The sequence below is a fragment of the Streptomyces sp. NPDC005494 genome, assembly GCF_042872025.1.
Lineage (GTDB): Bacteria > Actinomycetota > Actinomycetes > Streptomycetales > Streptomycetaceae > Streptomyces.
The window spans coordinates 150,529-207,940 of sequence record NZ_JBIAJR010000008.1 but is presented as its reverse complement, the minus strand read 5'-3'; the positions used below and the strand labels follow the sequence as shown (position 1 = coordinate 207,940).

Below are 57,412 nucleotides of genomic sequence, written 5' to 3'. Positions count from 1 at the left end.
ATGCGCCTGCCGTCCCGGCCGCCCGGCACGGCGAACCGCCGGACGAACGGGACGCGGCTCGACGTGGATTCCATCAGCCCCCCTTGACATCATCTTTGTATCGGTACAAACTTTGCTCTGTGGCAGAACAATATGGCATCGCCGGTGGTACGGCCAGGGAGATCTCGGCGTCCGTGGAGAGCCGCGTGGCCGACGGCACGCTCGGCCCGGGCGCCGTGCTGCCCCCGGTGCGCAGGCTCGCCGAGGACCTCGGCGTCAGCGCCGGCACGGTCGCGTCGGCGTACAAGGAGCTGCGCGGGCGCGGAGTCGTGGTGACCCTGGGGCGCGGCGGCACGGTGGTGGCGTCGGTCCCCGCGGTCACCTCGCGGCGCCCTCCCCGAGTGCCCGAGGGGCTGCGGGACCTGGCGGGAGGCCACCCCGACCCCGCCTGCCTGCCGGTGCTGCGGCCGCCCGGCAGTGTCGCCCCCGTGCCTGGATCGCATCGTGCGTCCCCGAGGCTCGCGGCACTGGAGGACGCCACCCGCGACTGGTTCGCCCGGGACGGGGTGCCGACCGGTTCGGTGACCTTCGCGCACGGGGCGCTGGACTGCATCGGCAGGCTGCTGTCGACCGAGCTCAGGCCCGGCGACTCCGTGGCCGTGGAGGACCCCGGGTTCCATCACCTGCTCGACCTCGTGCCCGCCCTCGGTCTGCGGATGCTGCCCGTGACGGTCGACGACGAGGGCATCCGGCCGGAGGCGCTCCGCACCGCGCTGCGGGCCGGGGCCAAGGCGCTGGTGTGCAGCCCGCGTGGCCAGAGCCCGGCCGGCGGACGCTTCACCCCGGCCCGTCGCGACGAACTCCTGTCCGTGCTCGGTGACTTCCCCGACGTCCTCGTCGTGGAGGACGACCACAACGCGGAGATCGCCGGCGTGGACGCGGTGACCCTCGTGTCCGGAGGGCTGCCCCGCTGGGCCCAGGTGCGTACGGTGTCCAAGCACCTCGGCATCGACCTGCGATGGGCCGCCCTCGCCTGCGACCCGGCCACTCTCGCGCGGCACGACGGACGTCTGCTGCTGACCTCCGGATGGGTGAGCCACATCCTCCAGGCCACCGTGGCCGACCTGTTGACCGATCGGTCGGTCACCCGGCTGGTCGCCGACGCGGCCCGCACCTACACCACCCGCCGCGAGGCCCTGTGTTCGGCGCTGGCCGAGCACGGCATCGAGGCCCGCGGGGTGAGCGGTCTCAACGTATGGGTACCTGTCCGCGACGAGTCCGCCGTCGTCAACGGGCTGCGCACCCGGGGCTGGTGGACGGCGGCGGGGACCCGCTTCCGCATCGCGACCCCACCCGGGGTGCGCGTCACCACCGCCACCCTCACCCCGGCCGAAGCGACGGTGCTCGCCCGCGACTTCGCGCAGACACTCGCCGAGTCACAGGCGGTGTACGGAGGTTAGACGCGTGCCGGGGCGGACGGCTCGGGCCGGCGGCGTGCGCGGAGCCGGCCCCGGGCGGTGGCCGTCAGGTGGCGGTGGGGGTGCGGATGGCGGCGATGTCGAACTGCAGCCGGAGCCGCTCGCTCACCATGGCGCCGCCCTCGGCCAGCCGGGCGTTGTAGGTCAGCCCCCAGTCGGAACGGTTGATGGTGGTGGTCCCGTCGAAACCCACACGCTCGTAGCCGAACGGGTCGGTCACGTAGCCGATGTAGGTGAGGTCCAGGGTCACGGGACGGGTGATGCCCCTGATCGTGAGGTCGCCGTTCATGCGGTAGACGTCCTTGCCGACGAGCTGCACCTCGGTGCTCACGAAACCGATCCGCGGGTGGCTCCTGGCATCCAGGAAGTCGCGGCCGACCACATGGGCGTCACGTTGTTCCACGCCCGTGTCGACACTGGCCGTGACCAGCGAGATCTCGGCCCGGGACCGCTCCGGTCGACGCCCGTCGAAGTAGAGACGGCTCTCGTACTCCAGGAACGCGCCGCGAACCGTCGTCACCATCGCGTGCCGCACCGAGAAGCCGATCCTGCTGTGCGCGGGGTCGATCATCCACTCCCCGGTGAGCGCCGCCAGTCGCGGATCCGGCGAAACGGCGGCACCGGCGGCCACCGGGGCGACGGTCGGCTCCTCGGTGCGGGGCTCCGGGCGTCGGAGCAAGGAGCTGCGGCTGAAGAGGTTCATGACAGTTAGTTACGCTGGGGTAAGTGAGGCCCGCAAGAGATGATCAAGGAACCCGAACATTCGTGGTCAGACCTTCACAAGGTGACGTCCCGGCAAAGGCCCGGCGGTAGCCGAGCGTACCGGTGGGCGCCGCGCGGCGTGGAGCTGAAGCGCATCGTGAAGTGATGCCAGGTAATGCGGGGTTGTGTGGTGCCTGCGGGGCGGACCGGGAGCGGTGGCTGCGCGCTGGTCATGCCTCAACGGTGATGTGACGTGGCTGAGCGTGACCAGCAGTGACGCGCTGTCGCCAGGCAGCTGTACGTGGCGCGTGCCGGCCTGTACGCAGGAGGGGGAGGGCGCGGCGACCGTCGGGGGCGGACGCGGCCGGAGCCGGTGGCGAACCGCCACCGCCGTCCGAGCACCCCCGCCTTCGGTTCTCAGCCCTTCGGCTGGGTGAAGCGGAGGTGGTTACCGAAGGGGTCGCGCAGACCGCAGTCGATTCCGTACGGCCTCTCCGTCGGCTCGTCGGTGAACTCCACGCCCCGGGCCAGCAGCGTCTCGTACGTCTTGCGGCAGTCGTCCGTGGTGAGGATGAGCGCGCTGCCCAATGCCCCCTTGGTCAGCAGTTCGCGTACCTGATCCGCCGTCTCCTCGGACATCGCCGGAGGGCCGGGCTTCTCCAGCAGGACCTGGCGGTCCGGATGCCCGGGGACGCTGACGGTGAGCCAGCGCATGAAGCCCATGTCGACATCGGCGTTGACCTCCAGGCCGAGCTTGCCGACGTAGAAGTCGAGGGCCTGGTCCTGGTCGAGGACGTAGATCTGTGAGTGCGTGATCGCGTTGAACATGTGGACCACGCTAGTCGGCGGGACCGGCGAAAACTTATCCGAAACTGCTCGGGTTGGCGGTCGGCAGCCGACGGTCGGCGGCCGGTGCCGGCAGGCGGCTCAGACGCTCGGCCGCGTCCACGCCTTCGTGAAGCACGTGGGGACGTCCACGGCCGCCGACTCCTTGCGGTACGTCCTCGGCGACCGGCCGACGATGTCGCGGAACGTGCGGCTGAACGTGCCCGTGCTGCCGAAGCCGACCTCGTAACAGATGTCCGTGACGCTTCGGTCGCTCTCCCGCAGCAGGAACATCGCCCGCTCGACGCGGCGGCGCTGGAGATAGCGGTGGGGTGTCTCGCCGAAGGTGGCGCGGAAGGTGCGGGCGAAGTGTGCCGGGGAGACGTGGGCGATCCGGGCGAGGGCAGGCACGTCCAGCGGCTGCGCGTACGCGCGGTCCATCGCGTCCCGCGCGCGGAGCATACGGCGGTTGGTCTCTTCGGCGGTACGGCTCACAACACCATCCCACCACAGGACGGCCCGGAGCCGGCGGCACTGTCGTACCCCCTCAGTAGGCTCGGACCATGAGCGTCTCCCTCTATTACTCCGCGAGCCGGGCCACGCCGCTGACGGATGCCGAGACGGCCGCCGTCGAGCGGATCGTCGCCGCCCACAGGGCGTCCTTCCCGTACGAGGACCAGGAAAGCCTGTACCTCTACGACAGCGATGACAGCCGCCCGGACGAGGTCGTTGCCGGTTCCACCAAGATGCCGTTCGACCCCGGCAAGGTGCTGCCGGTGCTCGACCATGTGCTGAGCTCCGTCTCCGAGCTGCGCCGCGCTCTGCCGGGAACGGAGTGGAGCGTGCACATGGATGACCTCGACGTCCCGTGGGACGACACCGAGGGCTACGCCTTCCCCGGCATGCGCGATCCGGACCTGGCAACCGAGCTGGGCGGCCTCTGAGGTCCCCGCTCACCGTCGGCGAACGGTGCAGTGGTCAGGGCAGTCGTGTCAGCTCGCGGAGCTGCCTGACCAGCGCGTGGACATCGCGTTCGGCCGGCGGACCTGCGGGCGCAGCTGGAGCGGTGTCCGATGCGGCGGTGCGACAGCCCCGGCACAGGCCGTCGGGCAGTGCTTCGGGCGCGCCGGGACGGCCGCACTCGGTGCACTCCGCCAGCAGACGACGCCCCCTGGTGACGGCGGCCGTCGCGGGGGCGGTGCTGCTGGTCAGCTGCGGTGGCAGCTTGTCGGTGAGGCGGCGGCGTACGAGGCCGACGGGGGAGCCCACCTGTGCGGGAAGGCCCGCAGTGAGGGCATGGGTGAGGTAGTCGGGATCCACACCGCGTGTGAACCAGGTGGCGGCCAAGGGCTCAAGGGCGCGGCAGTCGGCTGCGGAGAGGGCCAGGCGCGAGTCCGTACGGCCGAGTTGGGCGAGCGCGAGGTACGCGGGAGAGGGCGCGGCCTGCGCCGCCCCGGGCGCGCGCTGCTCGGGAACGGCAGAGGGCGCGGGGTGCGTCACGCTTGCGGCGGCGGCCTCGGAGGCGACCGCGGTCTGTTGCGGGGCGGGCTCGGGCGGTGCGGCAGGTGACGCGGCAGCGTTCTGGGGTGACGCAGCGACTGGGGCCTGCGGATCCGCGTCGGTCGACGGGGGAGCGGGTGTCGCCTCGGACGGGGGGACGCTGCCCTCGGTGGTCAGGAACGCGTCCCACCACTCGTTGTCACGGGCGGTCCGGGACCAGTAGGTGCGGGACACCCAGCGGACCTGCTCCTGCGCACCGGCCAGGCAGCGCACGCGTCGCAGATGCCCCGCTACTCCAAGGGCCTTCAGGGCGCTGGAGACAGCCATCTGGCCGTACAGGGGCAGGTGTTTGGCCAGCGACTTGATGTCCATCGCCGCGCCTTCGGGGAGCCGGTCGACGTATCCGGCGATGTACCGCTCGCGCTCCGGCATCAGAGCGAAGTCATCGGCCCGGGGTGCGCGTTGCCCTGACGCATTTCGTTTGCCGTAACCGGGGCGGGCCTTCGCGTACGGGCGCGAGGGTGCGGGTGCGGGGAGGGCAGGACTAGGGTGCTGGGTAGCCACGAGATCGTCCGTTCGATCTTGGGGTGAGACCCCGGCCCGGTGTTAGCGCACCGCGTCGGGGTCGATTCGTTGGGGGCACCGTAAGCAGTCGTGACGATGTGCCGCAAGCTGATCACATTTAGTCATATCAGCTGGCCGTGACGGGGTGGGGAGGGTGGGGAGGTATCCCCAAAACCCTTCTCTCACCTACCGGGTGGACAACATCGCTCGAATCCCGGAGCCCGCGTCCCGGCTCTCGATTCCCGAAGCTCAAGCGTCGGGTCCGGCCTCTGAGGGCGTCCCCCCAACGAGTGAACGCCCCGACCCCGGCGCTCGAAGCTCGCCGCCCGAGTCCCGAGTCCCGGGGCTCTTGCCCACGCACTGCTCGCCACCGGTCACCCTGATGGCTGGTTCTCTCACACGCTGTTGAGATCGACCCGGTGCAGCCCTGAAGATGGCGGGGGCAACAAGGAACGGGGGCACGCTGTGCTGCGGAGCGAAGACGGCCTGACCGTCGGTGCGCCATGAGGCAGCGGATGCAGCTCGCCCTTCAGGTGATGCTGGTACTGGTCGCGAGCCTGCTCGGCATCGTCACCAACTACGCCACCGGAGCCGACGAAGCCCCCTGGTTGTTACAGGTCATCCAAAAGGCATCCGTCCCCGCGATCGGTGTGCTGGTCGTCGCGATGGTGGTGGGCCAGGTCGTGGTGTACCGGTTGGAGAATCCGGCGCCACCGCAGGTCGACTGGCCACGTGACCGGGTGCCCTACCCCGGACTGGACGCCTTCGCGGAGGACGAAGCGGCTGTGTACTTCGGCCGGGAGGCCTTGGCCGCCGAGTTGACCCGCAGGCTGCACACATCCCCGGACAGGCCGACCGACCGCTTCCTCGTCCTCGTCGGCGCATCAGGGAGCGGGAAATCCTCCCTGGTCAGAGCTGGTGTCATGCCTCGCCTGCGAGAACGCCGTTGGACACTGGTCCCCGCCTTCACTCCGGGGACGAACCCACTGGGCGCGATGGCCGCGGCCATCGCGGCCGCAGGTGGAGGACAGGAATCCGCGGGTGCGGTCCTGCGGCGTCTGCGGCAGGGCCCCACTGCCCTGAGGGCCGAACTGACCCGTCTGCGGGGCGGCCGGTTCCGGCGCGTGCTGCTGGTGGTGGACCAGTTCGAAGAGGTCGTCACTCTCGCAGGTGACCGGGAACGCGCCCAGTTCCTCGACGCGCTCCGCCTGTGCGTGGAGCAGGACCCGAGTGTCCGTGTACTCGCTACCCTGCGAGTGGACTTCCTTGCCCGGCTCCTGATCACAGGCCACGCCGAGATCTGCCAACACCCCGTCACCGTCGGGGCGCTCGGCAGGAGCCAGTTCGCGCAAGTCGTGGAGAGCCCGGCCGCCTTGGTGGACCTCTCCTTCGCGCCGGGCGTGGTCGACGCCATCGTCGACGACGCCGGCACGGACGATGCCCTGCCGCTGCTGGCCTACCTCCTCCAGGAGCTCTACTTCGCCTCCGGCCCGGGCGGGACCGTCACCGAGGAGCTGTACCGCGAATTGGGCGGCGTGGCGGGCGCCCTCGCACGGCAGGCGGACCACACGGTGTCCGAGCTCGATCACGCCGACGGGATCGCGTTCGTCCTGCGCGTTCTCCTCCGGTTCGTGACGGTCCAAGGTCAGGAGGTGGCGCGAAAGCGCGTCCCGCTGTCCGAGCTCACCGACCGGGAACGGCGCGTCGTGGACGCCTTCATCGACGCACGCCTGTTGATGTCCGACGCGGCCGGCGACGGCACCCCCGGCCAGGAGGAGCCCTACGCACAGGTGACGCACGAGGCACTGTTCCGCCAGTGGGCCCCCCTCCGCCAAGAGGTCGAGTCACGCGTGGACCAACTGCGCGAGCGCGCCGAGCTGGAGCGGTGGGCCGAGGACTGGGAACGCTCCGGCCGCAGTGACGACTACCTCCTCACCGGCGAGCGGCTCTCCCTGGCCCAGCGCAGGCTCACCGCGCTGGAGGAGTCAGGCATCGCGTCCGAGCCGGTTCGTGTGCTGGTGCATTCGTCACAGCGGCGCGATCTGGCCTTCCTGCAGCGCGTGTCGGACAGCATCGGCCAGTACGCGCTCGGAAGCGCGGAGACGCACCCGGAGCGGGCAGTACTCCTCTCCCTGGCAGCGCTCGGCGAATGCACGCCGACGCCCTCGGCCCGCCGCGGTCTCATGGCGGCTCTGGCAGCGAGCCACCTCCGCACGCGCGTGGATGCGCACACGGACACCGTCAGGCACATCGCCTGGTCACCGGACGGCCGACGGCTGGCCACCGCATCGCGTGACGGCAGCGCCCGCGTCCTGGATGCCCGGTCAGGGCAGTCGCTGCACGTCCTGCCGTCCGACGGGGCGATGGTCGAGTCAGTCGCATGGTCTCCGGACTCCGCGTACGTCGCGACGGCGGGGCGAGAACGTGTCGTGCGTATCTGGGACGCCGCCTCGGGCGAGTCCGTCCGGCTGCTGACCGGAGCCACGGACATCGTGAGGCAGGTGGCCTGGTCACCTGACGGACAGTACGTCGCCGCCAGTTCGAAGGACTGTGTCGTACGTGTGTGGGAGGCCGGGACGGGGGGCCTGGTGCAGGCTTTCGAGGGGCACCGGAACGACGTGTGGGGCGTCACATGGGCGCCGGACAGCACACGCCTCGCCTCTGCATCGCACGACCAGACGGCCCGCGTGTGGGACCTTGCCACCGGTACCACCGACGTCGTACTGGAAGGCCATACGGACTTCGTCGAAGGCATCGCCTGGTCGCCGGACGGTCTCTCCATCGCCACGGGCAGCGGTGACCACACCGCCCGCATCTGGGATGCCCGGACCGGTGCCCTGCGGCTGCTGCTGCGCGGCCACACCGACTACGTGTGGAATCTGGCCTGGTCCCCGGACAGCCGGGCCCTCGCCTCCGCGTCCTCCGACCACACCGTGCGTCTCGTCAGCGCTCAGGACGCGAAGGTGCTGGCCGTGCTGCGGGGCCACAGCGACACTGTCTGGGGCGTGACATGGTCGCCCTCGGGTACCCAGCTCGCGACGAGTTCGACCGACGGTTCGGCGATCGTGTGGGACCTGCGGCCACGAGGAGCGGAGGTCGTGGCGGCCGACGGCCATCGCGGCCCGGTGAACCAGGCATCCTGGTCCGCTGACGAACGGTGGATCGCCACCGCCTGCGACGACGCGACCGTATGCCGCTGGTCCGCGAGCGACGGAAGCCCTGTGGGAGAGCCGCTGAGGCTCGACGACCGGGTCTGGAGCGTGGCGTGGTCCCCGCTGCCCCAGGACGGCAGGCTCGCGCTCAGCACGAACGACGGTCTCTTCCGCATCCTGGACGACACTGGTGCCGTGCTGGTCGAGCAACGGGGGGAAGTCGTCGAGTCGTGCACCTGGGCACCCGACGGCCGCCGCATCGCCACCGGCGGACACGACGGCATTGTGCGCGTACGGGACGCGGACACCGGCACGGAACTCACCGCTCTTGCCGGCCACCAGGACTGGGTCGGCCGCATAGCCTGGTCACCCGGCGGGCGACTCCTCGCCAGCGCATCGGACGACCGCACCTGCCGTCTTTGGGACGTCGCGGAGAGCCGCCAGCTCACCGTCCTGCGAGGCCACGACAACTACGTCGACGACGTCGCATGGTCACCGGACGAACAACGGATCGCCACGGCCTCCGGCGACTGGACGGTGGCGGTGTGGGAGGTCACCACGGGCCGCCGCATGGAGGTGCTCAAGGGCCACGAGGGGCGCGTCCGCTGCGTGGCCTGGTCACCCGACGGCCGCTTCATCGCCAGCGGCTCGGACGACCGGACGGTACGTGTCTGGAGCGCCGACACCTTCGACGAGGTCGCCGTCGTAGGCGTCCACCAGGACAAGGTCTCGTCGGTCGCATGGTCCCGGGACAGCACCCGGCTGCTCACCGCCTCCTTCGACGGAACCGCCCGTATCTGGTCCGCGGACCCTGACTACGCCCGGCTCGAAGCCCATGCCCGGGGTCGTGTCTTCCGGACCCTCGACGAGGACGAACGGCGACGGCACCTGTTGCCCCTGGCGGGGGCGTAGACGGCGCGCGTCGGCTCAGTACCACTCCTCCACCGTCCGCTCCTCGGTGCTGACGAGGTAGTCGTCCGGATCGAGGTCCATCGACTTGCGGGCCGGCGAGTCCCAGTACATCGCGTTGCGCTCGGCGAACGTCTCCGGGCCCTCGTAGGAGATCAGCCAGACGAACTGGTTGTGCTCCCGGTCGACCCAGGCGCCGCCGATCGCGAACCCCAACTCAAGACGCAGCGGCAGGATCTCGGCCTTCCACCGCTGCGCCCACTCGTCCAGCAGGCCGCCGCGGACGGTGTAGGTGCGGAGCTGGGTGGTCTTTGCCATGAGGGTGTCCTCTCGCAGGTCGACTCGGTGCGCCACCGCAGAGGCTATGTGATCCACGGGTGGCGGGGATGGATGAGCGTCGGCTCGCTTGTACCCACTCTTTGGAGGGACCTGCCTGCGAACGCTGTGCAGGCGTGCGAGCGGGTGATTACGGTGCCCGAGCGGGACGAGACAAGGCGGGCGCGGTGGTTCGGGGGCCGCAGACGTGGGTGATGACGTCCTGTCGGTTGAGCTGTGAAGTGCTGGCTGTTGTGTGACGGTTGGGCGCGACGGACGTGGTGCGTGTGCGTACGGGGACAGGCGGTGGCGGATGACGCAGGACGAGATGGATGCGGGCGTGGGCATGGAGGAGGGCGCGGAGCGCTCCTCGGGCGCCTCCGCCCAGTCGGAGGGCAAGGCGGAGAACGGCGTAGCGGTCGCGTTCGGGCGGCAGTTGAAGCTACTGCGGGTGCGGGCGGGGCTGGACCGGGTGGAGTTCGGCAAGCAGGTGGGGTACGCGGCGCAGTCGGTGGCCTCGTTCGAGCAGGGGCGGCGGATTCCGCAGCCGGAGTTCGTCGACAAGGCGGACCGGGTGCTGGACGCCGGGGGACTGCTGGTGGCGTTGAAGAAGGAGCTGGCTCGGTCGCAGTATCCGGCGTTCTTCCGGGATATGGCGCGCTTGGAGGCTGAGGCGGTCGCCCTTCATGTGTACGCAACCATGGCAGTGCCGGGACTGTTGCAAACCGAGGATTACGCACGCGCGGTGTTTGTCATGAGGCGGCCACTTCTCGATGAGGAGATGATCGAGCAGCGTGTATCGGCACGCCTGGCGCGGCAGGTCATCTTCTCTCGGAAACCCATGCCGACCCTGAGCTTCGTGATCGAGGAGTCTGTGTTGCGGCGCCCTGTCGGTGGACTGCCGGTGCTGCGCGGCCAACTGGAACAGATCATCCTTCATGGGCAGCGGCGGAACGTGGAAGTCCAGGTCATGCCGACCGCTCGGCCTGAACACTGTGGGCTGGCTGGCCCGTTCACCTTGATCGAAAGACGAGACGGGCGGAGGATGGCTTACGTTGAGGTTCAGCGAGACAGCCGACTGCACACCGATCGAGCGGACGTGCGTGATGTCGAGGAGCAGTACGGGATCATCCGAGCCCAGGCATTGACACCGCGTGAATCGCTGGACGTCGTCAAGGGAATTCTGGGAGAGGGATGATGGACCGGACGGAGATGCCGAGCGTGCCAGAGACGGCTTGGCTCAAAAGCAGCTACAGCAGTGGCGAGGGTGGCGAGTGCGTGGAGTTCGCCGCAGGCGCCGCCCACGTGCACGTCCGGGACTCCAAGCATGCCAGCGGCCCCGTGCTGACCGTAGGGCCAGAGGCCTGGGCTGGGTTCGTCGGGCTCGTTACTGGCTGATCAACGGCGTACAGGGCCCGCCGCGACGCCGAGCCAGCGCGACGGGCCCGTCCTTCACGGCAGCAAGGGACGGCCCTCACGCGCGGCTGTGAAGTGCTCCGGTCTGAGTGCTTGTTCGCCGTACTTCGCGGTGAAGGCCCGCACGCGGCCCAGCGCGGAGTCCGGGTCGGGCGGGTCCTCGCTCACGGTGAAGCCGTAGACGGCTTCGGCGAAGGCGATACCTACCTGTTGCGGGTCGTTCATGTCCATGGGCGAACTGTAGGGCGAAGGTCTGACACACCGGCTCCTCGATATCGTTCCTGACAGCGACAGCGGGTTTCGATCGCGGGGGAGGGCGTCGATGAGCGTGGTACGGAGGCAGAGAGGCGTGGGGGCGGTGGTGCTCCTCGTCGCGACGGCGGTCGGCTGCACGGCGAGTGGGCGGCTGGGGGAGCCGATGAAATCGGCTGGTGCGCCCGAGGTGCGCACCGACGCCTCCCGGCTGGCCACGTGCGTGGAGTTGCCGGGGAAGCCGGAAAGGGTCCGCTGGCGCGTCCGGACGCTGGGGACCGTGGACGGCAGAGCGCCCGGCCCCACCGACCACCAACTGGAGGGTGTCGTCTGGCTCGTCGACGGGGAAGCGGCGCGGTTGAGCGTCGAGGGGCTCTGGGAGCCCGAGCCCGCCGGGGCGTCCGTGCCGGAGGAGCTGTCCCCGACACTCGGCAAGGCGCACGGCTGGACTCGGAACACCGGTCAGGAGGACGAGGCGGCCGAGGGAGCGCCGCACATCCTCCTCAACCAGGGAGCGAACGCCCTCTACGTCTGGGCGCTCAACCCGCAGTGCCAGTCCTGAGCGACGCCTGGGCCGCGGATGAGGCCCGACGCCGAGGGGGACGTACCTCGTCAGTTCGCGGCAGCCATCCACAGCTCCGTGTCGGTGACGATCAGCCGGCCCGGCCGCTGGTCGGCGGTGTCGGGGACCACCGCCCGCACCACGGGCTGGTCGCCCTTCTCCGTGGTCACCTTCGCCCCGTCGAACTTCGGGGACTCGTCGCTGATCACCTTCCGCAGATCGGCCTCCAGCTTCTTGGCCGCCGCGTCGTCCTCGACCACGAAGCACAGCACCTCGGTGTTCTTGGTCGCGGACTCGGCCTGCTGGCCCAGGGCGGCCAGGCGCACCGGGTTGGGGGAGCTGAGGGGATTGAAGTCCGCGCGGTAGACGTCACCCAGACACTCGGCGGCGCGCCGGAACTCCTTGTCGTCGGCCAGCGAAGCACCCTCCTCCGGGTCGACGGCCGCCATGGGGTCGGAGTCCCGGGCCGAGTAGGAGATCTCGTCCTCCGAGACCTGGATCGAGGCCCCGCTCCCCTCGGGATGCGACCAGACCTCCTCGCCGTCCCGCTCGCTCCGCTCGTAACCGCCCGACTTCAGCGCCTTGGTCATCGCCGGCACGTCGAACGAACCCTCCCAGTGCCCCGCCTCGTCGGTGTCGACCGCGGTGTCGATCTGGGAGACCTTGAACTTCGTGCCCAGCAGGCCGGGCTGGTAGGGGTTCAGCAGGGGGCTGCTCGGCTGTGAGACGGAGGCGAACCGCTTCGGGTCGTCCTTGCTCAGCTTGCGTACTTCGTCGGCGTCGAGGAACGACACCTGCTTCTCGCGGGTGTCCTCGGCAAGGGCTCCGAGCCCTGTGAGCAGCTTGGACCCGCTGTCACCCTCATCGGAGGCGGACGAGCAGCCGGTGGCCGAGAGCAGGAGGGCAGTGGCGAGAACGGTGGCGCCGACGGCCGGCTTGCGTGCTGATATGCGCATGATCAAGCAGCGTATACCGATGGCCGACGGAGGACATGGCCGCGCCGATCACGGAGGCCTTCCGTCTGGCGTCACGGCTTCGCGCCCCTGCTCGCTCACATCTCGATCACGACCTTGCCGGCCTTCGCGCGGCCCTTCTCGACGTACTCCAGGGCTTCCAGAGTCCGGTCGAACGGGAAGACACGGTCGACGACGGGACGGATCCTCCCGGCGTCGACGAGCCGGGTGACTTCGCGCAGTTGATCGCCGTCGGCCCGCATGAACAGGAAGGAGTACGACACGTCGTGGCGCCGGGCGCGACGCCGGATCCTGTGGCTCAGGGCGCTCATCGCCAACCGGAGGAACACGCTCGCGCCCACCTCGCGGGCGAAGGCCCCGTCGGGAGGTCCCGCGATGCTGATCACCTGTCCGCCGGGCTTGAGTACCCGCAGTGACTTCTGCAAGGTCTCGCCACCGAGCGTGTCCAGGACGACGTCGTACCCGTCCAGGACCGTCTCGAAGTCCTGCTCGCGGTAGTCGACGACGATGTCGGCGCCCAGTTCCCTCACCAGATCGATCTTCGTCGTGCTCGCGGTGGCGGCCACCTCGGCGCCCAGTTCCTTGGCCAGCTGTACGGCGATCGTGCCGACACCACCGGAGCCCGCGTGGATCAGGACCTTCTGGCCCGGCCGCACCCGGGCGCGCTCGACCAGCGCCTGCCACGCCGTCAGGGCCACCAGCGGCAGTGACGCGGCCTCTACCATGGTGAGCGTGGTGGGTGCGGCCGCGATGTCGTCCTGGTGGAGGGCGATGAGTTCGGCGAACGTGCCGATGCGGTCCTTGCGGGGCCGTGCGTAGATCTCGTCGCCCACCGTGAACCGTGTGACGGCCGACCCCACCTGGACCACCACCCCGGCCAGGTCGTTGCCCAGGACGAGGGGAAGGCGGTACGGCAGGATCGCCTTGAACGCCCCGTCCCGGAGTCTGAGGTCGAGCGGGTTGACGCTCGCGGCGTGGATCCGCACCAGGACGTCGTCCGCGCCGACCCGGGGGACGGGGATCTCACCGGAGTGCACTCCGTCCTGGTCGCCGTACCGCTCGACCATGAAGGCTTTCATCGTCGTCTCCTGACTCGTGGTGCGGTGGGGGTCGTGGTGCGCCGGCCGCGTCTCACGCGGCGTTCGGCGAGGTCGCCAGGCTCTGCTTGACGTACCGGGTGGTCGCGTCGGCGAGGATCTCGGGCAGGCCCGCTTCCACGCCGTGCAGGGCCTGGGCAGCGACCTCGGCGGGATCGGCCTTCTGGTCGGCGGGGATGCCCGCTGCCATGTCGGTGGCCATGTACGCGACGTGCAGCGCCGAGACGGTGATGCCGCGCGGCGCCAGTTCCTCCCGGGACGCGTCGGACATGGCCCAGGCGGCGGCCTTGGCCGCGGCATAGGATCCGAGGCCGGCCGGGTGCAGCCAGGACAGCACTGACAGGACGTTGAGCACGGCGCCGCCGCCGTTCCCCTCCAGGACGGGGGCGAAAGCCCGCGTCACGGCGAGCGGACCGAAGAAGTTGGTCTCCATCTCCAGGCGCACCGCATCCAGGCCGCCTGCTATCAGCGGCGTGGAGGTGGAGATGCCCGCGTTGTTCACCAGCAGAGTCGCATCGGAGGCGACGCGCGCGGCTGCCCGGACCGACTCCTCGTCCGTCACGTCCAGACGCAGCGGGATGGCGCCCGGCAGGTCCACCGTCTCCGGGCGGCGCGCCGCGGCGTACACCGTCGCTCCGCGCTCCAGGAGCTGCGAGGAGATGTGGCGCCCCAGCCCTCGGTTGGCGCCTGTGACCACGGCGACGGCGTTCTTCAGGTCCATGGGTGCTCCCAGATGTGGTGGGCCGGAGTGGCCGTGCTCATTAGATTACATTCATAATCTAAACATGGACGTACGATAGATGCCAGTCGACATCCAAATGGAGGTGGCAGATGGGACGCGTATCGCAGGCTCAGGCCGAGGAGAACCGCAGGCGGGTCGTGGAAACCGCCTCGAAGCTGTTCCGGGAGCAGGGGACGCAGGTCAGCGTCGCCGACCTCATGAAGGCGGCCGGTATGACACACGGCGGCTTCTACAAGCAGTTCGCCTCCAAGGAGGCCCTCATCGGTGAGGCCACCGCCCACGCGTTCGGGGAACTCGGCCGACTCCACGGTGCCGGCTTCGCACAGCACGGCGGGACGCGCGAGACGGCCCAGCAGGCGCTGATCGACGGCTACCTCTCCCCGGAGCACCGTGACAACGTGGCCGAGGGCTGCCCCACCGCCGCGCTGGCCGTCGACATGGCGCGCGGGCTGGGCGACGAGGACGCCCACCGCGTCTACACCGAGGGCGTGAGTGACTTCGCCGGACGGCTCGCCACCGAGGACCAGGACGGCATCGCCCGGCTGTGCACCATGGTCGGTGCGCTCGTCCTGGCCCGGGCCACCAAGGGCTCCCCGCTCTCCGAGGACATTCTCGCCGCGGCCCACGCCGCGGTGACGGGAGCCGGCTGATCGGGGAAGCCCGGCCGATCGGGGGAGCCCGGCCGATCGGCGGAGCCGGCGGAGGCAGCGTGCACCCGGCGCCCCATGGCGCAGTGTTGTGTGAGCGTCCCTCCGCGTCCGATGGCGCAGTGTCGTGTCCGCGTCCTCGGCGTCCGACGGGGCAGTGTCGTCCGCGTCAACGGCGTCCGAGGGTGCAGCCTCGGACGCCAGGTGAGCCCCGGCCGGGAGCCTGCGCGTCGCCGTGAACCGTGGCGGCCCTCATGCCCGGCGGAACGGGCTCCGGTGCCGGGCCCGGCCGTACGGCGGACCTCAGTTGAGCCAGGCCGGCCGTACGGCGGATCTCAGACGAGCCGGGTGAGTTTCTTCGCCGTGCTGCAGTGCTCGGTCCGTCCGTGGCGCCACAACTGCACGGCGGTCAGGGTGAGGAGCGCGGCGAACACGGCGAGGAAGGCGCCTGCGATCGCCGCCTGCCGGCCGCCTGCCGCCGAATCGTCGAGGGAGAGCAGGCCTAGGGCCGAGAGCAGCATCCCCGCCACGTACACCGAGCGGACGCGCCGTAGCTGCCGCACCGCACGAGGAGCAAGAGCAACACGCTTCACGAGAGCCATGCTCCCTCCGTACCCCCTGTGGGAGCGATGAGACACCGATGCGCCGTTGTTTTCCGGGCACCCGAGGGGTTGACCGTCGACCGTCCGGTGTGAGGAGCCGACCGTGACCCTGGTGCAGCTCGACCTTCCCGACCCGATGGCCATGCGAGGGCGCTGGGCGGCACTCGCCGCCGTGCGGGCCGCCGCAGGGCGCGGTGAGCAGTGCCGGGCGCTCGGGGCGCTCTGGCACTACGACGACGGGCACGGCAGCTGGGCGGAGCTGCACCATCTCGGCGAGGGGCGCGCCGTGCTCCTCGGGCAGGACCGGAACGAATCGCAGACGTTCTACGCCGAGGCGTCCGACTTCTTCGAGGAGCCGGAGACGGACCTGCTGGCCGGTGCGCCCGGCTGGTGGGAGCCGCCCGTGCGCCGGGCGCGAGAGGAGCAGCTCTTCCTCGGCTTCGTGTACGGCTACGACGGCAGCGTCTGGAAGCGTGCGGTCTACGAGAGCGAGGACGGGTTCAAGGCCTTCCGGCTGCCGGCGCTCAGCAGCGAGTGGACCCGTGAAGCCGTCGTGGCCACCGCCCGGCACTCCCGCATGCCGGAACCGTCACAGGAGTCCGTCGACGCGCTGATCGCCGCGGACGCCGCGCTCGACACTGCCGCGGTGTCCGCCGTCGTTCCGGGCGGCTGGGACGCGGAGGCCGGGGCGGTGGCGGGCCGCCTGTTCCTGGCGGGTTGACCCCGTCGTTCGGCGGGGTTCCTCTCTTCGGCAGGGGCAGGCGACCCTGCCGTTCGGCACGCGCGAACCTCCAAGTATCTTGATTATTGAAATATATTGGATGGTGCGAGGGAGTCCTGAGTGATCTCGTCGGTGTTCGCCGTGCTTGCTATCGCGCAGTTGTGCCTGGCGGTGTCCGCCGCGCGCTACTGGCGTACGGCGCCGGGCCTGACGGCCGTCGTGCCGGCGGCGGTGTGTGCCGCGCTCGTCTGGGACAACGGAGTCATCGCCCTGGGGGAGTTGGTGGGAGCGGGGCCTCTGCTGGAGGCCCTGAGCGTTCCCCGCTTCGTCGCCCACGCGCTCCTGACGCCCCTCCTCGTCCTCTGGTCGTTGTCGGCGGTCGCCCACGCCGGGCTGCCGTGGACGCGGCGCAAGGGAGCGCGGGGCGCCGCCGTCGGCCTCACGGTCCTCCTTGTGGCGGCAGGGGTGCTCCACGACATCATCGGCCTGACGCTGCGCACGGAGCGCTGGGCGGACACCCTGCGCTACACGAACGACGCGGCATCTCCGGTGGGCCCGCTGCCGGCCATCGTCACGGGACTGGTGGTCCTCTTCGCGGGGATCGTGCTGTGGCGGTCCACCGGGTTCGTCTGGCTGGCGGTCACCGCCGCCGTGATGGTGGTGGTCTCCGGGGCGGCCGCGCAGATACCCGTGCTGGGCAACGCCGCGGAAGTCGTCCTGAACGTCGGGCTGTTGCTGACCGTCCGCGCTCTGCTGCCCCAGGAGCGGGAATCCTCGGCCTTGTCTATGCGCAGCGGTTCTCGTTCACGGTGACGGAGACGGCCACCTCGACGCTCGACATGGTGAACTCGGGCTCCTGCGGGGACACGCTCAGGCAGTAGACGGTGTCGACGTCCTCGGTGGAGACCTCAAAACGGTCCACCGACGCGCCCGCGTCCCGGTCGTACGTGTCGTCCACCTCCGAGACATGCACCGTGCTGCCGGTCGAGGGGCCCTCGCCACTGTCCTCGATCGCGTCCCGGATCATGCTCCTGTAATCGCCCGCCCAGGAGCCGACCACCTGATCCTCGGCCTCCAGGGTCCTGGCTGCGGAGTGCACGGCGTCGTGCAGTTCGCCCTCGCTCCAGGACGAACTCGCCTGGAGGTAGTAGAGGGAGCCCACGGCGAACAGCAGGGAGCCGATGATGAGGCCGCGCCCGACCGGATTGCGCGCGTTGTAGACGTATCGGGTGGTGCCCCACTGCGAGCGTCTGAAGACAGGCTCGTCACCGTGATCTCTGTGCACGGGACAAGCCTAAGGGCAGGGCCGCAAAGGGCCGCAAAGGGCCGGTGGGACGAGGGACACCTGAAGGCGTCCGTGCGGCTTGGGGGATGGCGTGCAGAGGTTCATGCTTGAGGACAACGGCCTTGGGGGGACACGTGGGACGCAGCAGGTTGCCTGTGGAGAATGTGGCGACAGCGACCTCTGGCTCTTCGTCGAGCCGTACGGTGAGGACTATTGGCTGAAGCCCGGGGAGGTCTTCACGGTCGCTCCGGAGGCTGAGGGGATCGATGTCTGCTTCTCGACCGCTGTCTGCCGGGAGGGCGTCACGGTGTGGCTCCACGAGGACGGTGACCCGGCCAAGGTCGTCCTGGAGTTCACAGTGACCGACGCTGTCGGCGAACGCTTGGAGTGCGGGCATCAGAGGCCCTCCGGGCCGGCGGGCTCCTGCGCGACCGAGTCGGCCTGAGCCCTCCGGGGCGGGGGGATCCTGCGCGACCGAGTCGGCCTGAGCCCTCCGGGGCGGGGGGATCCGGCGCGACCGAGTCGGCCTGAGCCCTTCGCGCCTGTGCGCCTGACTGTACGAGCCGGTCTTGCGTCACGGCTCGGCCGCACTCGCGGGGCAGCCTTCAGCGAGCGTCGGAGACATCGCCGCGGAAGGAGCGGCGGGCGTCAGACTTCGCCCGGCTCCCTCCGATACCAGCAGATCAGATGCCCGCTCGGCGGCCGTGGGGGCACCGCACATCGAGACCGGGCCACGTCTCGGACGTGAAGCGACCGCCGCTCCATTTCTGCGCGGCTTTGGCGTTCTTCATCCAGGTGGCGCTGCATATGAGCTTGCCCTCGGGGCCGGAGTCATCGGAAATGAGGATGGTGACCCACTCCGATCCCTCGATAGTGCCGGCGTAGTCGCGGATCGCTGCTTCCGCTTCCTCGGCCGTGGCACCAGGCAGGTCCAAGTAGGCCATGGCCGAACCATCCTTGTTGCGGTCCGAGCGGACTGTGTAGGACGGGCCGCCGCTACCGCACGCGGTGAGAAAGGCGAGCAAGCTTGCTGCGGTGAACGCTCTGATGATGCTGGTACGCATGGGTCCTCGGGGTGTGGCGTCGTGGAGGGATCATCATGACGTCGGTGTGGGCGAAGTGATGACACCGGGACTGCTGCGTGATGAGGCGTGTGACCTCGAGCGCTTCGCGGCTCCGGGCAGAGCAACATCGCCCCGGTAGCCGAGCTCGAGTCCCGGATCCGGCGGCCGAGACATCGCGCAGCGTGCGCACGGCGCGCTCGTAGTGACGTCGGCCTCTCGGGAACCGCAACGACCGCAATGCCGGGGAAACCGGCGTCAAGCCGCCGCCGGCAGGACCATGACGATCGCCGACGGCGGCTTTCCCGGCACCGGGCTCGTCATGCCACTCCGCCGACGCAAGGACGAAGACCTGTCCGACCGGAAGCAGGAACACAACAAGTCTCCCGAACAGGTCCGGGCCGGTGAGTGCTGCGGGCCGTCGTCCGGCCGCCCGTGTCGCGATCGCCCCCAAAGCTTCACCCAACCTCCCTATAGTGGGGCCGCGTTGATCGTATGGCCGCAACGCGCGAAGCCGTCTCCCAGGAGTCCGTACGATGACGACCCCCTTCTTATCCGCCGCGTCCGCGTCCGGCGGCAGCTGCCCCGCGCACACAGCCACCGCCCCGGTGCCGCTCAGCGGGCCCGCCTTCCACACCGAACCGCAGTCCCTGTACCGGGACATGCGGCACTCGTACGGACCCGTGGTGCCGGTCGAGCTCCCCGGAGGCTTTCCCGCCTGGCTCGTCATCGGCTACCGCGAGCTGCACCAGGTCACCAGCGACGGTGAGCTCTTCCCCCGGGACGTCGGGCTGTGGAACCAGTGGGAGCACATCCCCGAGGACTGGCCGCTGCTCCCCATGGTCGGGCGGCCCATGCCGTCCATCTACTTCACCGCGGGCGCCGAGCACCGGCGGCACTCCGCGCTCGTGGTCCCCGCGCTCGAGGCAGCGGACATGAACGAGATCCGGAGCCACTGCGAGGAACTGGCCGACCGGCTCGTCGACGGTGTCTGTGCCCGGGGCACGGCGGACCTCGTCGCGGACTTCGCCGAGCCGCTGCCCGTGCTCGTCCTCGCCCGGCTCGTCGGCTTCCCCGACGAGGAGGGCAGGGACATCGCCCGCGTCCTGAAGGACCTGGCCGACGGCGGCCCCGGGGCGCAGGAGGCGTACGGACGCTTCGGTGAGCACATGCGGCACCTGGTCGCGGCGAAGCGGGCCGCGCCCGGAGACGACGTCACCTCCCGGATGCTCGCCGACCCGGAGCCCTTCACCGACGAGGAGTACGCCCTCGACCTGATGGCGATCACTGCCGCCGGGCACCTCACCACCGCCGACTGGATCAGCAACTCGCTGCGGCTGATGCTGACGGAGGACGAGTTCGCCGAGTCCCTCGTCGGCGGGCGGCGCAGCGTCGGGGAAGCGATGAACGAGGTGCTCTGGGAGGAGAGCCCGACCCAGATCCTCGCCGGCCGCTGGGCGGCCCGCGACACCCGGCTCGGCGGGCGGGACATCCGCGCCGGTGACATGCTCCTGCTGGGGCTCGGCGCCGCCAACACGGACCCGCTCGTACGCCAGGAGATGGGCGTCGGCCGAGCCGGACGCCACCCGGGCAACGGGGCGCATCTGGCGTTCAGCCACGGCGAGTACCGCTGCCCCTTCCCGGCGCAGGAGATCGCGGAGACCATGGCCCGTACCGGGATCGAGGTGCTCCTCGACCGGCTGCCCGACCTCGAACTCGCCGTCCCCGCACAGGACCTCGTACGCCGGCCGTCCGCCTTCCTGCGCGGGATGAACGCGCTGCCCGTCCGGTTCGCCCCCGTACACACGACAGGAGACCCGCTGTGAAGTGCCCGTACGCGACGGTGGTCGTCGACCCCATGGTCCAGGACCTCGACGGTGAGACCGAGAAGCTGCGCAACTCCGTCCCGCTCGCCCGGATCGAGCTGCTCGGGGTCCCCGCCTGGACCGTCACCCGGCACGCCGAAGCCCGCCGGCTGCTCGTCGACCCGCGTCTGGTGAAGGACCTGGACGCGTGGGGGCTCTGGCAGAGCGGGGAGGTCACCCACGCCTGGCCGCTGATCGGGATGATCGACGCCGGCCGCTCCATGTTCACCGTGGACGGCGAGGCGCACCGGCGGCTGCGGACGAAGACCTCCCAGGCGCTCACCCCTCGTCGGCTGGAGGCGATCCGGCCGGACATCGAGAAGTTCACCGAGGAGCTCCTGGACGCGCTGGCCGAGCGGGGCGAGGAGGGGGTCGTCGATCTCAAGGCGGTGTTCGCCCAGCCGCTCCCCATGAAGGTGGTCGGACTGCTCATGGGGGTGGACGAGGCGCTGCATCCCATGCTGACCCGGCAGTACAAGGCGTTCTTCTCCATGCTCACCCCGCAGGAGGACCGGCTGGCGCTGCTCGCGGAGCTCGACGTCTTCTACACGCAACTGGTGCGGGAGAAGACCGCGCACCCCACCGACGACCTCACCAGCGCACTGATCCTCGCCGAGGAGGGCGGGGAACCCCTCACCGAGGAGGAGGTCGTCGGCAACCTCAAGGCGATGGTGGCGGCAGGGCACGAGACCACGATCGGGCTCATCCTCAACGCCGTCCGCGCGCTGCTCGCTCATCCGGGGCAGCTGCGGATGGTGCTGGACGGGAAGATCCCGTGGGAGACGGTGATCGAGGAGACGCTGCGCTGGGACACGCCCACCACCCACCTGCTGATGCGGTTCGCCACCGAGGACGTCCAGGTCGGTGAACAGGTGATAGCCAAGGGGGAGGGCGTGGTGATCTCCTACCGGGCCATCGGGCGCGACACCGACCAGCACGGGGACGACGCCGACGCCTTCGACATCACCCGGCCGACGCCGATCCGCCACATGACCTTCGGCCACGGCCCCCACATCTGCCCCGGCGCCGCGCTGTCCCGGGTCGAGGCCGGCATCGCGCTGCCCGCGCTGTTCGGACGCTTCCCCGACCTGAAGCTCGCGATCGAGGACGACGAGATCCGCAAGCTGCCGGTGATGACGCAGAACGACATGGAGGCGTTCCCCGTGCTGCTGCACGGCTGAGCGGTCCCGAGGTCGGCGGGGGGCGACACGTGCACGCCCTGCGTGGCCCCCCGGGGCCGGCGGGGGGTGGCTCCTGCACGGCTCAGGCCCCCGGGGCGCGGTCCGGAGGGCGGCCCTTCGCCGCCCCGGTCCGACTCCTCGTCCGGGATGCCGAACGCCGTCCGATCTTTCGGTGAAACCGTGCGGCGCGCGGCAACCCATACGCGGCCGGCGGCGACTGCGGAATGCACCCCCCCAGCCCCCGACCCCCCAAGGAGGTCCCCTCATGAGCCGCACTCTGAGGAGAACCCTCGCGGTCCTCCCCGCCGCGTTCCTGATGGCCCTCGTGCCGGGCAGCGCCTCGGCCTACCCCAACCCGGGTGTCGTCAACGGCGACATCGTCGTCCACGACCCCAGCATGGTCCGCAGCTCGTCCGGTCAGTACCTGCTCTACTCCACCGGCGAAGGCCTCCAGCTGCGCACCTCCACCGACCGCACCGCCTTCGGCCGCTCCGGGAACGCCTTCACCACCAAGCCCAGCTGGTGGAAGAACTACTCCTCGGCCTCCGACCCGTGGGCCCCGGACATCTCGTACCGGGGCGGCAAGTACCTGATGTACTACGCCGTCTCGTCCTTCGGCTCGAACACGTCGGCCATCGGGCTCGCGGCCTCCACCACAGGGCAGGCCGGCAGCTGGAGCGACTACGGGATCGTCTACACCTCGAACTCGTCGAGCGACTACAACGCCATCGACCCCAACCTGTTCGTGGACGACGACGGCAAGTGGTGGCTCTCCTTCGGCTCCTGGTGGACCGGGATCAAGATGATCCGGATCGACCCGTCGACCGGCAAGCAGTACTCCGGGGACACCGCCAGGCGCTCGCTCGCCTCACGCCCCACCGGCACCAAGGCCGTCGAGGCGCCCTCCATAGTGAAGCGCAACGGCTACTACTACCTGTTCGCCTCGTACGACACCTGCTGCGCCGGCACCGCTTCGACGTACAAGATCAAGGTCGGCAGGGCGACGAGCGTCACCGGTCCCTACAAGGACAAGAACGGTGTCAGCATGCTCAGCAACGGCGGTACGCCCGTCATGGAGTCCCACGGGCGCTACATCGGCCCCGGCGGTCAGTCGATCCTGGCGGACTCCGACGGCGACCTGCTCGTCTACCACTACTACGACGGCCAGGACAACGGCACCCCGAAGCTCGGCGTCAACCTCCTGAACTGGAGCAGCGGATGGCCCGTCGCCTACTGACCCTGCTGAGCGCCCTGCTGCTGGCGCTCGCCCTGGGACAGCCGACGTCGGCGTCGGCGGCCGAGGGACGTCCGTACACCAACCCGGTCAAGGCGCAGAAGGGCGCCGACCCCTGGATCTCCTACCACGACGGCAACTACTACCTGGTGTCGACGAGCTGGACCGACGTCATCACCATGCGGAAGTCGCCCACACTGGCCGGGCTCTCCACCGCGCCGAGCGTGCAGGTGTGGCAGGGCGACGCGGCCTCGCGCTGCTGCAACATCTGGGCGCCCGAACTGCACTACTCGGGCGGACGCTGGTACCTGTACTACGTGGCCGGGCAGAACATCACCGACTACAACCCCACACAACGCGTTCACGTGCTGCAGAGCGCCGGGTCCGACCCCATGGGGCCCTACACGTACAAGAACCAGCTCGGCAGCACCTGGATGCTCGACCCCAGCGTCCTCACGCTCAACGGCTCGCTGTACCTGCTGGGGAGCGCGAGCGGAGGCGGGACACAGAATCTCGTGATCGCGCCGATGTCGAACCCGTACACGCTCAGCGGCTCCTTCTCGGCCATCTCGACGCCCACCTTCGACTGGGAGAAGTCGGGTGGCACGGTCAACGAGGGGGCGGAGGTGCTCCAGCGTGGCGGGAAGACGTTCATCATCTACTCCGCGAGCGGCTGCTGGACGCCCGACTACAAGCTGGGACAGCTCACACTGACGGGCTCCGACCCGCTCTCCGCGTCCTCCTGGACGAAGAAGTCCACCCCGGTCTTCCAGCGGAACAACTCCGCCGGGATCTACGGGCCCGGCCACAACGGCTTCTTCAACTCACCCGACGGGACGGAGAGCTGGATCGTCTACCACGCCAACGACTCGGCGTCCGACGGCTGTGACAACGGGCGTACGGCGCGGGCGCAGAAGTTCGGCTGGAACTCCGACGGCACCCCGAATCTCGGTACACCCGTCGCCCTGGGCACCACCCTCGCCGGGCCGTCCGGCGAGACGGGGGCGACCCCGACCGCGTACACCGTCGTCAGCCGGGCCACCGGGAAGTGCCTGGACGTGAGTGGAGGCTCGGCCTCCGACGGGGCGAACGTGCAGCAGTGGACATGCGACGGCAGCGCGAAGCAGCGGTGGCGCATCGAGGACAGGGGGGACGACACGAGCCGTCTGGTGAACGCCGCGACGGGCAAGGTGCTCGACACGGCTGACTGCTCCGCGGCCGACGGTGCCGATCTGCGTCAGTGGTCGTGGCTCGACAACACCTGCCAGCGCTTCCGCTTCGTCACGACCGAGGCCGGCTGGGTGCGCATCGTCAACCAGGCCACCGGAAAGGTCGCCGACGTGGCGACCTGCTCGACGGCCGACGGCGTGGACGTACGGCAGTGGACCTGGCTGAACAACACCTGCCAGCAGTGGAAACTCACACCGGTCGGCTGAGGCCGTCCCGACCCGCCGAGGCCGGCTCAGGCCTCGGCGGGCCGCGGAGGCCGGCGCGAGCTCACGGACCCCGGCGCCCGTAAGCTGCGGCGCCATGGCAGACCTCCTCGCCCTCGCCCCGCACCGCTCCACCACGGCCACCCTGCTCGCCGGTGCGGCGCGCGAGCGCGGCATGGACGTGTCCGTCCTGCCGCGCGACGGCCTCCGGGCCGGCCCGCCGCCGGGCACCCGGGCGCACTACTACGGCGGCCCGCTCTTCGCCGACTCGGCCCTCGGCGGCCTCGGGATCGCCCTCCTCGAACCGGCCGGCAGCTGGCTCGACGGCCTGCCGTACGCGTTCACCGGCCGCCGCGTCGGATGCGTCCCGCTCAGTGAGGCCCGGCGTGCATCGGGCCCGCTCTTCGTGAAGCCACCCACCGACAAGAGCTTCCCGGCCGCCGTGTACGCCGACGGCGCCCGGCTGCGGCTTCCTGGGAGCCCGCTGGAGGATTCCCTCGTGCAGGTCAGCGAAGTGGTCACCTGGGTCAGGGAATTCCGGCTCCACCTGCTGGACGGGGAGATACGCACCGGCTCGCAGTACGCCGTCCACGGCCGGCTGGACGTCGCGCCCCTCACGGGCCACGGGGACGAGGCCGCGGTGCGCGCGTTCGCCGCACGGCTGGTCGAGGGGCACGGGGGCTCCCTGCCGAGCGGGGTGGTGCTCGACGTCGGCCTGATGCGCGGGAGCGACGACGCGGGGGAGGGGCGGTGGGCTGTGGTCGAGGCCAACATGGCGTGGTTCAGCAACGTCTACGCCGGGGACCCCGCCCGCGCCCTCGACGTGGTGCTCCGCGCGGCGGGCCCCCGGGCCGACATCGGTGAGGGGGACGCGCGATTCCGGCGGGCGTAGACCTCGTGCCCGGTACGCGGGCGTAGGCCTCGTGCCCGGCAACCTTTGGGGCGGCCGTGGCGACTACAGCCAGGAAACCCCACCTCTTCCCCTCCCGACCGAACGGATCCCGCCATGGCAGCGAACGGACGACGTACAGAGCTCCGCACCGGACCGCGCAGGGCGCTGACGGCGGGGGCCGCGGCGGTCGTGGCCGTCGCCACCCTCCAGGCGTTCGGGGCGGCGTCCGGAGCGGCGGCGGCCGCCACGCTCACCGTCGCCAAGGACGGCAGCGGGCAGTACACCACGGTGCAGGCCGCGGTGAACGCGATCCCCGCGGGCAACACCACGCGAACCGTCGTCTCCATCGGGCCGGGGACCTACCGCGAGCTGGTGAAGATCCCGTCCAGCAAGAAGAACGTCACCCTCCAGGGCAGCGGATCCAGCCGCAAGGACACCGTCATCGTGTACGGCAACGCCGCCGGCACCCAGAAGCCCGACGGCTCCGGTACGTACGGGACGAGCGGCAGCGCGACGGTCGCGGCCGAGGCCGACGGCTTCCAGGCCCGTAACCTCACGATCACCAACGACTTCGACGAGGGCGCCAACCAGAGCCTGAGCGGACACCAGGCGGTGGCCCTGCGGACGGCGGCGGACAAGGTCGTCCTCGACTCCGTGATCGTCAACGGTGACCAGGACACCCTGCTGCTCGACACCGCCTCCAAGGCGACCCTCGGCCGCGTCCACGTGACCAACTCCTACGTGGTCGGCAACGTCGACTTCATCTTCGGACGCGCCACCGCCGTGATCGACAAGTCGGTCATCACGCTGAAGAAGAGGTGGGACGGCAGCTCCGCCGGCTACATCACGGCCCCCAGCACGGCAGCCGACCGCAAGGGTTTCCTCGTCATCAATTCCACCGTGAACGGTGACGTCTCGGCCTCCTCCTTCCACCTCGGCCGGCCGTGGCACGCGGGGGGTGACGCCACGCTCGACCCGATGGCCACCTTCCGGAACACCACACTCGGCGCGGCCGTCAAGCCGGCTCCCTGGACCGACATGAGCGGCTTCTCCTGGAAGGACGACCGCTTCGCCGAGTACAGGAACACCGGACCCGGGTCCGGTGCGGCGAGCAGCGACCGGCCCCAGCTCACCGACGCCCAGGCCGCGCAGCAGGAGACAGCCGACTGGCTGGCGGGCTGGACACCTTCGGCGTCCTGAGTCACGGTGTGCGGAGGCAGAAGCTGCGGTCGAAGCGCTTCGACTCCACTCTGGACAGTCCCTGTGAGCGAGTCTAGGCTCCACGGTGTCTGTGCATGTCAGAGTGCGAAGGGGAGCACAGCAGAGCGCTGTCGAAGCGCTTCACCAGTTCTCCCTTGCGGTCACCATCTGTAGGGGAGAAGCCGAATGGTCACGCTTGCCGAGGTCGCCCAGCATGCCGGAGTCTCGGCGAGCACGGTGAGCTACGTCCTCAGCGGGAAGCGGTCGATCTCGGCCTCCACCCGGGAACGGGTGGAACTCAGTATCCAGCAACTGGGCTATCACCCCAACGCCGGGGCACGCGCCCTCGCCAGCAGCAGGACCAACATCATCGCGCTGATGGTGCCGTTGCGCACCGACATGTACGTGCCCGTGATGATGGAGATCGCCATCGCCGTCGCCACGAGCGCCCGCACCCACGGCTACGACGTCCTGCTGCTCACCGGCGAGGAGGGCCCGGCCGCCGTGCGGCGGATCGCGGGAAGCTCACTGGCGGACGCGATCATCCTGATGGACGTCGAACTGCACGACGAGCGGCTGCCGTTGCTCCGCGACTCCGGACGGACGGCGGCCCTCATCGGGCTCCCCTCCGACACCTCCGGGCTCACCTGCGTGGATCTCGACTTCGAGGCCACGGGCGCGCTCTGCGTGGAGCACCTCTCCGGCCTCGGCCACCGCGAGGTCGCCGTCATCGGGGAAGCCGCCGCCGTCTACGAGCGCCACACCGGCTTCGCCGAGCGGACCGTGGACGGCATACGGGCCAAGGCCCAGGACACCGGGACCCGGATCCTGCACCGGCCCTGCGAGGGCGGATACGCGGCCATGGCCGGCACCCTGGCCCGGATCTTCGACGAGCGGCCGGGCACGACCGGGTTCATCGTCCAGAACGAGGCCGCCGTCGAGCCGCTGCTCAACCTCCTCCAGCAGCAGGGGCGCGCCGTGCCGGAGGACGTGTCCGTCGTGGCCATCTGCCCCGAACAGGTGGCCACCCAGGCATCGGTGCGGCTCACCTCCGTCGCCATCCCGGCGCAGGAGATGGGGCGCCGCGCGGTGGAGCAGGTGGTCGCGAAGCTCGCGGGACGCGGTACGGACGAAGTCGACCTGCTGGAACCGGTTCTGACGGTGCGTGCGAGCACGGGTCCCGCTCCCGCCTGACCGCGAGAAGGGGCCCGCCGGCCCCCGGTCGCGAGCACGGGCCGGGGGCGTCCCCCCGGCCCGCACGGATCAGCTCGAGGAGACGTCGAACCCGTTGGTCGTGAAGTTCAGGCCGCCGGACGACGAGGTGATCTCGTAGCCGAACTGGACGTCACCGATGGTCTCGTCGCCCCACCAGCCCTTGGTGTCCTTGATCCACTTCAGGATCGGGAGGATGTTCACGCTCCCGGACGTGGAGTCCGAGGTCCGCAGGAACGAGAAGACCTCGTTGGCCCCGTTGTCACCCTTGTAGACGGCCCACGTGTGGCCGCCGAGGGTCACGTTGCCCTGCGAGGTGCCGAGCGGACCGACGGCGCCGTTGTAGTTGACCCAGAGCATGACCTCGTAGTCGTAGTCCGTGTCCCAGATGTCGTACGACGTGTTGTAGGCGCCGGAGGACGGGACGGTCACGTTGTAGCCGCTCCTCAGTGACGAGAGCGAGCTCAGCGGCTTGTTGACGATCTTCTTGGCGTTGGGGTACGACTTGATGCCACCGGTGTTCGGGTGGTTCGCCGTCACGCCCCAGTTGCTGGACGAGTTGGCCCAGATGGACTGGCTGCCCGCGCCGGAGCCCCAGATGTTGTTGTAGAGGATGTACCCGTCGGACGTGGTGTAGTTGCCCCACTGTTCGGACGAGGTCCAGATCGCGGCGTGGGCCGGTGCCGCCGCGAAGCCGATGAGGGCGGCCACGGCCGCCGTCGGCGCCAGGAGCAGCCTGGTCAGGGTGGTTCGTGCCATGAGGTGTTCCTTCCATGTGGGGATGGAGGACTGCTACCGCGCCCCCAGGGTGAGGACGCGGTCCACGCCGGCCGTCAGCTCCAGCGGAGCCGTGGGGTTTCCGGCGGTGGTCTCGGTGAGGGTGAAGCCGTCGCCCGTACGCAGGTCGACCCGCGCGTCGCGGCCGGGACGCAGCACGGCGGTGGCGCCGTCCTCGGACCAGCTGAGGTCCAGGCACGCGCCGAACCGTGTCCTGATGCCCCGGAGTTCACCGGCCGGACAGGCCTCGGGGACGGCGGGCAGCAGCACCAGGCGGCTCGGTGACGACTGGACGAGCGACTCGATCACGGCGGCTGGCAGGGTGTGGGCGGCGTCCGCGTTGTAGACGTTCCGCGAGGGATAGTGCGCGCTCATCAGGGAGTCGTGGAAGAAGTCGCCGCCGAGCACCGCGTCCAGCGCCGCCGCCACCCGGGACGGGTCCCGCAGCCGGGCCGCGATCAGCGCGTGGTGGAGATGGCCGTGGGCCGAGTCGTTCTCCGAGCCCCGCAGTTCCAGAGCGCGGTGCGCGGCGGCCGACAGCTCCGGGGTGTCGTACGGATTGACCGAGTCCAGTGGCCACACCGGGTAGAGATGGCTGAGATGGCGGTGGTCGTAGGTCTCGCGCAGACCCGGCCACGCCCACTCGGCGAGCGCCCCGTCCTCGTTCACGAGATAGGCCGGAAGCCGGGCGGCAAGAGCCTTCCAGCGGGCGGCGGACGGGTGGCCGGGAGCGTGCTCGGCGGCCGTCGTCAAAGCGTGGCGCGCCGCGGCGATGTCCATCGTGGCGTTCACCGTCACCCAGCTCGCGTTGGCCGGCCGGTTCTCCGGGGAGTAGGAGGGGACGACCGCCAGGTTTCCGTCCGGATCCTCGCAGCTGAGGAAGTCCTCGTAGAACAGGGCTACTTCGACCAGTGCACCGGTCAGCGCTGCGTCCGGGGTGCCCGTCGTCACCTCGGCGTGCTCGAGGAGCGGCTGAAGCAGCCAGTCCGCCCCCGCCGTCCACAGGTGCAGCGGATAGGCACGCTGGAAGTGCCGGGTGTGGCCCGACTCGCCGTCCGTGTGGGACGGGGCGACGACACCACGGGCCCCGAAGAGCGCCCGGGCGTTGTCCCGCCAGTGGTCCAGTTGCCCGTGCACCAGCGCGGCATGGGCCTCGGTCACCTCCGGGAGCGCAGCGGGCGCGGCCGAGGCGATCTGGAGGTTGAGGTTGGCGTTCGTGGTGAACGCACCGGACCAGGCGGTGTCCCAGTCCCCGGTCCACAGGCCCGTCAGCCTGGGCGGAAGCACGCCGGACGAGGACAGCAGGTGATAGCGGCCCGCCGCGAAGAGCCGCTCCAGCAGTGCGGGGCTCTTCGGGGTGCGCAGCAGCTCACTCCCGGCAAGCTCCCGCCCCGGCGCGGCGTCGCGCAACGCGAAGGAGGCACGCCCGTACGCGGCCCGGTGCAGCGGCCGGTGCCGGTCCAGCAGGGTGGCGTAGTCCTCGTGCGGCAGGGCGGACCACAACTCCCCGGGATCGGGGCGGCCCGCCACCCTGACGACCCGGGTCGTCAGGGTGAGACCGCGCGCCCCCTCGACCCGGACGCCCTCGCCCGACACGGAGACCCGGCCGCCGTCGACCCGGACCACGGTGACGCCCGTGTAGCCGAGCTCGCTGCCCGGGTAGCCCACCCGCAGGGCCAGGTGCGCCCCGTCCGGGGTCAGCACCGTGGAGCGGCCGACCGCCAGCTGCGCCGGAGCACCGGGAAGCGCGTGGTCCAGGGTGACGTCGGCGGTCAGCCCGGGGTCGGTGACGTGCTGCACCACCACGTCGTCCGCCCGCGACACGAAGACGCCGCTGCGCCACGCCTCGTACGAGGCCGTCACCTCGCCCGTGGTGAAGTCGACCTCACGGCGGTATCCGGCGACCGCCTCGTGCAGCCCACGGCCACGGCGGACACGGGTCTGGAACGCCGGGTGGAAGGGCTGCACCCACACCAGCGGGCGTACCCCGCCGAAGCCCTCGGCGGCCGTCGTGTCGCCGGACAGGAGCGCGTCCTGGAGCCGGCCGAGCCCGTCGGCGAGCTCGGGCGGCGCGAGGTTCTCGCTGCCGTTGGGCCGCACCAGGCTGTGGTGGTTGACGATGACCCGGTCGTCGCCCGGATCGCCGTACACCATCGCCCCGTGACGGCCGTTGCCACTGAGGAAGGCGTCCTCCCAGCGGGTGGCGGGGCCCGGCTCCCACGTACCGTCGTTCATGCCGGGACGTCTCTGAGCACGGCCACGCCGTAGCGGCCCAGCTCCACACTGCCGTCTGTCTCCGTACCCGTGAGCAGGTCGAGGCGGCGCCCCGGCAGCTTCACCTCCGCGGGGGAGCGGCCGTGGTTCAGCAGGAAGAGGAGTCCACCGCGCCGTACGGCCTCCACCCCGGCGGGCAGCCCCTCCAGCACGGGGCGCACGCCGGCCCCCGCCGCCGCCCGGCCGAGCAGGTCGCGCAGGGCGCCGGGCTCCGGGAGGGTGGAGAGATAGGTGGCGGTGCCCTTGCGGAGCACCGCGGGAAGCCCGTCCAGTTCGCCGCCCCGGTAGGCGCACACCGTCTCGGCCGTGCCGTCGGACTCCAGCTCCTCCGACCACAGGGTGCCGCGCAGACCGTCGCACTCCACCGTGTCGCCTGCGTCCAGGGGCCACCACTCGTGCACCGTACGGATGCCGAACAGCTCCCGCAGCCGGCTGTCCATGCCGCCCGGCCTGACCCGGCCGTCCATGTCCGCGACACCGGTGAAGAAACCGCACACGAGGGTCCCTCCGTCCCGGACGTACGCGACGAGGTTGTCGATCGCGGCGTCGCTCAGGAGGTAGAGCTGCGGCACGAGCACCATGCGGTAGCCGCTCAGGTCCGCCTCGGGCCGGGCGAATCCGGTGGCGATGCCGCCCTCCCACAGTCCCCTGTGCCAGGCCTGCACCAGCTCCGTGTACGCGACGAGCGAGGACGGGCGGTCCCGCTGGGTGGAACCCCACCAGGCCTCCCAGTCGTGGAGCACGGCGACCTCGGCGGTCACCTCGGTGCCGCTCACCTCGGCGCCGATCAGCGCCAGTTCGGCGCCGATCCGCTTGACCTCGGCGAACGTACGGCCGTGCTCGCCGGCGTGGCTCAGCATGGCGGAGTGGAACTTCTCCGACCCCTGCCGGGACTGGCGCCACTGGAAGTAGCAGACGGCGTCCGCGCCCCTGGCCACGGCCTGGACCGACCAGAGCCGGTTCAGGCCCGCGGGCTTGGGGTGGTTGACCTCACGCCAGTTGACCGAGCCCGCGGCCTGCTCCATCACCATCCAGGGCCCGCGCGCCTGCGAGCGGGTCATGTCGGCGAGCATCGCGTTGTACTGGCCGCCCAGCGGGTCCTTCGGGTCCGGGTAGACGTCGACGGAGACGACGTCCTCGCGTTCCGCCCACGCCCAGGCGTCCTGGCCCTCCCACAGCGGCATGAAGTTGGTCGTCACGGGGATGTGCGGGGTGTGCCGGGCGACGATGTCCCGCTCGGCGGTGTAGCACTCCAGCAGGGCGTCGGAGGTGAAGCGCCTGAAGTCCAGCTCGTGCGCGGGGTTGCGCAGGTACTGGACGCGGCGCGGCGGCAGGATCTCCGCCCAGGTGTCGTAACGCTGGCTCCAGAAGGCCGTGCCCCACGCCTCGTTGAGTGCGGCGACCGTGCCGTGGCGGGCGGCCAGCCAGCGGCGGAAGTGGGCGGCCGTCTCGTCGCACCAGCAGTGCGTGCAGTACTCGTTGTTGATGTGCCACATGGTCAGCGCCGGGTGGTCCGCGTACCGCGCCGCGAGATCCTCGGTGAGGGCGGCGGCGTAGCGACGGTAGACCGGTGAGCTCGGGCAGAAGTGCTGCCGCGAGCCGTAGTTGACGACCGCACCCTCCTCGGTGCGCGGCAGCGTCTCCGGGTGCAGCGCGCCCATCCACGGCGGGGGAGAGGAGGTCGGGGTCGCCAGGACGACCCCGATGCCGCCCGCGTGCATCAGGTCCATGAGCCGGTCCAGCCAGCCGAACTCCCGCGCTCCTGGGCGTGGTTCGATCATCGCCCAGGAGAAGACCCCGAGCGTGACGGAGTTGACCCCGGCCTCCTTCATCAGCCGTACGTCGTCGGCCCACACCTCCTCGGGCCACTGCTCGGGGTTGTAGTCGCCTCCGAAGAGGACGCGGCCACGGGTGGCGTCGTGCAGGGACGGCATGGACGTCTCGTTCCTCTACTTCGGGTCTGCGTACTGGATGCCACGGCCGTTCGTGCCCAGATAGACACGGCCGTGTACACGGGGGTCCCCGGTGATGACCTCACCGGTCCACCCCCACTGGTGGGAGTCGTCGTTGATGCGGACCCAGGTCGCGCCCGCGTCGTCGGAGCGCAGCACGGCCACGCCCTCGTGCGTCGCGGAGACGCGCCCGGTCTGGAAGACGGCCGGATAACCGGCCCGGCCCTTGCGCGGGGCCGCCTTCCCGAAGCCCAGGGCGTACGAACCCTGGCAGCCGGCCACCGGTGCGAAGGTGAGGCCGCCGTCCTTGGAGCGCAGCAGGCCGTTGTCCTTGGCGGACAGCCACAGGTCCCCGGTGCGTCCGGGCGCCGCCGCGATGCGGAACTGCGTGTCGCCGGACGGCAGTCCGGTGGCCCCCTCGACGAACGTCGCGCCGTTGTCGGTGGAGCGGAAGACGGTCCCGGTGTCCGTGTCGTACACGTAGAAACGGGCGGCATCGAGGGGGTCGGCGACCGGGGTGCCGCCCTTGGGGAAGGTCGTCACCTCGGCCCAGGTCGCGCCGCCGTCGGTGGAACGGTGCGCCGGGTACTTGGTGCCGTCCCAGTGGACGAACGACCACAGGAGCGTCGCTCCGTCGGCCGAGACCGCCACGGGCCCGGGGGCCGAGGACGCCATCGCCGGCTGCGAGGCGAACGGCTGCCAGGTCGCCCCGCCGTCGCGCGAGTACGCGCCCGCCGAGTCCGAGCCCGAGGGCCACCCGGTCCGCACGACGTACGACGGCTCGTGCGTGGCCAGGGCGAGCCCGGTGGCCGTACCGAAGACCGGGTTCGACGCCATCCCGCGCGACGGGGAGGCGGTCAGCGAGTCGTGGTACATGACCCCGATGTCCCCCAGTCCGCTGAGCAGCCGGGCTCCGGACGGGGGCGCGATCAGCTGGCGCACGGACGACTCCTCCAGACCCCGGATCTCGGGGGCCCAGTGGACGAGGTCACGCGTCCCGAAGACGGTGGCGCCGGTGCCGAAGACGATGTGCCGCGAGTCGTGCGGGTCGACGGCCAGGGCCTGGATCCACCAGCCGAACTTCGGCTCACCGCCCCACTTCAGATACGGGGTCTCCGCGACGTCCAGCACCGCCGTGTCCTTGAGCGAGGTCCAGCTCTCCCCGCCGTCCGTCGAACGGAACAGCGTGTCCACCGGCCCCCAGCGGTTGTTCGTCGAGACGACGACCGTGCCGGGGCGGGACGCGTCCACGGCCACCCCGCCGTAGCCGAACGCGTCGCCGGCAGCCGGGACGGCCGGGGTCACATCGGTCCAGGCGCCCGACACCGTGTCGAGACGGTGCACCGAACCGTCGGCCTGGTTGTTCGGCCCCGGCCCGTCCGCGTACGTGACGTACAGCGCACGGCCGCGCGCGTCGTACGCCGCGCGGACCGGCACCTTCGTCGAGGCGCCGGCGGTCGGCCTGCCGGGAACCTCCTCCCAGCCGCCGGCGACGTGGCGGTAGAGGTTCGTGCCGCCGTCGCCCCAGCCCGCGTACACCGCGCGGCCCACGGCCACCAGCAGGGTGACGCCCTGCCCGCCCGCCGACGCGGCCGCCGGGAAGGAGGTGTCCGGCGACCACGTGGCGCCCCGGTCGGTGGAGCGCAGCAGTCCGTCGTGGCGGGTACCGAGCCAGAGCGTCTCGCTGTCCCGGGGATCGACCAGGAGCCGCTCGCCGCAGCCCCGGCCGTCCTCGTTGGCGCCGAGGCGCACGGTGAGATCCGTACGCTTCCAGGTCGCGCCCCGGTCCTCGGACCTGAGGACCGCACCCGGGGAGGCGTACGCCTGTGTGTAGGTGCCCAGGGCCAGGTACAGCCGGTCGGGGTGCGCCGGGTCGACGGCCATCGCCTCGACCCCCATCAGGTTCCAGTCGTCCCAGCCGATGTGGTCGACGAGCGCCGTCCACCGGGCCCCGCGGTCGTCCCAGCGGTAGGCGCCCCCGATGTCCGTGCGGGCGTAGGCGAGACCTCGCACGGCGGGGTGGAACATCAGGCCCGTCACGAAGCCCGTCCCGCCGATCGCCGCGGTGCGCCAGCGGTGCGGCCGGCTCCTGCGGTCCTTCGGGGAGGCCGAGGCCCCTCCCGCCGCGGGCAGCACCGCGGCCGAGGCCGCGACCACCGCCGCACCGGCCAGGACGGTCCGGCGCCGGGGGCGCGGGCCGGGATCGGGCTGCGGGACGGACGAAGCGCGCATGACGAGGACCCTCCGGAGGGGAGTGACGGGTGGATGCGGTGCGGGAGGCGGCGATCAGCCCTTGACGGCGCCGGTGAGCATGCCTTCCTTGAAGTGCTTCTGCACGAACGGCGAGAGGAACGCGACCGGGATCAGCGCCAGCACCATGACCGCCATCTGGATGGCGAGCAGTGACAGATGACCGGTGTTGATGACCTGCGTCAGGCCGGTGGGCCGCTCCTGCTTGAGGACGAGCTGGTTCATCACGTTCTGCAGCGGCATCATTTCCGGGTCGCTGATGTAGATGGACGCGTTGAACCAGGCGCTCCAGTAGCCGACCGCGTAGAAGAGCGTGATCACCGCGATGACCGCGCGGGACAACGGCATGATGATCTGCCACAGGATGCGGAAGTCACCGGCCCCGTCGATGCGGGCGCTCTCGACGAGCTCCTGCGCCGTACTCATGAAGAAGGCGCGCAGGACCAGGATGTTGAAGACGTTCAGCGCGCTCGGGAGGATCAGGGCCAGGTAGGAATCGGTGAGCCCGAGCCCCTGGACCACCAGGTAGGTGGGGATCAGGCCCGCGCCGAAGAACATCGTGGCCAGCATGAACAGCAGCAGCGGCCGGTGGAGCACCGAACCCGGCCGCGACAGGCCGTAGGCGCACATGATCGACACGGCCATGCTGAAGAGCGTCCCGACCACGGTCACGCAGATGCTGACCACCGCGGCCCGGGTGACCTGTCCGCCGCCGAGGAGCTCCTCGTAGGCGACGAACGTGATGCCGCGCGGGATCACCACCAGCCCGCCCGCGTCGGTGATGGTCCGCACCGAGGACAGGCTGGTGACGATCACGACCCAGAGCGGGAAGAGCACCGCCAGACAGGTCAGGACCAGGACCACCCCCTTGGAGGCGAGCCCCGCCCTGCTCGGATCCTCCTCCCACACGGGCCGTAGCCGGCCACGTGTGCCGGGCTTGATCCCGGCCACGCCGGTCATTCGGTAGAGCAGGCCGCTCACTTCTTGTACACCCCCTGCTCACCCATGAGATGGGCGACCTTGTTGGCCCCGAGGACCAGCAGCAGACCGAAGATTCCCTTGACGATCCCGACGGCCGCCGCGTAGCTGAACCCGCCGTTGGTGATGCCCACGTTCCACACGTAGGTATCGAGGACCTCGGAGGCGCCCGGCCCGACGGCCGTGCGCTGGAGCAGGATCTGCTCGAAGCCCACGGTGAGCGCGTTGCCCACCTGGAGGACCAGCAGCAGGGCCACCACCGGGCGCAGGGCGGGCAGCGTGACGTGCCACATCCGGCGCCAGCGGTTCGCACCGTCCATCGCGCTCGCCTCGTAGAGCTCCGGACTGACCGAGGCCAGCGCGGCGAGGAAGACGATGACACCCCAGCCGGCGTCCTTCCAGATCATCTCGAAGGTGATCAGGAACTTGAACAGACCGGGGTTCGTCATCAGGTCGAAGCCCTCGTAGCCGTTCTCCCGCAGCGTCTGCGCGATGAGTCCGGCTCCGCCGAACATCTGCTGGAAGACCGTGATGACCAGGACCCAGGAGAAGAAGTGCGGCAGGTAGAGGATCGCCTGCGCCACTGCCCGGACCCGGGGCCGCACGAAGCTGTTGATGAACAGCGCGAGCAGGATCGGCACCGGGAAGAACAGCGTCAGCTGCAACAGGAAGATCGTCAGCGTGTTGCCCAGCGCCGACCAGAACAGCCGGTCGTTCGCCATCTGCTGGAACCACTCGAAACCGACCCACGGGCTCTGCATGATCGCCTGGAAGGCGTTGTCCGCGATGTACGGGTCGTAGTCCTGGAAGGCGACGACGTTGCCCACCAGGGGGACGTAGGCGAAGACCAGCAGCAGCAGCATCGCCGGCAGGGTCATCAGCAGCAGCGTCCGGTCACGGCGCAGCCGGTGCCGCAGGGGCACCTTCGCGCTGAGCGGGGCCGGCCCGCGGGCCGCCCCGTCCTTCTCGGCCGGCGGCGACGCAGGGGACCCCTGCGCGCGCCGGTCATCTGTGCTCAGAGACATGTCAGGAAGCCGACTCGCCGGTCTCGTCGAGCAGCTTCTTGTACCAGTCGCGCAGCTTGTCCCCGCCCTTGCTCTTCCAGTCCGAGACCTGCTGCTGCATGTCGCTGACCTTCTTGCGGCCGCGGACGATGTCCTTCTCCAGGGCTTCGAACTGGGCGTTCAGCTCGGTGTAGCGAGTCGGCTCCTGGATCTGCATGCCGTGGAACAGCGGCTTCTTCAGGTGCGCGCCCTGGCGCTGCTGCCACTCGACGACGCCCTTGGCGACGTCCGGGTAGTCCGGGTAGGCGCGGTACGGCTTGGAGGTCGCGATGTACTCGTACGTGGCGAAGACCTCGTTGTTGCCCTTCTCGTTCTTGACGAGCACCCCGTCCTTCAGGGTGTGGTGGGTGCCCTCCAGGCCGTACGCCCGAAGACGCTGCTCCTTGCTCCCGTACGGAGCGGCGGTGAAGTTGGCCAGCGCGAGGAGGTCCTCGATGACCTTCTTGTCGGCCTTCTTGCTCGCGAAGCACCAGATGTTGGAGGGGGAGGCCTCGTAGATGACCGGGTCGCCACCGTCGGCGGCGAAGAAGTCCATCGCGCCCATCCGGAACTCGGGCTTGTCCAGCCGCTGGACCGCGGTCGCCGCGTACCAGTCCGAGATGTCCGCGTTGTACATGAGGACGTTCCCGGACGAGAAGGTGGTCCGCATGTCGCCCGTCTCGGCCTTGGCGTCCGGGTGCACGAAGCCGGCCGAGTACAGCGAACGAGACCACTCCAGGGCCTCCAGGTACTCCGGGGTCTCGTAGCGGTTGATCAGCTTGCCGTCGACGAGCTTCCAGTAGTAGGGCTTCTCCGGCAGCACTCCGAAGAAGACGAACGCCGACCACGTCATGTCGCTGCACGCCCACACCTTGCTCCGGGGGGCGTTGATCTCCTTGCAGAGGTCGAAGAACTCCTGCGTGGTGGTCGGGACCTCGTACCCCTTCTCCTCGAATATGTCGGCCCGGTAGAAGGGAGTGATGTTGGGTGTGGCCTCGGCGGGCATCGGGATCCCGCGCAGCTGGCCGGCGAAGACGCCGCGCTGCCAGGCGCCGGTGGGGATGGCTGCCAGGTTGGGGTACGCCTTGACCTTGTCGCCCGAGAGGTAGGGGCCGAGGTCGGCGAACTTGTTGGCGATGGCGCTCGGGATCTTGCCCTGGAGCTCCCAGCCCGGGACGACGACGGCGTCCGGGATGGCGCTGGAGGCGAGCACCGCGCCGAGCTTCTGTCCGTAGACGTTGCCGTCCTGGTTCTGCCACTTGACCTTGACGCCGGCGGCCTCGTCCATCGCCGTCCAGTACGCGTTGCCCTCACCGGGCGAGGTACCCCACAGGGGGGCCATGATGCTGATCTCGCTGCCCTTGCCCAGCTTCTTCGGCACCGACACCGCCAGCTTGTCGGCGGGGAGCGCGGTGGTGAAACCGTCGGCGGAGCCGTTCTTGCTGGGGATGTCGGGGGTGACGGTGTTCGAGGGGACGTAGGCCGGAAGGAGATCCTTCAGCTTATTGCCCGTGGTCGTTCCCTCGTTCTTCGCGCCACCGGAACCGCCACCGCAGGCGGCGAGGAGCGGCATCCCCCCGCCGACGGCTGCCGCGACTACCACGGAAGAGGCGAGGAATCGTCTCCGGCTGGGAGCGGAGGGGGAGTTCGGCGTCATTGCGTCAACCCTTCGTGGTGCAACAGGACGGCCCGCGGCGGCGACTGCCGCTCGGCCCTGTGTGTGAGGTAGGGGGCGTTACCGGCCGAGCCGGCGGCACTGCACCGGCTGAGCTGAAGCGGTCAACGGGCTGCCTCGTCGAAGCGCTTCGATGTTGCAGCGAGGTTAAGTGAAGGGTCTCGGTCACACAAGAGTTCGTTTCGAGATTCCTCCGACCTGTTTCCGAACCGTTTCCCGCCGTGGTGTGGCGCCGATGCCCCCTGATGGGCCTTTTCGGACCGCTCGCGCCCTTGACACCTCCGGGGTTGGCCGCAGAGCATCGAAGCGCTTCGAAAGATCTTCTCCTCGCGTCGTAGGAACTTTCGTTGTCCGACGCCCTGAAAACCTCCCACCTCTCCAAGGGGACCCGCACGTGACGGACCATCCGCTTCCCTTCCGCGACCCGCAGCTGTCCTTCGCCCGGCGCACCGACGATCTGCTCGGACGGCTCACGCTCGACGAGCGGATCGCGATGCTGCATCAGTTCGCCCCGGCTGTGGAGCGGCTGGGGCTCGGCCCGTTCCGCACCGGACAGGAGGCCCTGCACGGGGTCGCCTGGATGGGGCCCGCCACCGTCTTCCCGCAAGCCGTCGGCCTCGGTGCCACCTGGAACGACGACCTGGTCCGCCGGATCGGCGAGGCCGTCGGCAACGAGGTGAGGGCCAAGCGGGCCCAGGACGACCGCGTCGGGCTCAACGTCTGGGCGCCGACCGTGAATCTGCTGCGACACCCGCTGTGGGGCCGGGGCGAGGAGGGGTACTCCGAGGACCCCGCCCTGACCTCCGCCATCGCCGTGGCCTACACCCGTGGCCTGCGCGGTGACGACCCCCGTTACTGGCGCACCGCACCCGTGCTCAAGCACTGGCTTGCCCACAACAACGAGACCGACCGCGACACCGCGTCCTCCTCGGTGCGTCCGCGCGTCCTGCACGAGTACGACCTGCGGGCCTTCCGCGACGCCGTCGAGGGCGGGGCCGTCGCCGGGGTCATGCCGGCGTACAACCTGGTCAACGGCCGCCCCAACCACGTGTCCCCCCTCCTGGAACAGCACCTGCGGAGCTGGACCGGACAGCCGCTCGTCGTCTGCTCGGACGCGGGCGCGCCCTCCAACCTGGTCGACTCCGAGCACTACTTCGACACGCACGAGGAGGCGACCGCAGCGGCCCTCAAGGCCGGTGTCGACAGCTTCACCGACCACGGCACCGACTCCTCGGTCATGACCGGCCGCATCCGCGACGCGCTCGCCAAGGGGCTCATCGACGAGAAGGACATCGACACGGCCGTCCGCCGGCTCCTGGCGATGCGCTTCGCGCTGGGTGAGTTCGACCCGGAGCTCGACCCGTACGCCCAGGCCGGCGACCTGGACACCGAGGAGCACCGCGCGCTGGCGCTGGAGGCCGCCGAGCAGGCCGTGGTCCTGCTCAAGAACGACGGTCTGCTGCCCCTCGCCCCGGAGGCGGGCCGCACCGTGGCGGTCGTCGGCCTCCTCGCGGACGCCTGCAAGCTCGACTGGTACAGCGGCACCCTCATGCACCGCTCGACACCGCTCGACGGGATCCGCGAGCGCTACGGCGCCGAGAACGTCCTGCACACCGAAGGCGTGGACCGGATCCGGCTGAAGTGCTCCGACGGCTGGCTGCGGGTGCCTCGGACGGAAGGCGTACAGGACGGGGAGGCCCGGGGCGCGGAAGGCGCCCTCGACCCGGCCCTCCTCGCGGGCCGCACCGACCTGCCGCCGCTGACCTGCGGCGACGAGGCCACCGAACTGGCGCTCGTCGACTGGGGGGACGGCGTCCTGACCCTGCGCACCGACGAGGGCCTGTACCTCTCGGTGGCCGACGACGGATACGTCAGGGCGTCCGCGGACGAGCCGGGCGGCTGGGTCGTCCAGGAGACGTTCCGCCTGGAGGCGGTCGAGGGACACGACGGCGGGCACCGCCTTCTGCACATCGGGACGGGTGGATACGTGTCTGTCGCCGCCGACGGCGCGAAGGTTGCCGTGTCCGGCGAGAAGATCTCGCGGGAGGCCGCCACCGTCTTCGCGACCGAGACCGTCGAGTACGGCGCGGAGGCCGTGGCCCGGGTCGCCGCGGCTGCCGACACCGTGATCGTCGTCGCGGGCAACGACCCCCACATCAACGGCCGTGAGACCGAGGACCGCACGACCCTCGCCCTCCCCGCCCAGCAGGACCGGCTGTGGCGCGCCGCCCGCGCCGTCAACCCGCGGACGGCCCTCGTGCTGACCTCGGCCTACCCGTACGCGGTCACCGACGCGGCGGAGGCGCTCCCGGCCCTGCTCTGGACCGCTCACGGCGGCCAGGCCGCGGGCACCGCGCTCGCGCGCGTGCTCGCCGGTGACGTGTCCCCCGCGGGCAGGCTCCCGCAGACCTGGTACGCGGGCGACGGCGATCTGCCGGACCTGCTCGACTACGACATCATCGGTTCGCGGCAGACGTACCTCTACTTCGAGGGCACCCCGCTCTTCCCGTTCGGACACGGACTGGGATACGCCGACTTCGCCTACTCCGGCCTCGAGGCCGGGATCGAGGGCGAACTGCTGCGGGTGGCGCTGACCGTGTCCAACGCCGGGACGGTCGCCGCGGACGAGGTGGCCCAGCTCTACGTCCGTGCCGCGGCCCCCGCCCACGGCCGGCCGGAATCACCGGGCGATGCCGTGGACCTGCCGCAGCGCAAGCTGGTCGCACACCGTCGCCTGCATCTCGCCCCCGGGGCCTCCGAGCGCGTCGAGTTCGACGTGCCGGTCGCGGAGCTGGGGCACTGGAGCGTGGCGCACGGCCGCTGGACCGTCGAGCCGGGTACGTACGAGATCCTCGCCGGGGCGTCCAGCGCGGACATCAGGCTCACCGCCACCGCGAGCGTCGAAGGTGAGGCGTCCGGCCCGCGCCCGGTGGTCCCCCGGGGGCTCGACGCCGCCGACTACGACTGGCAGCGGGGCACGGAGATCGTGGACCGCGCGAAGACGGAGGGGGACACCGTCACCCCCGCCGACGCCGGTCAGGAAGGTGAACTCGTCTACACGGCATGCGACTTCGGGGAAGGCGTCGTCGGCCTGGCGTTCCTCCTCGCGGGCGCGGGCTCCCTCTCCGCCACGGCGGGCGGGCAGAGCCTGGAGGTCCAGGTCCAGGACGAGGGCGGACCGTACGCCTACCGCACGCTCACCACCGCTCTCGCACTCGAAGGCGTGCGGGAGCTGCGCATCCGCATCGAGGGGTCCGTGCGCCTCGCCCGCATCGACGTCGTCCCCGCGAAGGAGACCGCATGAAGTTCACCGACGGCTTCTGGCTCATGCGAGAGGGCGTACGCGCCTCCTACGCCACCGAGATCCGGGACGTGCGCGTCGACCCGGACCGCTTCACCGCCTACGCGGCGGTCAAGCGTGTCGCCGCGCGCGGCGACACGCTGAACACCCCGCTGATCACGGTCGAATGCTTCTCGCCCGCCGAGGGTGTGATCGGCGTGCGCACCACCCACCACGCCGGGAAGGCCCGTCGCGGTCCTGACTTCACGATCCTGCCGGGCGACGCCTCCGCGCCCGCGGCGCGCACCCGCCGGGACGGCGCCGTCACGGAGCTGACCAGCGGCCCGCTGACGCTGCGCATGGACGGGGACGGGCCCTGGGGGATCACCTTCACCGACGCATCGGGCCGGCGTCTGACCGGAGTGGACCCCAAGGGGACGGCCTTCGCCACCGCGCCCGACGGAACCCACCACATGATCGCCCAACTGGCTCTGGACGTGGGGGAGAACGTCTACGGTCTCGGCGAGCGCTTCACACCGTTCGTCAAGAACGGCCAGACGGTGGACATCTGGCAGGCGGACGGCGGCACCAGCAGCGAACTGGCGTACAAGAACATCCCGTTCTACCTGTCCTCGCGGGGTTACGGCGTCTTCGTCAACCACCCCGGCAAGGTGTCGTTCGAGGTGGGCTCGGAGTCCGTCGGCCAGGTGCAGTTCAGCGTCGAGGACCAGTCGCTGGAGTACTACGTCGTGGCCGGTCCGACACCGAAGGACGTGCTGGCCCGCTACACGGCTCTCACCGGGCGTCCCGCCCTGCCGCCGGCCTGGTCGTTCGGCCTCTGGCTGACCACCTCCTTCTGCACCTCCTACGACGAGGAGACGGTCACCTCCTTCGTCGACGGCATGGCCGAACGGGGCATCCCGCTCAGCGTCTTCCACTTCGACTGCTTCTGGATGCGCGAGTACCAGTGGTCGGACTTCCTCTGGGACCCGGACGTCTTCCCCGACCCGGAGGGCATGCTGGCGCGGCTGAAGGAACGCGGGCTGCGGATCAGCATGTGGATCAACCCGTACATCGCCCAGAAGTCGGCCCTGTTCGCGGAGGGTGCCGAACACGGCTACCTGGTGCGGCGGCCCAACGGCGACGTCTGGCAGTGGGACCTGTGGCAGCCGGGCATGGCGCTGGTCGACTTCACCAATCCGGCGGCCCGCGCCTGGTACAACGACAAGCTGCGCCTCCTGCTGGACCAGGGCGTCGACTGCTTCAAGACGGACTTCGGCGAGCGCATCCCGACGGACGTCGTGTGGCATGACGGTTCCGACCCGGAGCGGATGCACAACTACTACGCGCAGATCTACAACCGCACCGTCTTCGAGCTGCTGGAGAAGGAACGCGGCGCCGGCGAGGCCGTCCTCTTCGCCCGGTCCGCCACGGCCGGTGGCCAGCAGTATCCGGTGCACTGGGGCGGCGACTGCTTCGCCTCGTTCACCGCGATGGCGGAGTCCCTGCGCGGCGGACTGTCGCTGAGCCTGTCCGGCTTCGGTTTCTGGAGCCACGACATCGGCGGCTTCGAGGGCACCCCCGACCCGGCGGTCTTCAAGCGCTGGCTCGCCTTCGGCCTGCTCTGCTCGCACAGCCGGCTGCACGGCAACGTCTCGTACCGGGTGCCGTGGGAGTTCGGCGACGAAGCCGTCGACGTGGCCCGGCAGTTCACCCTGCTCAAGCACCGGCTCATGCCGTACCTCTACGGAGTGGCGGCGCACGCGCACCGCACGGGCGTTCCGATGATGCGGCCCATGCTGGCGGAGTTCCCCGGCGACCCCGCCACCCGCACCCTGGACCGGCAGTACATGCTCGGACCGGACCTGCTGGTCGCACCGGTCTTCACGGAGGACGGCGAGGTGGAGTACTACGTCCCCGAGGGCACCTGGACCTCGCTGCTCAGCGGCGAGCGCGTCACCGGCCCCGCGTGGCGGCACGAGACGCACGGATTCGACAGTCTGCCCCTGCTGGTCAGGGACGGAGCCGTGCTCCCGTGGGGTGGTGACGACCAGCGCCCGGACGGGGACTGGCTGGAGGGCCTCACCCTGCGGGTCTTCGGTGCCTCCGACGAGGAGCGGCTCGTCACCGTGCCGGACCTGACCGGCGCGGACGCGGCCGTCTTCCGCGTCGTCCCGGAGGGCTCCGGCGTGCGGGTCACGGCCGAGGGAACGGGCCGGCCGTTCCGGGTGAGCGTCGAGGAGACCGGAGCGACGGGGGAGGGGACGGGGACGGTCGCCGTCGCCTGACCGCCCGATTTCACGGCGTCGAAGAGGTCCGGCAGGCGCCGAAGAGGCCCGGTGCGCACCGCACCGGGCCTCTGCCCACCGGGCGGACCGGGCAGCGGCCTCGTGGGTTCCGCGACGTGCGGGTCCTCAGGCCGACAGGCCCGGCGCCTCGCCTCGGAGGACGTCCGGGCCGGCGAGACGGCACAATGTCTCGCTGGTTCCGAGCTTGCCCGTCAGCCGGACGAGCCTGCCGATGCCCCGTGGCATGACCCTGACCCGCATGGTCACCTTCGCATCGACGGGGACGCCCACCGGGGCGTCGACGAGCAGCCTCAGCTCCTCGTTGACATGCAGGAACTCCTGGTCCGATGCCCTGAAGTCCCAGTAGGCGGTGGTGAAACCGATGCCGGACGAAGTGATCCGAGGGCAGTAGAGCGTCCTGCGCCTGGTGATCTGGGGCATGAGCTCGGCTCCGACAGCCGCGGTCGCCACCTGGAAGGTGAGTCCACCGCCCAGCGTCGTCTCGACCTCGACCGGATGCTCCCCCTCGATCAGGGAGGGCGACATGTCCGCCACGACGGCTCCGCCGGTGGCCGACAGGTCGATGACGAGCCGGGACCAGCGCACGAAGGACTCGGGGTGCGTCTGGACCACGCAGATGAGGGAGATGTCGTGGCCGACATGACCGGACACCTGGGTCTCCACCTGCCGGACCGGGCCGCGTGCCAGGCCGATCCGGGTCTCGCGCCGCAGCAGCCTGACTGTTGCCTCGTCGAGGGGCTGGAGGTGCCTGTCGGGTTCGGTCTCCACCACGGCCGGCTCGACCAGGTCGAGCAATTCGTAGCCTTCGGGGAGTTCTGGGCGGGTCAGCATGTCACTCTCCATGTCGGGGTTCCGTGCCTGCCGGGGCGCGCCAGTCACCGAGCAGGCAGAACGCCGCCCAGCGGTCCAGCCTGCCGCCGCCGGGGCGGTCCCGTGCGGCGAGAAGCGCGGTGCGCAGCGCCAGTGCGGGAGTTTCACCGGCAAGGGCCAGGTCATGGAAGTCACCCATGATGGCGGCGGTGGTGGAGTCAGGAACCCGCCACAGGCTCATCACCAGCGAACGGACCCCGGCGAACAGGAGCGACCGGCTGAGTCCGAGGGTCTCGTCGGTGCGGCTGGTGCGGCCCAGACCGGTTTCGCAGGCCGAAAGAACGGCGAGCCGGACCCCGTGCCAGTCCTGCCGCAGGATGTCGCGCGCCGTCAGGACTCCTCCGGCCAGGACGAGGCCGGAGGAGAGCGGGTCCTCGGCGTCGAAGTGCGCGTGGCAGGCCGCGTGGAAGACCGAGGCGTGCGGGACGCGGCGCAGCACTTCCTCGCGGGTGGCAGCCTCACCGAGGAGCGGGACGGTCTCCAGACGGTTCCCCAGGGTGACCGCCTCCGTGCGGGCGTACGGAAGGTCGTTGCCGGGGTCACCCAGGACGAGGGCACCGGTGCCCGCACCTGGTGCGCGGTGGTTAAGGGTGCGCAGGAGGGACACGGTCGGCAGGTAGCCGACCGGGTTGCGGTCGAGGAGCGTCTCCGCCCCTTCCACGGCGAGGGCGTGGAAGGGGACGTGGTGCAGAGCGCCCGTGGGACAGATCAGAACGGTCTGCCCGGGCCGGGTGGCCGCCGCGAGCGGAGCCACGAGTGGCCCCAGGACGTGCTGGAAGAGGCCGGGCAGGTCCTCGGCCATCTCGCGGACCTGCCCGGCGCTGCCGAAGTGGTCCTCGATGAAACGCAGGAGCTGGGGCCCGTCGGCGTCCACGGGCGCCACCTGGAGCCCGGCGCTTCCACTGAGTACGAAGACGACGATCGTCCCGTCGTCCAGCATGGCGTAGGACGCCACGACCACCGGTTCGTCCGCGAGTTCGGCCAGTACGTCCTCGGGAGACAGGACGTCGGACTGCCTGATCGCGGCGTACTCGGCGGCTTCGGGACCGCTCGCCGCCAACCGCGCCCACAGGGTGGCGAGTTCGTCCGTCACGGCGCGGTGCTGTGCCCAGTCCACCTCGCTGCGGGACTCGACCTCGGCACGTGTACGCAACAGCCCGGCCTCCCGCTCGACCAGCTGCTGCGGAACCCCGGCGGGTGTTCTGAGCCGCACTGTGCTCATCGCGTCGAGCAGGGCGCGTGAGCGCTTCCTCTCCGACGCGGTGTAGGCGGCCGCGACGTGCGCGTCCCGGTCCCCGTCCGAGCGCTCCGCCCGCCCCAGACAAAATCGGGTGAGCAGCTCGAAGACCACGGCCCGTTCGTCCTGGACGCGGATGCGGAGGCCCGGGTCGGGCTGCGCCGCCCGTACCAGGTCTGCCAGGCCCGCGCCCAGTTCCAGCACGTCCGTCGCGGTGTAGAGCTCGCCGTAGGCCCACGCGGCGTGAGCCATCGGCAGGATAACGGTCCAGGCCCGCTCGACGGCGACGACACGGCGCCCCGTGCGTGAGGTGGGTTCCCTGCGCGGGGCCCAGAAGAGACGGTCGTCGATGGTGCCGGGGACCGAGGACAGCACCAGCACCTGCTCGTAGGCGAGCATCGCGGGCCCGAAACGGGGCCATCGATCGAGCACCTCCGCCGTGGCGATCCAGTCCTGGGCCAGCCGGTCGGCGTTGCCCGAATTCAACTCCCGCGCCCTGCCGAGATGGTGCAGTGCCCGGCGTGGCAGGCCGAGCCAGGTGAGGAGCCGCCCGTAGCCGTACTGCACGGTGGCCGACGTGACCTTGACCGGCGTGCGGGCGGACTCACGCTCGGCGATCCTCTCAGCGGTACGCAGATATCGCAGGGCCAGATCCGGATCCTCGTCCTCCAGGAAGGCCGACAGGCCTTCGGTGACGAGATCCACGACACGCGCGTGGTCGTCGGCAGGCAGCCCTTCCTCGAGATCCCGCCGCAACCGGGCGTAGTGCGCGGCCCCTGCCTCGTCCCCGGTGCGCAGAGCCGCATCGGCCAGCGCCTCGTACAGCCCCGCTCTCGGCGGGCGGTCGTGGAAGTGGTCGTAGCCGACGCGCAGGGACCTGCCCGCGCGGGCGCGTTCCTCCTCGTCGATGTCCGCCCAGCGTTCGGCGGTCCTGAGGAGGTCGTACGACTCCGAGTAGCGCCCCAGGTCCTTGTTCACAGCCGCCAGTTGCTCGAGGGCGTCGGCGAGCAGCCGGGCCTTGCCCATGTCCTCGTCGTCACCGTCGGGCCAGGGCCCTTCGAGCGCCTCCGCGATCTGCACCCGTCTGCCGGCCAGCAGCAGAGAGCGTTCGAGGTCGGTTCCACGGGCGGACCACTGGTGGATGAGGGCCCGGAGTGCGTCCTGCGCACGGGACCAGTGCGCGGGGGCGTGTTCCGCGAGCCATGCGGCGAAGTCCCCGTCATCCGCGAGGGAGTCGAACAGGACTCCCAGAGCCGGGTGGTCACGGCGTAGAGCGGCTTCCAGACGGACGGGGAGGTCGGCCTCGACGCCTGGGCCGGCGGCGAAGCGCGACATGGGAATGCCTGGTGGTGGTGCGGCTGTGCCCGTCTCCCGTCCTTGGGCGGGCGGGGGCGCGTCGGCCGTAGCCGCCTCCGGTGACCACACGGGGCGCACCGCGGGCGGCGGCAGGTGCTCGAGTGCCTCCCTGGCACCGCCGTAGTCGGGATCGAGGGCGACAGCCCGTTCGTAACAGCTGCGGGCCTCCTCGGTCCCGTCCTCCTCGGCACGGTAGGTGTCGCCGAGGAACCGCCAGGCCATGGGAGTCTCCTCCACGGCCAGGGACTCCTGGAAATACGCCCGCGCCAGCCCCAGGTGCTGGTTCACGTAGTACACGTCGCCGAGCACGAGCAGCGCCGACGCACTGTCGGGGTCGGATTCCAGTGCCCTGTGGTAGCAGGCGGCCGCCTCCGCGTACTCCCGTCGATGGAAGTGCTGCTCTCCTCGCGCGATGTGCTCCGCGGCCTCCCGATGCGCTCGGGTCACCAGGGGCACACCCAGGAGTCGGGCCACGCCTGCCGCCATCGCCGGGTCACGCTCGGCGAGATCACGAAGCATGTCGGCGCCGTCAGGGCTTCCCTCGATCATCGCCGCGAAGATCTGCGGACCTATCTCGCTCAGGTGGTCGATGTCCGGCGAGACGGTCAGCGTTCCGTCCACGAATCTGGCCATCGCGACCTGTGGGCTGGGGGGCGTGCCGAACACCTTGGGCAGCATGTCGGAGGCGCCCCCACCGGTCAGGCGGATCAACTCGCCCTCCCAGTGCTCCAGCTCCGGGGAGTCCTCCTGGACCAGCACCCGGACGAGTTGTCCGAGCAGGACCTCCTCGCCGGGAGCGGGAGGGTCCGAGAGCCGTGACCGCAGACAGGCGATCGCGTCCTCCCCACGGCCCGCGCGCTGGTAGGCGCCGGCGAGGGCGACCAGAACGTCTTCGTCGTCGGGCTCATCGCTGAGTAACCACTCGAGTACCTGGACGGAGTGCTCCGCGTCTCCAGCCGCACGGAAGTGACCGGCGAGCCGGAAGCGGAGCGGGGAGCCCGGCTGTGCCGGGGCGATCAGCTGATCTCCCCATGCCGCCCAGCCGACCGCCCAGTCGAGGTCTCCGTCATGGACGCCACGGCCCATCTCGCCGCTCCAGGCGTGGGCCAGCTCCACCATGGCGCCCGGCGGGTTCACCTCGAGCCACGAGCGGACCAGGGACAGCAGGGTGTCCGCGTCCTCGGCCCTCACCGCGGACCGTACCAACCCGAACGCCTCGTAGCGCAGGTGGAAGGCCTGCCGGAGCGGGCCGAGGTCGTCCTCGACGTACTGCGCCAGCTCATCGATGACAGGGCCGGCCAGCTCCATGATCTCGGAGGGCTCGGCCAGGTGCGCCTCGCTTCCGCAGGCCGTTCTGCCGAGGAGGCCCAGCGCGCAGACGAGCCAGTCACCGGCCGTCTCACCCTGCCCGCAGGCCAGGTCGAACAAGCGGTTGGCCTCGGAGCGATCCCCGGCCGCGTCGGCTTCGAGGGCCCGGAGCAGTTGTGCCTGCGCGGTGAGCATGCCCTTCACATGCCGGGCGGATTCCCATTCCTTCCCGGAGCCGACCGTGATGCCGGCGGCGTACGCCTCCAGCGTGGCGGCCAGCAGTCGCGCGTCCTCGTGGGTGTTCCACGGGTCTTCGCGGGTCGCGCCGTATCCGAACCCTCCGACGAGCAGCTGGTCACTCTCGTCGGCGGGAAGCGCGGTCACCTCGTCGCGCCGGGCGTCAGGAGCCAGGGCCGCCAGCCGGCGGAGCCGCTGCTCGGCAACGGCAAGGTCCTCGCCTTCCTGGCCGCCGAGCCGGGTGTGCATGTCACGGGCCAGGAGCTTGAGCATGGAATGACCGAGCACGACTCCCCCAGTGTTCTCGCAAGAACCAGCCGTTCGACTGTTCAGACGGTCGAGCGCTTCGCTCAGTTCCCCGGGGACTCAGGAGCAGCCGTGCCGAGGGGATCCATGTGAGGGCTTCCTCATCGGCGACGATCACGCCGCCGACCCGAGGTCCGGACACCGCGCCGGGCCCGGCGCCCTCGGTCTTCCGGGCCGGGGGACTCGCCGAGCACTGCGCGTCCGGATCCGGTGACCGCTCGTGCCGACGGGGTGATGCACGTGAGTCACGTCACCCAGAGTGAATGTTCGGGCATACATCTGACGCGAACGGAAAGGGTCCACCACTGTGCTGGTGCCGGAACCCGGTCCACCGGCACGGAAGTGCTCGGCCGGACCGGTGCGGAGCAGATCTGGCACGGAAGGCAGACCACTACATGTCGGCTCCCCACTCGTCGGACCGTCCCGCGGTCCTGGAGACCCTCCACGTCGACGGCACCTGGCGCGCGGCGGCGTCCGGCGCGACCCGCGAGATCCTCGACCCCGCCGACGCCACGATCCTGGCCGTCGTCTCCGAGGCCGGGGTGGAGGACACCGACGCGGCCGTGGCCGCCGCTCGCCGTGCCTTCGACGACGGTCCGTGGCCGCACCGGCCGGTCGCCGAGCGCGCGGGGCTGCTCCGCGGGGTCGCCGGCCTCCTCCAGCGTGACCGCGAGGAGATCGCGATCACCGAGAGCCGCGACACCGGCAAGACCCTGGAGGAAGGACGTGTCGACGTCGACGACGTCACGAACGCCTTCCGCTACTTCGCCGACCTCGTCATGAACGAGAGCGGCGGCCGGGTCGTGGACGCCGGTGACCCCGACGTGCACAGCGTCGTCGTGCAGGAGCCGGTAGGCGTCTGCGCCCTGATCGCCCCCTGGAACTACCCGCTGCTCCAGGCCAGCTGGAAGATCGCCCCGGCACTCGCCGCGGGCAACACCTTCGTGCTCAAGCCCAGCGAGGTCACCCCGCTCTCCACCGTCCACCTGATACGGCTGCTGGCCGAGGCCGGACTGCCCGACGGTGTGGCCAACCTCGTGACCGGCGCGGGAGACCCTGTCGGTGCCCGGCTCTCCGCACACCCGGACGTCGACCTGGTCTCGTTCACGGGCGGACTCGCCAGCGGCACGAAGGTCGCCCAGGCCGCGGCCCCCACCGTCAAGAAGGTCGCCCTGGAGCTCGGCGGCAAGAACCCCAACGTCGTGTTCGCCGACGCGTGCGCCACCGAGGAGGGCTTCGACACGGCTGTCGACCAGGCGCTGAACGCCGCCTTCTTCCACAGCGGCCAGGTCTGCTCCGCCGGAGCCCGGCTCATCGTCGAGGAGTCCGTCCGCGACCGCTTCGTCACCGAACTCGCCCGCCGCGCCGACGCGATCCGGCTCGGCCGGGGCACCGTCGACGGGGTCGAGTGCGGCCCGCTCGTGTCCGCGCAGCAGCTCGCCAAGGTCGAGGCGTACGTGGCATCCGCCCGCGAGGAGGGTGCGATCGTCCGCTCGGGCGGCGCCCGCCCCGAGCCCTCGGACATTCGTCCGGCGAGCGGCTACTTCTACCGGCCGACCGTCCTGGACGGCTGCCACCGAGCCATGAAGGTCGTCCGCGAGGAGACCTTCGGCCCGATCCTCACCGTCGAGACCTTCCGGACGGAGGAGGAGGCCGTCACCCTGGCCAACGACACGGACTACGGCCTCGCGGGCGCCGTCTGGACCACCGACGCGGGGCGTGCCCGGCGCGTCGCCGCCCGGCTGCGGCACGGCACCGTCTGGATCAACGACTACCACCCCTACCTCCCGCAGGCGGAGTGGGGCGGCTTCGGCAGGTCCGGCACCGGCCGTGAGCTCGGCCCCACCGGGCTGGCCGAGTACCGCGAGTCCAAGCACATCTACCAGAACCTGAACCCGCGCCCGCAGCGCTGGTTCGCGGGCTGACCGGCAACGGCCCTCCCCCCACCTGTTCGCGGCACCACGCAGACGCACGAACCTTGCAGAAGGAGCAGTGACCGATGCCCCCGTCCCCCCGCACCGCACGCCCTGAACCCTCCGGCGCGGCACGCCCAGAACCCTCCGGTACCGAGCGCCCCGGACCCGTCGACTACGTGATCGTGGGAGGAGGTACGGCCGGCTCGGTCATCGCCTCCCGGCTCACCGAGGACCCCGGCGTCACCGTCACCGTCATCGAGGGCGGCCCCACCGACATCGGCCGCGAGGACGTCCTCACCCTCCGCCGGTGGCTCGGCCTGCTCGGCGGCGAGCTCGACTACGACTACCCCACCACCGAACAGCCCCGCGGCAACTCCCACATCCGGCACAGCCGTGCCCGGGTACTCGGCGGCTGCTCCTCGCACAACACACTGATCAGCTTCAAGCCGCTGCCCGGTGACTGGGACGAATGGGCCGAGGCCGGAGCCGACGGCTGGGACGCCGCCGCCATGGACCCCTACTTCGCGCGGCTGCGCAACAACATCGTGCCCGTCGACGAGAAGGACCGGAACGCCATCGCCCGCGACTTCGTCGACGCCGCCCAGGCGGCGGCCGGAGTCCCGCGCGTGGACAGCTTCAACAAGAAGCCGTTCCACGAGGGCGCCGGCTTCTTCGACCTGGCCTACCACCCGGAGAACAACAAGCGCTCGTCCGCGTCCGTCGCGTATCTCCATCCTCACATCGAGGCCGGTGACCGCCCCAACCTCACGATCCTGCTGGAGACATGGGCGTACCGCCTGGAGTTCGAAGGCAACCGGGCCGTCGGAGTACACGTACGGGACAAGGACGGCTCGGAGACACTCCTGCGCGCCGCACGTGAAGTGATCGTCTGCGCGGGCGCCGTGGACACCCCGCGGCTGCTGCTGCACTCCGGCGTCGGACCTGCGAAGGACCTGACCGCGCTCGGTATCCCCGTCGTCCACGACGCACCGGGCGTCGGTGAGAACCTGCTCGACCACCCCGAGTCGGTCATCGTCTGGGAGACCGACGGCCCCATCCCGGAGAACTCGGCGATGGACTCCGACGCGGGACTGTTCGTGCGCAGGGACCCCGGATCGCGGGGCCCGGACCTGATGTTCCACTTCTACCAGATCCCCTTCACCGACAATCCCGAACGCCTCGGCTACGAGAAGCCCGAGCACGGCGTGTCGATGACCCCGAACATCCCCAAGCCCCGCAGCCGCGGCCGGCTCCACCTCACCAGCGCCGACCCCGAGGCCAAACCCGCCCTGGACTTCCGCTACTTCACCGACGAGGACGACTACGACGGCCGCACCCTCGTCGACGGCATCAAGCTCGCACGCGAGATAGCGAGGACCGAACCGCTGGCCCACTGGCTCAAGCGCGAGGTGTGTCCCGGGCCCGAGGTCACGTCCGACGAGGACATCAGCGAGTACGCCCGGAAGGTCGCGCACACCGTCTACCACCCGGCCGGCACCTGCCGCATGGGGGCGGTGGGCGACCCCGCCGCCGTCGTCGACCCGCAGCTGCGCGTCCAGGGACTGGAGGGCATCCGGATCGCCGACGCGTCCGTCTTCCCCACCATGCCCGCCGTGAATCCCATGATCGGAGTCCTGATGGTGGGCGAGAAGTGCGCCGAACTGCTCCGGTCGGCCCCCGCCACCGGAGGTGACGTCCGATGAACGAAGCGGGAACACCAGTGTTCGGCGTCCGCAACCTCTGGAAGGTCTTCGGACCCAAGGCCGCCCGCGTCCCGGGCGGCGAGTTCGCAGGCCTGCCGCCCGCCGAACTGCGCGAGCGCACCGGCTGCACCGCCGCCGTCCGAGACGTCTCCTTCGACGTGCACAAGGGTGAGGTCTTCGTCGTCATGGGCCTGTCGGGCTCCGGCAAGTCCACCCTGGTGCGGTGTCTGACCCGGCTCGTCGAGCCCACCAGCGGCACCCTCGCCATCGACGGCGAGGACGTCCTGGCCATGGACAGGAACCGGCTCCGCGAACTGCGCCGCCACCGTGCCGCGATGGTCTTCCAGCACTTCGGACTGCTGCCGCACCGCACGGTGCTCGACAACGTCGCCTACGGCCTGGAGATCCAGGGCCTCGGCAAGGCCGACCGGCGCGCCAAGGCCGCCGAACTGGTGGAGAAGGTCGGCCTCGCCGGCCTCGAGGACCGCCGACCCGCCCAGCTCTCCGGGGGGCAGCAGCAGCGCGTCGGCCTGGCCCGCGCCCTCGCCGTCGACCCGTCCGTCCTCCTCTTCGACGAACCGTTCAGCGCTCTGGACCCGCTGATCCGGCGCGAGATGCAGGACGAGGTCCTCCGGCTGCACCGCGAGGAGGGCCGCACCATGGTCTTCATCACCCACGACCTCGGCGAGGCGCTCCGCCTGGGCACCCGCATCGCCCTGATGCGGGACGGCGGCATCGTGCAGCTCGGCACGCCCGAGGAGATCGTCGGCTCGCCCGCCGACGACTACGTACGCGAGTTCGTCCGGGACGTACCCCGCGAGCAGGTGCTCACCGTCGCCACCGCCATGCGTCCCCCGGCGCCCGGCGAGGGCGAGAGCGGCCCGGCGCTGCGCCCCGGGGCCACCGTCTCCGAGGCCATCGAGGCCGTCTCGCGCTCCGGCGAACCGGTCGCCCGCGTCATGGAGAGCGGCAGGCTGCTCGGCGTCGTCGACCACGCGTGCCTGCTCGACGTGGTCGCCGGTACGGGCGAGCCCGGCGGCCCCGGGGCCCGTGCGGTGACCGTCTGATGGCCACCGCGCAAGCCACCGCCGGCACCGACGCAGGACCCCCGGGCGGCCGTCCGCTCGCCGCGCTGCGCGACCGGCCCGCCCTCGGCAAGATCCTCCTGCTGCTGACGGCCGCCGCCATCGCCGTACCCTTCGCGCACGCCCGCTGGGGCGGCGGGGCGTGGCCCGGCGCCCTGACCGTCGACCTGAGCGGGCCGCTCGGCGAGGTCAGCGAATGGATCATCGGGAACCGCGACAGCCATCCGCTGTTCCTCTACTTCTTCGGCCACATCAGCAACGCCGTCGTCCTGTCGGTGCGTGGGGTCTATCTGGCCCTGCTCGCCCTCGGCTGGGCCGGTGTCACCGCCGTGGCCGCGCTCGTCGCCTGGCGGACGGCCGGGTGGCGCCTTGCCCTGACCGCCGGGGTGTCCTTCCTCGTCTGCGGGCTGCTCGGCATGTGGGTGCCGACCATGCAGACCCTCGCCCTGATGATCGTCGCGGTGCTGGCCTCCGTGGTGTTCGGCCTGCTCCTCGGGCTCGCCGCGGGGCTCTCGGACCGCACGTTCCGGGTCCTGCGCCCGGTGCTGGACACCATGCAGGTGCTCCCCGCCTTCGCCTACCTGCTGCCCGTCGTGCTGGTCTTCGGTATCGGTGTGCCCGGCGCCGTCCTCGCGACCGTCGTCTACGCGGCTCCGCCGATGGCCCGGCTCACCGCACTCGGACTGCGCGGCGCCGACGCGGGTGTCATGGAGGCCGTCACCTCGCTCGGCGCGACCGCCCGGCAGCGCCTGCTGAGCGCCCGGCTGCCGCTGGCCCGCAAGGAACTCCTGCTCGGCGTCAACCAGACCATCATGATGGCGCTGTCCATGGCCGTCATCGCCTCCGTCATCGGCGCGGGCGGCCTCGGCGACCGCGTGTACCAGGCGCTCTCCTCCGTCGACGTCGGAGCCGCGCTCGCCGCGGGCATCCCCATCGTGCTGCTGGCCGTCGTCCTGGACCGTACGACCGAGGCGGCCGGCAGAAGGGCCGGTAGGGAGCCCTCCGGTCCTGCCGCCCTGCGCGGCCCGCGCGGCTGGGCGCTCGCCGCCGTGGCCGCCGCGTCCGTCGCCCTCGTGGGCCGCTTCACCGGCGGACGCGTGTGGCCCGAAGGTGCCGTCGTGGCCGTCGCCGGTCCGGTCAACACCGCCAAGGACTGGATGGTCGACCACCTCTACACCGGCGTCCCCGTCGTCGGCGGAACAGCCGACTGGGCCGCCCACTTCACCAACTGGATCCTCAACCCGCTGCGCAGCGGCCTTCAGGGCCTTCCCTGGTGGTCGGTGCTGCTCGTCGTCGCCGCCCTGGCCTGGACGATCGGCACCTGGCGAACCGCGCTCACCGCCGTACTCGCCATGGCGGCCATCGGCGTCCTCGGTGTCTGGGACCTGTCGATGGACACGCTGAGCCAGGTCCTCGCCGCCGTCGCCGTCACCCTCGTCCTGGGTTTCGCGGTCGCCATGGGCGCGGCGCGCAGCCGGCGCCTCGAACGGCTCCTGCGCCCGGTCCTGGACGTCTGCCAGACGATGCCGCAGTTCGTCTACCTCATCCCGGTCGTCGCCCTCTTCGGCGTCGGCCGCGCCCCCGCCGCCGCTGCCGCCGTGGTCTACGCGCTGCCCGCCGTGGTCCGCATCACCACCCAGGGGCTGCGGGGCGTCGACCCCGCCGCGATGGAGTGCGCCCGCTCGCTCGGCGCCACCAGCGGCCAGCAACTGCGCCAGATCCAGATCCCGCTGGCCAGGCCCGCCCTGCTGCTGGCGGTCAACCAGGGCGTCGTCCTGGTCCTCGCAGTCGTGATCATCGGCGGTCTCGTCGGCTCCGGCGCGCTCGGTTACGACGTCGTCTTCGGCCTGGCGCAGGGCGATCTGGCCACCGGTCTCGTCGCGGGCGCCGCCATCGTCTGCCTGGGACTGATGCTGGACCGCGTCACCCAGCCCACCGCCCGCCGCCAGCGGAAGGAGAGCTGACATGGCTCGCACCCGCGCCCGCGCCCGACTCCGCACCACCGCCGTCGTCGCCTCGGCCGGCGCGCTCCTGGCCGTCACCGGCTGCGGAGCGGCTGACATGACCGAGCAGGCCTCCCCGTTCGCGGCACCCGCGGACATCAGGACCGTGACCCTCTCGGTCCAGTCCTGGGTCGGCGCACAGGCCAACGTCGCCGTCGCGCAGAAGATCCTCGAGGACGAGCTCGGCTACCGCGTCGACCTCGTCCAGACCGACGAGGTGCCCGCGTGGGACGCCCTCAGCCAGGGACGGGTGGACGCCATCCTGGAGGACTGGGGCCACCCCGACCAGGAGAAGCTGTACGTCCAGGACAAGAAGACCATCGTCCCCGGCGGCGACCTCGGAGTCACGGGCCACATCGGCTGGTACGTCCCCGAGTACTGGGCGGACGAACACCCGGACGTCACGGACTGGAAGAACCTCGACAAGTACGCCGACGAGCTGCGCACCGCCGAGAGCGGCGACAAGGGACAGCTGATGGACGGTTCACCGTCCTACGTCACCAACGACAAGGCCCTGGTAAAGAACCTCGGCCTGGACTACAAAGTCGTCTTCGCCGGTTCCGAGGCCGCGCAGATCACGCAGATGCAGCAGTTCGCCAAGGAGAAGAAGCCCTTCCTCAGCTACTGGTACCAGCCGCAGTGGCTGTTCAACGAGGTGCCGATGGTCGAGGTGAAGCTGCCCGAGTACTCCGGGGCCTGTGCGGCGAAGGCCCCGGAGGACATCGACTGCGCCTATCCGACGACCCCGCTCCAGAAGTACCTCAACGCGGACTTCGCGAAGCGCGGCGGAGAGGCGGCGGATTTCCTGAAGAAGTTCAGCTGGTCGGAGAAGGACCAGAACCAGGTGTCCGAGCTGATCGCCTCGGAACGGCTGTCGCCCGAGGAGGCGGCAGGGCGCTGGATCGAGGAGCACCCGGCCACCTGGAAGAAGTGGCTGGACCGGTGACCTGAACCGAGGATTCCTTCCACCCGTCGGGGGGCGCGGCCCCCCCCCCCGGGGGGGGCGGGGGCGCCGGGGCGCGGTTCGGGGTTATCTGACAGGGCATGTTATGA

At 70.7% G+C, this 57,412-nt stretch carries 45 protein-coding genes and 2 pseudogenes (1 of these 47 cut by a window edge); 25 read left to right on the top strand and 22 right to left on the bottom strand.

Features of this window, described 5'->3' with window-relative positions; genetic code table 11:
- On the bottom strand, positions 1-74 hold the 5' end (the start) of the coding sequence (locus tag ACFYQ6_RS23460; protein WP_388764719.1) for an MFS transporter. The gene continues 1,267 nt to the left of window position 1, outside the view; only the first 74 of its 1,341 coding nucleotides appear in the window; it begins with the start codon at positions 72-74; its stop codon lies off the left edge, out of view.
- A gap of 45 nt (positions 75-119) precedes the next feature.
- Here ACFYQ6_RS23460 and ACFYQ6_RS23455 point away from each other — a divergent pair, with 45 nt between their 5' ends.
- Positions 120-1,439, top strand: a complete 1,320-nt coding sequence (locus ACFYQ6_RS23455) for an aminotransferase class I/II-fold pyridoxal phosphate-dependent enzyme (protein WP_388764717.1) — start codon at positions 120-122, stop codon at positions 1,437-1,439.
- 64 nt (positions 1,440-1,503) lie between these two features.
- Here ACFYQ6_RS23455 and ACFYQ6_RS23450 read toward each other — a convergent pair whose 3' ends face one another.
- The 3 genes from ACFYQ6_RS23450 to ACFYQ6_RS23440 form a co-directional block, all read right to left on the bottom strand.
- Positions 1,504-2,160, bottom strand: a complete 657-nt coding sequence (locus ACFYQ6_RS23450) for a YceI family protein (RefSeq protein WP_388764715.1) — start codon at positions 2,158-2,160, stop codon at positions 1,504-1,506.
- A 416-nt stretch (positions 2,161-2,576) separates the two neighbouring features.
- The gene (locus ACFYQ6_RS23445; RefSeq protein WP_361577792.1) at positions 2,577-2,987 is read right to left on the bottom strand and encodes a VOC family protein; all 411 of its coding nucleotides are present in this window, start codon (positions 2,985-2,987) and stop codon (positions 2,577-2,579) included.
- A gap of 99 nt (positions 2,988-3,086) precedes the next feature.
- Positions 3,087-3,446, bottom strand: a complete 360-nt coding sequence (locus ACFYQ6_RS23440; RefSeq protein WP_388764895.1) for a helix-turn-helix domain-containing protein — start codon at positions 3,444-3,446, stop codon at positions 3,087-3,089.
- A 101-nt stretch (positions 3,447-3,547) separates the two neighbouring features.
- On the opposite strand from ACFYQ6_RS23440, the gene ACFYQ6_RS23435 reads away from it, so the two are divergent.
- Positions 3,548-3,928, top strand: a complete 381-nt coding sequence (locus ACFYQ6_RS23435) for a hypothetical protein (RefSeq protein ID WP_361577795.1) — start codon at positions 3,548-3,550, stop codon at positions 3,926-3,928.
- 34 nt (positions 3,929-3,962) lie between these two features.
- Here the strand turns inward: ACFYQ6_RS23435 and ACFYQ6_RS23430 are convergent, their stop codons facing one another.
- Positions 3,963-5,048 (bottom strand): MarR family transcriptional regulator, encoded by a 1,086-nt coding sequence (locus tag ACFYQ6_RS23430; protein ID WP_388764713.1) that lies wholly within the window; start codon positions 5,046-5,048, stop codon positions 3,963-3,965.
- 515 nt (positions 5,049-5,563) lie between these two features.
- On the opposite strand from ACFYQ6_RS23430, the gene ACFYQ6_RS23425 reads away from it, so the two are divergent.
- Complete coding sequence (locus tag ACFYQ6_RS23425; protein ID WP_388764711.1) at positions 5,564-9,112, top strand: AAA family ATPase; 3,549 nt, start codon at positions 5,564-5,566, stop codon at positions 9,110-9,112.
- A 15-nt stretch (positions 9,113-9,127) separates the two neighbouring features.
- On the opposite strand, the gene ACFYQ6_RS23420 is transcribed toward ACFYQ6_RS23425, so the two are convergent.
- Complete coding sequence (locus ACFYQ6_RS23420; RefSeq protein ID WP_388764709.1) at positions 9,128-9,427, bottom strand: NIPSNAP family protein; 300 nt, start codon at positions 9,425-9,427, stop codon at positions 9,128-9,130.
- A 310-nt stretch (positions 9,428-9,737) separates the two neighbouring features.
- Between ACFYQ6_RS23420 and ACFYQ6_RS23415 the strand changes: the two genes are divergently transcribed.
- The gene (locus tag ACFYQ6_RS23415) at positions 9,738-10,622 is read left to right on the top strand and encodes a helix-turn-helix domain-containing protein (RefSeq protein ID WP_388764707.1); all 885 of its coding nucleotides are present in this window, start codon (positions 9,738-9,740) and stop codon (positions 10,620-10,622) included.
- Positions 10,622-10,822 carry a DUF397 domain-containing protein gene (locus ACFYQ6_RS23410; RefSeq protein WP_361577809.1) on the top strand — a complete coding sequence of 67 codons (201 nt, stop codon included), beginning with the start codon at positions 10,622-10,624 and terminating at the stop codon, positions 10,820-10,822. The genes ACFYQ6_RS23415 and ACFYQ6_RS23410 overlap by 1 nt, the downstream gene beginning before the upstream one ends.
- Before the next feature lie 54 nt (positions 10,823-10,876).
- Here ACFYQ6_RS23410 and ACFYQ6_RS23405 read toward each other — a convergent pair whose 3' ends face one another.
- Positions 10,877-11,071, bottom strand: a complete 195-nt coding sequence (locus tag ACFYQ6_RS23405; protein WP_388764705.1) for a hypothetical protein — start codon at positions 11,069-11,071, stop codon at positions 10,877-10,879.
- A gap of 91 nt (positions 11,072-11,162) precedes the next feature.
- Between ACFYQ6_RS23405 and ACFYQ6_RS23400 the strand changes: the two genes are divergently transcribed.
- Positions 11,163-11,654, top strand: coding sequence for a hypothetical protein (locus ACFYQ6_RS23400; protein WP_388764703.1), 492 nt, complete (start codon positions 11,163-11,165; stop codon positions 11,652-11,654).
- Between the two features lie 50 nt (positions 11,655-11,704).
- Here the strand turns inward: ACFYQ6_RS23400 and ACFYQ6_RS23395 are convergent, their stop codons facing one another.
- The 3 genes from ACFYQ6_RS23395 to ACFYQ6_RS23385 form a co-directional block, all read right to left on the bottom strand.
- Positions 11,705-12,610, bottom strand: a complete 906-nt coding sequence (locus tag ACFYQ6_RS23395) for a hypothetical protein (protein WP_361577818.1) — start codon at positions 12,608-12,610, stop codon at positions 11,705-11,707.
- A 95-nt stretch (positions 12,611-12,705) separates the two neighbouring features.
- The gene (locus ACFYQ6_RS23390) at positions 12,706-13,707 is read right to left on the bottom strand and encodes an NADP-dependent oxidoreductase (protein WP_361577821.1); all 1,002 of its coding nucleotides are present in this window, start codon (positions 13,705-13,707) and stop codon (positions 12,706-12,708) included.
- A 52-nt stretch (positions 13,708-13,759) separates the two neighbouring features.
- On the bottom strand, positions 13,760-14,446 hold the full coding sequence (locus ACFYQ6_RS23385) for an SDR family oxidoreductase (RefSeq protein WP_361577824.1): 687 nt from the start codon (positions 14,444-14,446) through the stop codon (positions 13,760-13,762).
- 110 nt (positions 14,447-14,556) lie between these two features.
- Between ACFYQ6_RS23385 and ACFYQ6_RS23380 the strand changes: the two genes are divergently transcribed.
- Positions 14,557-15,117: a TetR/AcrR family transcriptional regulator gene (locus ACFYQ6_RS23380; protein ID WP_388764700.1), complete on the top strand. Its 561-nt coding sequence runs from the start codon at positions 14,557-14,559 to the stop codon at positions 15,115-15,117.
- Between the two features lie 332 nt (positions 15,118-15,449).
- Here ACFYQ6_RS23380 and ACFYQ6_RS23375 read toward each other — a convergent pair whose 3' ends face one another.
- Positions 15,450-15,716 (bottom strand): hypothetical protein, encoded by a 267-nt coding sequence (locus tag ACFYQ6_RS23375; RefSeq protein WP_361577830.1) that lies wholly within the window; start codon positions 15,714-15,716, stop codon positions 15,450-15,452.
- A gap of 103 nt (positions 15,717-15,819) precedes the next feature.
- Here ACFYQ6_RS23375 and ACFYQ6_RS23370 point away from each other — a divergent pair, with 103 nt between their 5' ends.
- Together ACFYQ6_RS23370 and ACFYQ6_RS23365 are read left to right on the top strand one after the other, a co-directional pair.
- Positions 15,820-16,437 carry a proteophosphoglycan 5 gene (locus tag ACFYQ6_RS23370; RefSeq protein ID WP_388764697.1) on the top strand — a complete coding sequence of 206 codons (618 nt, stop codon included), beginning with the start codon at positions 15,820-15,822 and terminating at the stop codon, positions 16,435-16,437.
- Between the two features lie 120 nt (positions 16,438-16,557).
- On the top strand, positions 16,558-17,250 hold the full coding sequence (locus ACFYQ6_RS23365) for a hypothetical protein (protein WP_361577836.1): 693 nt from the start codon (positions 16,558-16,560) through the stop codon (positions 17,248-17,250).
- Here ACFYQ6_RS23365 and ACFYQ6_RS23360 read toward each other — a convergent pair.
- On the bottom strand, positions 17,222-17,722 hold the full coding sequence (locus ACFYQ6_RS23360) for a hypothetical protein (RefSeq protein ID WP_388764695.1): 501 nt from the start codon (positions 17,720-17,722) through the stop codon (positions 17,222-17,224). The two genes, ACFYQ6_RS23365 and ACFYQ6_RS23360, sit on opposite strands and share 29 nt — an antisense overlap.
- Positions 17,723-17,813: 91 nt before the next feature.
- Here ACFYQ6_RS23360 and ACFYQ6_RS23355 point away from each other — a divergent pair, with 91 nt between their 5' ends.
- Positions 17,814-18,167: a hypothetical protein gene (locus ACFYQ6_RS23355; RefSeq protein ID WP_388764693.1), complete on the top strand. Its 354-nt coding sequence runs from the start codon at positions 17,814-17,816 to the stop codon at positions 18,165-18,167.
- A 238-nt stretch (positions 18,168-18,405) separates the two neighbouring features.
- On the opposite strand, the gene ACFYQ6_RS23350 is transcribed toward ACFYQ6_RS23355, so the two are convergent.
- On the bottom strand, positions 18,406-18,786 hold the full coding sequence (locus ACFYQ6_RS23350) for a hypothetical protein (RefSeq protein ID WP_388764691.1): 381 nt from the start codon (positions 18,784-18,786) through the stop codon (positions 18,406-18,408).
- Positions 18,787-18,995: 209 nt separating this feature from the next.
- Between ACFYQ6_RS23350 and ACFYQ6_RS23345 the strand changes: the two are divergent.
- The 8 genes and pseudogenes from ACFYQ6_RS23345 to ACFYQ6_RS23310 all read left to right on the top strand — a co-directional run.
- Positions 18,996-19,186: pseudogene (locus tag ACFYQ6_RS23345) on the top strand (IS5/IS1182 family transposase); the annotation flags it as partial.
- A 133-nt stretch (positions 19,187-19,319) separates the two neighbouring features.
- Positions 19,320-20,609 carry a cytochrome P450 gene (locus ACFYQ6_RS23340; RefSeq protein WP_361577848.1) on the top strand — a complete coding sequence of 430 codons (1,290 nt, stop codon included), beginning with the start codon at positions 19,320-19,322 and terminating at the stop codon, positions 20,607-20,609.
- A gap of 32 nt (positions 20,610-20,641) precedes the next feature.
- Positions 20,642-21,829 (top strand): cytochrome P450, encoded by a 1,188-nt coding sequence (locus ACFYQ6_RS23335; RefSeq protein ID WP_388764893.1) that lies wholly within the window; start codon positions 20,642-20,644, stop codon positions 21,827-21,829.
- 265 nt (positions 21,830-22,094) lie between these two features.
- A complete protein-coding gene (locus ACFYQ6_RS23330) occupies positions 22,095-23,066 on the top strand; it encodes an arabinan endo-1,5-alpha-L-arabinosidase (RefSeq protein WP_361577851.1) in 972 nt (323 codons plus the stop codon).
- On the top strand, positions 23,048-24,499 hold the full coding sequence (locus ACFYQ6_RS23325) for a family 43 glycosylhydrolase (protein ID WP_388764688.1): 1,452 nt from the start codon (positions 23,048-23,050) through the stop codon (positions 24,497-24,499). Before ACFYQ6_RS23330 ends, ACFYQ6_RS23325 begins: the two co-directional genes overlap by 19 nt.
- Before the next feature lie 94 nt (positions 24,500-24,593).
- On the top strand, positions 24,594-25,388 hold the full coding sequence (locus ACFYQ6_RS23320) for an ATP-grasp domain-containing protein (protein ID WP_388764686.1): 795 nt from the start codon (positions 24,594-24,596) through the stop codon (positions 25,386-25,388).
- A 225-nt stretch (positions 25,389-25,613) separates the two neighbouring features.
- Positions 25,614-26,588: pseudogene (locus tag ACFYQ6_RS23315) on the top strand (pectinesterase family protein); the annotation flags it as partial.
- 186 nt (positions 26,589-26,774) lie between these two features.
- Entirely contained in the window at positions 26,775-27,782 is a 1,008-nt protein-coding gene (locus tag ACFYQ6_RS23310; protein WP_388764684.1) for a LacI family DNA-binding transcriptional regulator, read from the top strand.
- 69 nt (positions 27,783-27,851) lie between these two features.
- On the opposite strand, the gene ACFYQ6_RS23305 is transcribed toward ACFYQ6_RS23310, so the two are convergent.
- The 7 genes from ACFYQ6_RS23305 to ACFYQ6_RS23275 are packed head-to-tail and all read right to left on the bottom strand — an operon-like array spanning position 27,852 to position 38,731.
- Positions 27,852-28,559, bottom strand: coding sequence for a hypothetical protein (locus tag ACFYQ6_RS23305; protein WP_361577863.1), 708 nt, complete (start codon positions 28,557-28,559; stop codon positions 27,852-27,854).
- 33 nt (positions 28,560-28,592) lie between these two features.
- Positions 28,593-30,812, bottom strand: a complete 2,220-nt coding sequence (locus ACFYQ6_RS23300; protein ID WP_388764683.1) for a glycoside hydrolase N-terminal domain-containing protein — start codon at positions 30,810-30,812, stop codon at positions 28,593-28,595.
- Positions 30,809-32,785 (bottom strand): beta-galactosidase, encoded by a 1,977-nt coding sequence (locus ACFYQ6_RS23295; protein ID WP_388764681.1) that lies wholly within the window; start codon positions 32,783-32,785, stop codon positions 30,809-30,811. The genes ACFYQ6_RS23300 and ACFYQ6_RS23295 overlap by 4 nt, the downstream gene beginning before the upstream one ends.
- 15 nt (positions 32,786-32,800) lie before the next feature.
- Positions 32,801-35,035, bottom strand: coding sequence for a WD40/YVTN/BNR-like repeat-containing protein (locus ACFYQ6_RS23290; RefSeq protein WP_388764680.1), 2,235 nt, complete (start codon positions 35,033-35,035; stop codon positions 32,801-32,803).
- A gap of 54 nt (positions 35,036-35,089) precedes the next feature.
- Entirely contained in the window at positions 35,090-36,013 is a 924-nt protein-coding gene (locus tag ACFYQ6_RS23285; protein WP_361577980.1) for a carbohydrate ABC transporter permease, read from the bottom strand.
- Positions 36,014-36,030: 17 nt separating this feature from the next.
- The gene (locus ACFYQ6_RS23280) at positions 36,031-37,056 is read right to left on the bottom strand and encodes an ABC transporter permease (RefSeq protein ID WP_388764678.1); all 1,026 of its coding nucleotides are present in this window, start codon (positions 37,054-37,056) and stop codon (positions 36,031-36,033) included.
- Position 37,057: 1 nt separating this feature from the next.
- The gene (locus ACFYQ6_RS23275) at positions 37,058-38,731 is read right to left on the bottom strand and encodes an extracellular solute-binding protein (RefSeq protein WP_361577878.1); all 1,674 of its coding nucleotides are present in this window, start codon (positions 38,729-38,731) and stop codon (positions 37,058-37,060) included.
- 412 nt (positions 38,732-39,143) lie between these two features.
- Between ACFYQ6_RS23275 and ACFYQ6_RS23270 the strand changes: the two genes are divergently transcribed.
- Positions 39,144-42,053 carry a glycoside hydrolase family 3 C-terminal domain-containing protein gene (locus tag ACFYQ6_RS23270; protein ID WP_388764676.1) on the top strand — a complete coding sequence of 970 codons (2,910 nt, stop codon included), beginning with the start codon at positions 39,144-39,146 and terminating at the stop codon, positions 42,051-42,053.
- Entirely contained in the window at positions 42,050-44,317 is a 2,268-nt protein-coding gene (gene yicI / locus ACFYQ6_RS23265; RefSeq protein ID WP_388764674.1) for an alpha-xylosidase, read from the top strand. The genes ACFYQ6_RS23270 and yicI overlap by 4 nt, the downstream gene beginning before the upstream one ends.
- 126 nt (positions 44,318-44,443) lie before the next feature.
- Here yicI and ACFYQ6_RS23260 read toward each other — a convergent pair whose 3' ends face one another.
- Complete coding sequence (locus ACFYQ6_RS23260) at positions 44,444-45,169, bottom strand: hypothetical protein (RefSeq protein WP_361577887.1); 726 nt, start codon at positions 45,167-45,169, stop codon at positions 44,444-44,446.
- 1 nt (position 45,170) lies between these two features.
- Positions 45,171-49,634, bottom strand: a complete 4,464-nt coding sequence (locus ACFYQ6_RS23255) for a CHAT domain-containing protein (protein ID WP_388764672.1) — start codon at positions 49,632-49,634, stop codon at positions 45,171-45,173.
- 413 nt (positions 49,635-50,047) lie between these two features.
- Between ACFYQ6_RS23255 and ACFYQ6_RS23250 the strand changes: the two genes are divergently transcribed.
- From ACFYQ6_RS23250 to ACFYQ6_RS23230, 5 genes are all read left to right on the top strand, one after another.
- Positions 50,048-51,577 carry an aldehyde dehydrogenase family protein gene (locus ACFYQ6_RS23250; protein WP_361577893.1) on the top strand — a complete coding sequence of 510 codons (1,530 nt, stop codon included), beginning with the start codon at positions 50,048-50,050 and terminating at the stop codon, positions 51,575-51,577.
- Between the two features lie 74 nt (positions 51,578-51,651).
- Positions 51,652-53,271 (top strand): GMC oxidoreductase, encoded by a 1,620-nt coding sequence (locus tag ACFYQ6_RS23245; protein ID WP_361577896.1) that lies wholly within the window; start codon positions 51,652-51,654, stop codon positions 53,269-53,271.
- Positions 53,268-54,338 carry a glycine betaine/L-proline ABC transporter ATP-binding protein gene (locus ACFYQ6_RS23240; RefSeq protein ID WP_361577899.1) on the top strand — a complete coding sequence of 357 codons (1,071 nt, stop codon included), beginning with the start codon at positions 53,268-53,270 and terminating at the stop codon, positions 54,336-54,338. Before ACFYQ6_RS23245 ends, ACFYQ6_RS23240 begins: the two co-directional genes overlap by 4 nt.
- Entirely contained in the window at positions 54,338-56,320 is a 1,983-nt protein-coding gene (locus ACFYQ6_RS23235) for an ABC transporter permease (protein ID WP_388764669.1), read from the top strand. Before ACFYQ6_RS23240 ends, ACFYQ6_RS23235 begins: the two co-directional genes overlap by 1 nt.
- Before the next feature lies 1 nt (position 56,321).
- The gene (locus tag ACFYQ6_RS23230) at positions 56,322-57,305 is read left to right on the top strand and encodes an ABC transporter substrate-binding protein (RefSeq protein WP_388764666.1); all 984 of its coding nucleotides are present in this window, start codon (positions 56,322-56,324) and stop codon (positions 57,303-57,305) included.
- Positions 57,306-57,412: the final 107 nt, after the last annotated feature.

Bases quoted from the DNA above. Each gene is read 5' to 3' on its own strand.
- ACFYQ6_RS23240 (WP_361577899.1), top strand. From the start codon at position 53,268: ATGAACGAAGCGGGAACACCAGTGTTCGGCGTCCGCAACCTCTGGAAG.
- ACFYQ6_RS23305 (WP_361577863.1), bottom strand. From the start codon at position 28,559: ATGGCACGAACCACCCTGACCAGGCTGCTCCTGGCGCCGACGGCGGCC.
- ACFYQ6_RS23300 (WP_388764683.1), bottom strand. From the start codon at position 30,812: ATGAACGACGGTACGTGGGAGCCGGGCCCCGCCACCCGCTGGGAGGAC.
- ACFYQ6_RS23440 (WP_388764895.1), bottom strand. From the start codon at position 3,446: ATGCTCCGCGCGCGGGACGCGATGGACCGCGCGTACGCGCAGCCGCTG.
- ACFYQ6_RS23350 (WP_388764691.1), bottom strand. From the start codon at position 18,786: ATGCGTACCAGCATCATCAGAGCGTTCACCGCAGCAAGCTTGCTCGCC.
- ACFYQ6_RS23310 (WP_388764684.1), top strand. From the start codon at position 26,775: ATGGTCACGCTTGCCGAGGTCGCCCAGCATGCCGGAGTCTCGGCGAGC.
- ACFYQ6_RS23390 (WP_361577821.1), bottom strand. From the start codon at position 13,707: ATGAAAGCCTTCATGGTCGAGCGGTACGGCGACCAGGACGGAGTGCAC.
- ACFYQ6_RS23245 (WP_361577896.1), top strand. From the start codon at position 51,652: ATGCCCCCGTCCCCCCGCACCGCACGCCCTGAACCCTCCGGCGCGGCA.
- ACFYQ6_RS23420 (WP_388764709.1), bottom strand. From the start codon at position 9,427: ATGGCAAAGACCACCCAGCTCCGCACCTACACCGTCCGCGGCGGCCTG.
- ACFYQ6_RS23235 (WP_388764669.1), top strand. From the start codon at position 54,338: ATGGCCACCGCGCAAGCCACCGCCGGCACCGACGCAGGACCCCCGGGC.
- ACFYQ6_RS23425 (WP_388764711.1), top strand. From the start codon at position 5,564: ATGCAGCTCGCCCTTCAGGTGATGCTGGTACTGGTCGCGAGCCTGCTC.
- ACFYQ6_RS23385 (WP_361577824.1), bottom strand. From the start codon at position 14,446: ATGGACCTGAAGAACGCCGTCGCCGTGGTCACAGGCGCCAACCGAGGG.
- ACFYQ6_RS23335 (WP_388764893.1), top strand. From the start codon at position 20,642: ATGGTCCAGGACCTCGACGGTGAGACCGAGAAGCTGCGCAACTCCGTC.
- ACFYQ6_RS23325 (WP_388764688.1), top strand. From the start codon at position 23,048: ATGGCCCGTCGCCTACTGACCCTGCTGAGCGCCCTGCTGCTGGCGCTC.
- ACFYQ6_RS23375 (WP_361577830.1), bottom strand. From the start codon at position 15,716: ATGGCTCTCGTGAAGCGTGTTGCTCTTGCTCCTCGTGCGGTGCGGCAG.
- ACFYQ6_RS23405 (WP_388764705.1), bottom strand. From the start codon at position 11,071: ATGGACATGAACGACCCGCAACAGGTAGGTATCGCCTTCGCCGAAGCC.
- ACFYQ6_RS23340 (WP_361577848.1), top strand. From the start codon at position 19,320: ATGACGACCCCCTTCTTATCCGCCGCGTCCGCGTCCGGCGGCAGCTGC.
- ACFYQ6_RS23290 (WP_388764680.1), bottom strand. From the start codon at position 35,035: ATGCGCGCTTCGTCCGTCCCGCAGCCCGATCCCGGCCCGCGCCCCCGG.
- ACFYQ6_RS23260 (WP_361577887.1), bottom strand. From the start codon at position 45,169: ATGCTGACCCGCCCAGAACTCCCCGAAGGCTACGAATTGCTCGACCTG.
- ACFYQ6_RS23230 (WP_388764666.1), top strand. From the start codon at position 56,322: ATGGCTCGCACCCGCGCCCGCGCCCGACTCCGCACCACCGCCGTCGTC.
- ACFYQ6_RS23320 (WP_388764686.1), top strand. From the start codon at position 24,594: ATGGCAGACCTCCTCGCCCTCGCCCCGCACCGCTCCACCACGGCCACC.
- ACFYQ6_RS23380 (WP_388764700.1), top strand. From the start codon at position 14,557: ATGGGACGCGTATCGCAGGCTCAGGCCGAGGAGAACCGCAGGCGGGTC.
- ACFYQ6_RS23395 (WP_361577818.1), bottom strand. From the start codon at position 12,610: ATGCGCATATCAGCACGCAAGCCGGCCGTCGGCGCCACCGTTCTCGCC.
- ACFYQ6_RS23295 (WP_388764681.1), bottom strand. From the start codon at position 32,785: ATGCCGTCCCTGCACGACGCCACCCGTGGCCGCGTCCTCTTCGGAGGC.
- ACFYQ6_RS23275 (WP_361577878.1), bottom strand. From the start codon at position 38,731: ATGACGCCGAACTCCCCCTCCGCTCCCAGCCGGAGACGATTCCTCGCC.
- ACFYQ6_RS23280 (WP_388764678.1), bottom strand. From the start codon at position 37,056: ATGTCTCTGAGCACAGATGACCGGCGCGCGCAGGGGTCCCCTGCGTCG.
- ACFYQ6_RS23250 (WP_361577893.1), top strand. From the start codon at position 50,048: ATGTCGGCTCCCCACTCGTCGGACCGTCCCGCGGTCCTGGAGACCCTC.
- ACFYQ6_RS23445 (WP_361577792.1), bottom strand. From the start codon at position 2,987: ATGTTCAACGCGATCACGCACTCACAGATCTACGTCCTCGACCAGGAC.
- ACFYQ6_RS23435 (WP_361577795.1), top strand. From the start codon at position 3,548: ATGAGCGTCTCCCTCTATTACTCCGCGAGCCGGGCCACGCCGCTGACG.
- ACFYQ6_RS23450 (WP_388764715.1), bottom strand. From the start codon at position 2,160: ATGAACCTCTTCAGCCGCAGCTCCTTGCTCCGACGCCCGGAGCCCCGC.
- yicI (WP_388764674.1), top strand. From the start codon at position 42,050: ATGAAGTTCACCGACGGCTTCTGGCTCATGCGAGAGGGCGTACGCGCC.
- ACFYQ6_RS23410 (WP_361577809.1), top strand. From the start codon at position 10,622: ATGGACCGGACGGAGATGCCGAGCGTGCCAGAGACGGCTTGGCTCAAA.
- ACFYQ6_RS23285 (WP_361577980.1), bottom strand. From the start codon at position 36,013: ATGACCGGCGTGGCCGGGATCAAGCCCGGCACACGTGGCCGGCTACGG.
- ACFYQ6_RS23400 (WP_388764703.1), top strand. From the start codon at position 11,163: ATGAGCGTGGTACGGAGGCAGAGAGGCGTGGGGGCGGTGGTGCTCCTC.
- ACFYQ6_RS23415 (WP_388764707.1), top strand. From the start codon at position 9,738: ATGACGCAGGACGAGATGGATGCGGGCGTGGGCATGGAGGAGGGCGCG.
- ACFYQ6_RS23330 (WP_361577851.1), top strand. From the start codon at position 22,095: ATGAGCCGCACTCTGAGGAGAACCCTCGCGGTCCTCCCCGCCGCGTTC.